Consider the following 56,892-nt stretch of genomic DNA (forward strand, 5'->3'; position numbering starts at 1 on the left):
ACGAGCCGACCGCCGGCCTCGACCCGCAGGCCCGGCACGCCTGCTGGGACCTGGTAGGCGAGCTGCGCGGCGCCGGGGTGTCGGTGGTGCTGACCACCCACCACATGGAGGAGGCCGAGCGGCTGGCCGACCACGTCGTGATCATCGACAGGGGGCGCGTGGTGGCCGAGGGCAGCCCGGCCTCGCTGACCGGGGCCGAGCGGCAGCTCAGGTTCAGGGCCCGGCCGGGCCTCACGCTGGAGGAACTGCTCAACGCGCTCCCGGTGGGCAGCGCGGCCAAGGAGTCGCCGGCCGGCCACTACATCATCGAGGGCCAGGTGGGCCCCGAGCTGCTGGCCACCGTCACGGCCTGGTGCGCGGCGGAGGGCGTCACGGCCGACGACCTGCGCATCGAGCGCCGTACCCTCGAAGACGTCTTCCTCGAACTGACCGGCAGGGAGCTGCGATGACCCCCGTGCTCGACCTCTCGCCCGCGCCGGGCGCCGCGCCGTTCCCGCGCATGGTGCTCGCGCAGGCCGGCTCGGAGGTCCGCACGATGCTCCGCAACGGCGAGCAGCTCCTGCTCACCCTGATCATCCCGGTGCTGCTGCTGGTCGGCTTCTCGCTGGCGCCGCTGGTCGACGTCGGGGGCGGCCGGCGGGTCGACTTCCTGGTGCCGGGCGTGCTGGCCCTGGCCGTCATGTCCACGGCCTTCACCGGGCAGGCCATCGGCACGGGCTTCGAGCGCCGCTACGGCGTGCTCAAGCGGCTGGGCGCGACCCCGCTGTCCAGGGCCGGGCTCATGCTGGCCAAGACGGCCGCGGTGGTGGCCGTGGAGGTCATCCAGGCGGCGGTGATCGTGGCCGTGGGGCTGGCGCTGGGCTGGCGGCCCCACGGGTCGTTCCTGGCCGCCGCGGTGCTGGTCGTGCTGGGCACGGCGGCCTTCAGCGGCCTCGGCCTGCTCATGGCGGGCACGCTGCGGGCCGAGGCGACGCTGGCCGCGGCCAACCTGGTCTACCTGGTGCTGCTGGGGGCGGGCGGGGTGGTGTTCCCGCTGTCGAAGTTCCCCGAGGGCGCGCGGCCGGTCCTGGAGCTGCTGCCGATCTCGGCGCTGACCGGTGGGCTGCGCGCGGTGCTCGCCCAGGGGGCGGCGCTGCCGCTGGGGCCGGTGCTCGTCCTGGCCGGCTGGGCCGTGCTGACCCTGGCGCTGGTCTCGCGGCTGTTCCGCTGGGAGTGAGGGGGCGCGCCACCCCGCGTGCGGAGATGTCGTCCGAGGTCAGTACGCTCTGACGACTGCCCCAACCTGCCGCGCGAGGAGTTCCGTGACCGACTTCGCCCTCGACGATCCCTTCGATCGCCGCCCGGCGCTGCCCCGGCCTGGCCGCCTGCTGCGCCAGGCCGCGGACTCGATCCCGCCCTCCTCGCTCGTCCTGCTGGCCATCGTCTCGGTGCAGCTCGGCGCCGCGTTCGCCAAGAACCTGTTCGCCGTGCTGCCGCCGAGCGCCGTGGTGTTCCTGCGCATCGCGGCGGGCGGCCTGATCATGGCCGCGGTGGCCAGGCCGAAGCTGCGGGGGCTGGGGTGGCGTGACTGGGCGGTCGGGGCCGGTTTCGGCCTGACGCTCGCGCTGATGAACCTGTCCTACTACGAGGCCCTGTCGCGGCTGCCGATGGGCGTCGCGGTGGCGATCGAGTTCCTCGGCCCGCTGGGCGTGGCCGTGGCCGCCTCCCGGCGCCGGCTCGACCTGGCCTGGATCGGCCTGGCGGGCCTCGGCGTGGCGCTGCTGGCGCCCTGGGGGCAGCAGGCGTCGGCGAGCTGGTGGCTCGGCATCGGGTTCGCCCTGGTGGCGGGCGCGTGCTGGGCGGCCTACATCCTGCTGTCGGCGGCGGCCGGGCGGCGTTTCCCCGGCACGACCGGGCTGTCGTTCGCGATGATCGTCTCGGCCCTGGTGATCGCGCCGGTGGGCGTCACGACCGGTGGCGCCGACCTGCTGCAGCCGTCGCTGCTGCTGATCGGGCTGGGCGTGGGGCTGCTGTCGTCGGTGATCCCGTACTCGCTGGAGCTCCACGCGCTGCGGCGCATGCCCAAGCACGTGTTCGGCATCCTGATGAGCCTGGAGCCGGCCGTGGCGGCGCTGGCCGGCGTGCTGGTGCTGGGTGAGGTCCTGCACGTGCAGCAGTGGGCGGCGATCGTGTGCGTCGTGGCCGCCAGCCTGGGCTCGACGAGGATGACCGGGCGCTGACGTCCGGGCGGTAGGTGCCGCCGCGCGCCCGCGGGGATGGGGATCTCTCGGGCGCGCGGCGGAGGGCTCGGCTTGAGGTGGGCGGGTGCCGAGCCCGGTGAAGGTCAGCGGATGCGGGCGTCCGCGTGACCGGGCTTGCGAGGCTTCACGGAGATCCGTTCGTGAAAGCTTTCACAAACACATTACCGCAAAACGGACAAACCTTCTTAATTCGGACGGTAAAGAAACGCGGCGGGCGTCAGTGCTCGGCCCAGATGCCCCGGACGTGACCGATGTGCTCGCCCATCAGGTGGCCGACCGCCTTGCCGTCGCCGCTCTTGAGCGCGTCGAGCATGGCCAGGTGCTCCCTGGCGGAGTCGGTCAGCGAGCCGCGCTCGGCCAGCTGCGACAGGCCGTAGAGCCGGGCCCGGTTGCGCAGGTCGCGCACCACCTCCACCAGGTGGGCGTTGCCGGACAGGGCCAGCAGCTCCAGGTGGAAGCGCAGGTCGGCGTCGATGTAGGCGAGCAGGTCGGCCCGGTCGGCGGCCGAGACGATCTCCTCGGCGATCGGGCGCAGCCGTTCGAACTCCTCGGCGCGGGCGCTGTCGGCCAGCCGCGAGACGGTGGGCACCTCGATCAGCTCACGGATCTGGGTCAGCTCGTCGAGGTCGCGGTCGGACAGCTCGGTCACCCGGAAGCCCTTGTTGCGCACGGCCTCGACCAGGCCCTCCTTGGCCAGGTCGAGCATGGCCTCGCGGACCGGCGTGGCCGAGACGCCGAACTGCGCGGCGAGCACGGGCGCGGAGTAGACCACCCCGGGCCGCATCTCACCGGTGATCAGCGCGGCCCGCAGCGCGTGCGCGACCTGCTCACGCAGGCTCTGCCGCTCCCCCACTATGGGCAGGTCGAGCCGGTCCTCGGCAGCCATCCGCCTTCCCTCCTACTTCCACGCCTCGTACGCGGCCGCGGCGACCACCAGGTCCTCCCACGCCATGCCGGTGCTCTTGAACACCCGCGGGCCGGGACCGGCCACCACCCTTCCGGCGATCAGCTCGGCGAGGTTTCCGGCGAGATGACCAGAGGTGATCGTACCGTGGCGGATCGGGATGATCACGTCGCCGGCTTCCTCCAGGGCGGCCGATCTGGCCTCGACGACCACGGTGGCGCGGGCGACGAGGTCGCCGTCGAGCTCGCGGACGCCGGGCTCGTGCGACCCGACCGCGACCACGGTGACGCCGTCCCGGGCGAGCTTACCGGGGAACAGCGGCTGCGCGGCCGTGGTGCAGCAGGCGACGAGGTCGGCGGCCCGGAGCGCGTCGGCCACCTCGTCGGGCACCTTGTCGGGCACCTTGTCGGGCACCTTGTCGGGCACCTTGTCGGGCACCTTGTCGGGCACCTTGTCGGGCACCGCCGCGGCTTCGGCGGTGGTGGTTTCGGCGGTGGGGGGCCCGGTGGTCAGGGGCTCGGCGGTCAGGCCCAGGTCGCGGCAGCGGGCGGCCAGGGCGGCGGCGCGGGCGGGGTCGCGGCCCACGACCGTGACGTGCTCGACGGGCCGCACCTCGCGCAGGGCCACGACATGGCCGTACGCCTGCGGCCCGCTGCCGAACACCACCAGGCGGCGCGCGTCCGGCTCGGCCAGGTGCGCGACGGCCAGGGCGGAGACGGCGGGCGTGCGCAGGGACGTGAGGGCGATGCCGTCCAGGGCGGCGAGCGGGGCCAGGGTCGGGCCGTCCAGCAACAGGTACGTCCCCTGGATGCGGGGCAGCCCGCGCCCGGGGTTGGCGGGCGTGACGGTGACGGCCTTGACCCCGGCGTAGGGGCCGGCGGCGGCGGGCATGAGCAGGAGCTGCCCGGCCGGCAGGTCCACGGTCGGCCGCCGGGGCGTCTGCTCGGGGTCGAGCCCGGCGCGCAGGGCCTGTTCGAGTACGGCCACCGCGCGGCCCACCGGCACCAGCCGCTCCAGCTCGGGTCCGTCGATGTAGGGAAGCGCGCTCATCGCAGCGTGAACCCCGTTCCGATCGGGTCGTCGGGATCGAGCTCGAAGACGTGCCGGCCGGTGCGGTAGGCCATGCCCTCGATCTCCGGCACGATGCCCTCGGCCGTCACCTCGGCCACCCGCGCCCGGAAGACGGACCCGACGACGCTCTCGTGCACCAGGGTGCCGCGCAGGCCCGCGTCGTGCAGCAGCGCCATCCTGGCGGCGGTGCCCGACCCGCACGGCGACCGGTCCACCTCGCCGTCGGCGAAGACGGTGACGTTACGCTGCCGGACGCCCCGACCGGCCCCCGGCAACCCGCCGCCCACCGATCCGCCGCCCGACAGCCCCTCGCCCGGCAACCCCGCGCCCGACAGCTCGCCGTCCGCCGACCCGCCGTCCGGCAGGTCGTCGTCCGGCAGGTCGTCGTAGAAGATCACGCCGTAGACGCCGGACAGGCGGTCGTCGCGCGGGTGGCGGGTGGCGGGGTGGCCGGCCAGGGCGGCCTTGATGCGGCGGGCGTGCCCGACGAGGGCGGTCAGATGGCGGGGCTCGACGGACAGGCCCAGCACCCCAGCCGAAATCGACGCATAAATCGCCCCGCCGTACGAAATATCGACCTTCGTCCCGGCGACGGCCACGTCCCGGGCGATCACGTACGACGGGACGCTCACGAACGTCACCCCCGCCACCCGCCCGCCCGAGCACCGCACCCGCGCCCTGACCCGCCCCGACGGCACGTCCACCACCACGTCGGTCTCCCCGTCGGGGTCGGCCTCGACCAGCCCCTCCTGCACCGCGTACGCCCCGAGGGCGATCGTGCCGTGCCCGCAGGCGGTGGAGAAGCCGTCCTTGTGCCAGAACAGCGCGCCGAGATGCGCCCCGGCGTCGTCGGGCGGGACGAGGAAGCAGCCGTACATGTCGGCGTGCCCGCGCGGCTCGTGGCACAGCAGCCGCCTGACGTGGTCGGCGTGGGCGGGCGCGTTCTCCCGCCGGGTGAGCACGTCCGCCCCGGGGATGCCGGGGACGCCTCCGGTGACGATCCGGAAGGGCTCACCGCCCGTGTGGTAGTCGACAGTAGTGATCACAGTTCGAAACCCCTCCGGGCCCGGGTCGAGGAAGCCGCCAGGAGTAACATGTCACATTGTCACGTTCTGGAGAAGCCCCTGACGGGACCGTCCCACCTGGCCCGTACCATCGTTGACGTGAAGGAATCCACCGGCCGCCCCAACGTCCTCGTTCGTGCCCTGCGCTCGTTCTGGGCGCCGAGCGCGCGCTCGATGCGCGGCTGGGCGCTGGCCTCCGTGGTGGCCAACGCGGGCATCACGGTCACCGGTGCGGGGGTGCGGGTGACCGGTTCCGGGCTCGGCTGCCCGACCTGGCCGAGGTGCACGCCCGACAGTTTCGTGCCGATCGCCCATCCCGAGATGTCGATGCTCACGATGCTCATCGAGTTCGGCAACCGGCTGCTGACGTTCCTGGTGCTGGCGGTGGGCGCGGCCTGCGTGATCGCGGCGCTGCGCCTGGTCCCGCGCAGGCGGCCGCTGGTGCGCCTGGCGCTGCTGCAGCCGGCGGGCGTGCTGGCCCAGGCCCTGTGGGGCGGGCTGGTGGTCAGGAGCGCGCTGAGCCCGTTCACGGTCGGCATGCACTTCCTGATCTCGATGGCCCTGATCGTCGCCTGCTGGATGCTCTACGCCCGCGCCGGCGAGGGCGACGGTCCGGCCGCCGGAGTCACCCACCGCGACGTCCGGCGGCTCGGCCACGCGCTGCTCGCGGCCACGGCGGTGCTGCTGGTGGCGGGCGTGGTGGTCAGCGGCACGGGCCCGCACTCCGGCGACGTCATCGCCTCGCGGTTCGGCTTCGACATCGAGACGGTGGCCCGGCTGCACGCCGACATCGTCTACGTCGTCGTCGGCCTGACGTTCGCGCTGCTGTTCGGGCTGCGCGTGACCGGCGCGCCCCGGGCCGCCAGGCGGGCCGTGCTCGGGCTGTTCGTGGTGGAGCTGGGCCAGGGCGTGATCGGCTACACCCAGTACTTCCTGGCCGTGCCGGCCGCGCTGGTGCTGCTGCACGTGCTCGGCGCCTCGCTGGTGTGGATCGCCGCGCTGCGGGTGGTCACCTCGCTGCGCACGAGAGGCCCGCTGGAGGTCCCGGCCGCCGCCGCGCACACGGAAGCGCCCGCTCCGGTCTGACCGTTGTGCGATGGTATGGGGTGTGCTGCGACTCCCTAGGTTCTCGCGCAGGCTGCTGCGCCGTACGTATCAGGGGCTGGTGCTGGTCAGCGTGCTCGTGCTGGCGCCGATGACCTGGGCCTGGCTCGACAGCTCGCCGCACCGCGTGGTGGCCGACACCGGCGGCTGGCTGGGCCGGGTGCCGCCCGCGCAGGCCGCGCTGGTGCTCGGCGCGGGGTTGTGGCGCACGCAGCCCACGCCCATGCTGGCCCGCCGGCTCGACGTGGCGGCCGAGCTCTACCGGGCGGGCAAGGTGCGCGCGCTGCTGCTGTCGGGCGACAACAGCCGCAAGGAGTACGACGAGCCCACCGCCATGCGCGACTACCTGCTGCGCAGGGGCGTGCCGGCGGACGTGATCGTGCTCGACTACGCCGGGTTCGACACCTGGGACTCGTGCGTACGGGCCCGCCGGGTGTTCGGCGCCGAGCGGATCACTGTCGTCACCCAGGTCTTCCACCTGCCGAGGGCCGTCGCGCTGTGCCGGACGGCCGGGCTGGAGACGTTCGGCGTGGGCGACGACTCCACCCGCCAGTGGGCGGCCACCACGTACGCCTACGCCACCCGGGAGCTGCTGGCCACCGGCAAGGCCGTAGTGGACGCGCTGCTGCTGCACTCCGACCCGGTCTTCCCCGGGCCGCGCGAGGTCTCGCTGACCCGGATCCTGGCTCAGCGGGGCGCGCCGGGCGCGTAGCCGGGCGGCGGGGTGCCCCTGGCCATCCGGCGGGCGTGCACGGGCGGCACCGGGAAGTCGGCGCGGGCGGTGCTCATGCACTCCAGCAGGGCGCGCTGCTCCTCGTGGAAGGCATGCTCGTCGACGATGTGGCGGGCCGCCCGCTCGTGCAGCAGGCCCAGCTCGGTGGCGGCGAGCTGGTAGTCGCGCATGGCGCGCACGCCTTGCTTGCCGCCGTAGGCCCTGGCCCACTGCCTGGCCTGGCGGCGCCTGGCGAACGTGGACAACATGTAGATGTCGGCCGGCCCGACCAGCTTGGTCGGCTCGTACGGCGGCAGGTAGGTCTGGATGAGCGCGACGATGCGCCGCCGGTCCCTGAACACCACGCCGATCAGCACGACGAGCACCACCAGCAGCGCCAGGTAGGCCACCACGAGCCCGGGGAAGCCGCCGTAGGAGGCCAGGCCGTTCCACAGGCCGTGCAGGATCATCGCCCCCGACCAGCCGGCCAGCACCAGGAAGACCCGCTCGGGGCCCTGGCGCTGGGCCGCGTAGGCGACGGCCACCCCGATCATCGAGCTGAACAGCGGATGGGCGAACGGCGACAGGATGCCGCGCAGCACCACGGTGACCGCCAGGCTGCTGACGCCGTTGCCGTTGAGCGCCGACAGGTAGTAGCTGACGTTCTCGCTCATGGCGAAGCCGAGGCCGACCATGCTGGCGTAGATGATGCCGTCGGTGGGGCCGTCGAGCTCGGCCCGGCGGAACTTCAGCAGGCCGAGCAGCACCAGGCCCTTCATCGTCTCCTCGACCACCGGCGCGCCGAAGGTGGCCGCCAGGTTGCGGGCGCTGGTCGGCGAGAGCTTGGCGGTGTCGATGAAGTAGTGGAGGTTGAGCGAGTTGATCGCGCCGGCGACCAGCACGGCGATGCCCGCGCCCCAGGCGAAGGCGAAGATCAGGTTGCTGCGCGGCTCCGGCTCCATGCGGTCGAGCGCCAGCACGGCGGCCAGCAGCAGCGGCACCGGCGCCAGGGCGAGCCCGAGCGCGATGAAGAACTGCACCGGCTCGCCGTTGATCACGTCGAAGGAGAACGAGACCAGGGCGCAGATGCCGGTGAGGACCAGCCCGGTGATCAACGCGAACGACGGGCGGTCCTTCAACACCCAGCGTGGATCACGGGTCGCCATACCGTGACTTTAACGGATCGAAGGGCCGGGGTCCGTGCCGACCGCCCGCGCGGGACAGGCACTCCTCACCGTCCGGACACGCGCTTCTGGGGCGTCGCGCACGGCGGTCAGGACGGTCACGGCGGTCAGGCCAGCAGCGGGTCGATCGCGACGGCGAGGAAGAGCAGCGCGAGGTAGGCGTTGGACCAGTGGAAGAAGCGCATCGGGCGCAGGTCGACGCCGCTCTTGCCGGCGTTGAGCCGGGCCAGCAGGCGGTGGACCTCCCACAGGCAGACCACGCCGAGCACGGCCGCGACGACCGGGTAGAACAGCGTGGTGCCGGCCACCGGCCACAGGGCCAGCGAGCACAGCACGGTCGCCCAGGTGTAGGCCACGGACTCCAGGATCACCCGCCGCTCGGTGGCCACCACCGGCAGCATCGGCACCTTGGCCGCCGCGTAGTCCTCCTTGTAGCGCATGGCGAGGGTCCAGGTGTGGGGCGGGGTCCAGAAGAACACCACGCCGAACAGCACCAGGGGCGCCCAGTCGAGCCGCTCGGTGATGCCCGCCCAGCCGATCATGACCGGCATGCAGCCCGCGATGCCGCCCCAGACGATGTTCTGGGCCGTGCGGCGCTTGAGCAGCATCGAGTAGACGATGACGTAGAACAGGATCGCGCCGGTGGACAGCACCGCGGCCAGCCAATTGGTGGTGAGCCACAGGCCAACAGTGGACAAAATCCCCAGAACGATGCCGAAAACCAGCGCGCCGCGCGGCGACACCTGGTGCCTGGCCAGCGGCCGGCGGCGGGTGCGCCGCATCTTCTGGTCGATGTCGCGGTCGACGTAGCAGTTGAGCGCGTTGGCGCTGCCCGCCGACAGGGTGCCGAAGACCATGACGGCGATCGACTTCCACAGCGGCGGCAGGCCGCCGGCCGCCAGGAACATCACCGGGAGGGTCGTGATCAGCAGCAGCTCGATGATCCGCGGCTTGGTGAGCGCGACGTAGGCCTTCACGACCATGCCGAACGTGCGCGGCGCCCCGGGCTCGGTCGAGGGGGCCGTGGCCTGCCTGTTGGTCAGCACCGTCAAGGCGCTTCCAGCCTGTGCGGAGTCAACGCGTAACCTCTGATTAGAGCGGATCGATGAGTGGCGCCGTGGCGCCTCTGCGAACAACCAAACTGTAGTCGCAGGGGCGGACGGTCCGGCCAATGGGGGGCTTGCGCCATTCATGGACACGCGAGGGTGGAATGGGAATCGATCGCCAGCTCCACTCGGTTAGGGTCCCGTGTGGGCGGGATAGCCAACAGGTACTGCCAAATGACAACTAGATTCCGGAGATCGAGCACTTGAGCACCGAACTCGTGCCAGCCCTTGAATGGACCGACCTCGACAAGAAGGCCGTCGACGTCGTCCGGGCCCTGGCGATGGACGCAGTCGAGAAGGCGGGCTCGGGTCATCCCGGCACCGCCATGAGCCTGGCCCCCGCCGCATACCTGCTGTTCCAGCGCGTGATGCGCCACGACCCCAGCGACCCCAACTGGGCGGGCCGCGACCGGTTCGTGCTGTCGTGCGGCCACACCAGCCTGACGCTCTACATCCAGCTCTACCTGTCGGGCTACGGCCTCACGCTCGACGACCTGCGGCGGCTGCGCCAGTGGGACAGCCTGACCCCGGGTCACCCCGAGCACGGCCACACCGCCGGCGTGGAGACCACCACCGGCCCGCTCGGCCAGGGCCTGGGCAACGCGGTCGGCATGGCGATGGCGGCCCGCCGTGAGCGCGGCCTGTTCGACCCCGAGGCCGAGCGCGGCTCCTCGCCGTTCGACCACCACATCTGGTGCTTCGTCAGCGACGGCGACATCGAGGAGGGCATCAGCCACGAGGCCAGCGCCCTGGCCGGCCACCAGAAGCTCGGCAACCTCGTCGTCCTGTACGACGACAACCACATCTCCATCGAGGACGACACCCTCATCGCCAAGTCCGAGGACGTCGTCAAGCGTTACGAGGCCTACGGCTGGCACACCGAGAGCGTCGACTGGACCGCCGGCGGCGAGTACGAGGAGGACGTCCAGGCGCTGTACGAGGCGCTGGAGGCGGCCAAGGCCGAGACCGACCGGCCCTCCTTCATCCGGCTGCGCACGATCATCGGCTGGCCGGCGCCGAACAAGAAGAACACCGGCAAGATCCATGGCGCGGCCCTGGGCGAGGCGGAGATCGCCGCGACCAAGGAGATCCTGGGCATGGACCCGGCCAAGAGCTTCGACGTGCCGGCCGAGGTGCTGCAGCACGCCCGTGAGGTGGTCGCCCGGGGCCGTACCGAGCGTGCCGAGTGGGACAAGGGTTATGCCGAATGGCGCCTGGCCAACCCCGAGCGGGCCAAGGAGTTCGACCGCATCTCCCACCGCGAGCTGCCCGCCGGCTGGGCCACGGCCCTGCCCGAGTTCGAGACCGGCTCCTCGATGGCCACCCGCAAGGCCAGCGGCGAGGTGCTGGGCGCGCTGGCGCCGGTGCTGCCCGAGCTGTGGGGCGGCTCGGCCGACCTGGCCGAGTCGAACCTGACCACGATGAAGGGCGAGCCGTCCTTCATCCCCGAGGAGTACCAGACCAAGGACTTCCCCGGTAACCGCTACGGCCGCACGCTGCACTTCGGCATCCGCGAGCACGCCATGGGCGCGATTCTCAACGGCATCGCCCTGCACGGCGGCACCCGCCCCTACGGCGGCACGTTCCTGGTCTTCTCCGACTACATGCGCCCCTCGGTGCGCCTGGCCGCGCTGATGAAGCTGCCGGTCACCTACGTCTGGACGCACGACTCCATCGGTCTCGGCGAGGACGGCCCCACCCACCAGCCGATCGAGCACCTGTGGGCGCTGCGCGCCATTCCCGGCCTCGACGTCGTCCGCCCGGCCGACGCCAACGAGACCGCGCACGCGTGGAAGACGATCCTGGAGCACACCGACCGTCCCGCCGCCCTGGCTCTGACCAGGCAGAACGTCCCGGTCTACGAGGGCACGAGCGCCGACGGCGTGGCCCGTGGCGGCTACGTGCTGCGCGAGGCGTCCGACGGCCAGCCGCACGTGATCATCATCGCCACCGGCAGCGAGGTCGAGGTGGCCGTCCAGGGCCGCGAGCTGCTGGAGGCGCAGGGCATCCCGGCACGAGTGGTGTCGATGCCGTGTGTCGAGTGGTTCAACGGGCAGGACTCCGCTTACCGGCAGACCGTCCTGCCGAGCTCGATCAGGGCTCGGGTCGCGGTCGAGGCCGGCGTCGCGCTCGGCTGGCACCAGTTCGTCGGCGAGTGCGGCGAAGTGGTCAGCCTGGAGCACTTCGGCGCCTCGGCGCCGTACAAGACGCTGTACGAGCAGTTCGGGCTCACGGCCGAGCGCGTGGCGGCCGCGGCCAAGGCGAGCCTCGCCAAGCTGGGTCAGGACAAGGGCGAGACGACGGGAAACTGAGAAGAAGATGAGCGACAACCTCAACAAGCTGTCCGGCCAGGGCGTTTCCATCTGGCTCGACGACATCAGCCGCGAACGGCTGCGCACGGCCAACCTCGACCAGCTGATCCGCGAGAAGAACGTCGTCGGGGTCACCTCCAACCCGACGATCTTCGCCAGCGCGCTCAGCAAGGGCGACGCCTACAACGCCCAGCTCCACGACCTGGCCGTACGCGGCGTCACCGTGGAGGAGGCCGTCCGCGCCATCACCACGTACGACATCCGCTGGGCCGCCGACGTGCTGCGCCCGGTCTACGACGCCACCGGCGGCGTGGACGGCCGCGTCTCGCTGGAGGTCGACCCGCGCCTGGCCCGCGAGAGCGAGAAGACCGTGGCCGAGGCCAGGGCGCTGTGGTGGATGGTCGACCGGCCCAACCTGTTCATCAAGATCCCGGCCACCCTCGAGGGCCTGCCCGCGATCACGCAGGCGCTGTCGGAGGGCATCAGCGTCAACGTCACGCTGATCTTCTCCCTGGAGCGCTACCGCGCGGTCATGGACGCCTGGCTGGCCGGCCTGGAGGCCGCCCAGGCCAAGGGCCTGGACCTGGCCACGATCGAGTCGGTGGCCTCGTTCTTCGTCAGCCGCGTCGACACCGAGATCGACAAGCGGCTCGACAAGCTCGGCAAGCCGGAGCTGAAGGGCAAGGCCGGCATCGCCAACGCGCGCCTGGCCTACGCCGCGTACGAGGAGGTCGTCAGCTCCGAGCGCTGGCAGCGCCTGCGCGCCGCGGGCGCCCGTCCGCAGCGCCCGCTGTGGGCCTCGACCGGGGTGAAGAACCCCGACTACTCCGACACCATGTACGTCGACCAGCTCGTCGCCCCCGGCACCGTCAACACGATGCCGGAGAAGACCCTCGACGCCACCGCCGACCACGCCCAGGTCACCGGCGACACCGTGCGCCCCTTCTACGAGCAGGCCTGGAACACCATGGCCGCGCTCAAGGACGCCGGCATCGACTACGACGACGTCGTGCGCGTCCTGGAGGAGGAGGGCGTCGAGAAGTTCGAGGCGTCCTGGAACGAGCTGCTGGAGAGCGTCACCAAGAATCTGGTGCCATGATCGAGGTGTCCTACCGCGAGGAGGGGGTGGCCGCGGCCGCCTCCTCCGTCGCGGGGCGCCTCGTCGCCGACGGCGTGCCCGCGCGGCTGGCCGGCGGCGACCCCACGCTGTGGGGTGAGGACGCCGAGGCGGTGGCGGCGGTCCGGCTCGGCTGGCTGACGCTGCCGCGCACCTCCCGCGAGCTCCTTCCCGAGCTGGGCAAGCTCGTGGAGCGGGCGCGCGCCGAGGGCCTGACGAACGTGGTGCTGGCCGGGATGGGCGGCTCGTCGCTGGCCCCCGAGGTGATCTGCCAGACCGCCGACGTGCCGCTGACCGTGCTCGACACGACCGACCCCGCGCAGGTCCGGCGGGCACTGACCGACCTGCTGGAGTCCACGGTCGTGGTGGTGGCCAGCAAGAGCGGCTCGACCGTCGAGACCGACTGCCACCTGCGCATCTACGAACAGATCTTCACCGAGGCGGGCATCTCGCCCGCCGACCGGATCGTGGTCGTCACCGACCAGGGCTCGCCGCTGGAGCAGCGGGCGATCGACGGCGGCTACCACCTGGTCCTGGCCGTCCCCGACGTGGGCGGCCGCTATTCGGCGTTGTCGGCGTTCGGGCTGGTGCCGAGCGCGCTGGCCGGGGCCGACGTCGAGCGGCTGCTCGACGACGCCGAGGAGGTGCTGCCGCTGCTGTCCCTCGACACCGGCAACCCCGGCCTCGACCTGGGCGCGGCCCTCGGCGGCGCGGCGCTGGCCGGGCGCGACAAGCTCGTGCTGGAGGACCAGCTCTCCGGCATCAACGGGCTGCCCGACTGGATCGAGCAGCTCGTCGCCGAATCCACCGGCAAGCAGGGCAGGGGCATCCTGCCGATCGTCAACGCCGACCCCAACCACACCGGCGACGAGCTGGTCGTCGCGATCGAGTCCGACAACGGCGCCGTACGCGTCGACGGGCCGCTCGGCGGCCAGTTCCTGGTCTGGGAGTACGCGACCGCCGTGGCCGGGCTGCTGCTGGAGATCGACCCGTTCGACCAGCCGAACGTGGCCGAGTCCAAGGAGAACACCGCGGCCCTGCTGGCCCTGCCCGACCTGCCGCTCGGCGCGCCCACGCTGGTCGACGGGCCCGTCGAGGTCTACGGCGCGGTCCGCTCCCACGACCTGCCCGGTGTGCTGGCCGAGCTGCTGAAGGCCATCCCGCACGACGGCTACCTGGCCGTGATGGCCTACCTCGACCGGCTGGCCGCCTTCGACGCGCCCGTGCCCGAGGGGGCCGACTTCGAGCAGATGACCGACGCGTGGATGATGGCCGACGCGGCCACGCTGCGCGCCCTGCTCGCCATCCGCACCAACCGGCCGGTGACGTTCGGGTGGGGGCCGCGTTTCCTGCACTCGACCGGCCAATACCACAAGGGCGGGCCGCAGAACGGCGTGTTCCTGCAGATCACGGGGGCGGTGACCGACGACGTCGCCGTCCCGGGACAGCCGTACACGCTGGGGCGGCTCCAGCTCGCGCAGGCGCTGGGCGACCTGGCCGCGCTGGAGACCCGCGGCCGGCCCGCCGTACGCCTGCACTTGACGGACCGCGCGACGGGTGTCGCGCATTTGCTCGCAGCCGCACAGGAGGTTTGAGATGACTGACGAAGCATCTCCTGAAGAGGAGGTCGTCGCGGTGGCGGCGGCCGTGGCGAACACCGCCACGACATTGGGAGTCGCCGAGGCCAACCCCTTGCGCGACCCGCGTGACAAGCGGCTGCCGCGGGTGGCGGGGCCGTGCGTGCTGGTGCTGTTCGGCGTGACGGGCGACCTGGCCAAGCGCAAGCTGCTGCCGGCCATTTACGACCTGGGCAACCGCGGCCTGCTGCCGCCCGGTTTCTCGCTGGTCGGTTTCGCCAGGCGCGACTGGAAGGACCAGGACTTCGCGCAGTTGACGCACGACGCGGTCAAGGCGCACGCGCGTACGCCGTTCCGCGAGGAGGTCTGGAAGCAGATCCTCGAAGGCATCCATTTCGTCCCGGGCGAGTTCTCCGACGACGGGGCCTTCGACGCGCTGGCGATGGCGTTGGCGGAGATCGACCAGACCCGCGGCACGGGCGGCAACTACGCTTTCTACCTGTCCGTCCCGCCCAAGTTCTTCCCCGTGGTGGTCGAGCAGCTCAAGCGCACCGGGCTGTCCGACGCGCCCGAGGGGTCGTGGCGGCGGGTGGTCATCGAGAAGCCGTTCGGCCATGACCTGAAGTCGGCCCACGAGCTGAACGAGATCACCACGTCGGCGTTCCCGGAGAGCTCGATCTTCCGGATCGACCACTACCTGGGCAAGGAGACGGTCCAGAACATCCTGGCGCTGCGCTTCGCCAACAACCTGTACGAGCCCATCTGGAACCGCAGCTTCGTCGACCACGTGCAGATCACCATGGCCGAGGACATCGGCATCGGCGGGCGCGCCGGCTACTACGACGGCATCGGCGCGGCCCGCGACGTGATCCAGAACCACCTGCTCCAGCTGCTCGCGCTGGTCGCCATGGAGGACCCGACCTCCTTCGACGCCTCCGCGCTGCGCCGGGAGAAGGAGAAGGTGCTCAAGGCGGTGCGGCTGCCGTCCAACCTGGGGCTCAACACCGCCCGCGGCCAGTACGCGGCCGGGTGGCAGGGCGGCGAGAAGGTCGTCGGCTACCTCCAGGAGGAGGGCATCTCCGCCGAGTCGACCACCGAGACGTACGCGGCCGTCAAGCTGGAGATCGCCAACCGGCGGTGGGCCGGAGTGCCGTTCTACCTGCGTACCGGCAAGCGGCTGGGCCGCCGGGTCACCGAGGTGGCCGTGGTGTTCCAGCGGGCGCCGCACCTGCCCTTCAGCAAGACCGACACCGAGATCCTGGGCCAGAACGCCCTGGTTATCCGCGTGCAGCCGGACGAGGGCATCACCGTGCGGTTCGGGTCGAAGGTCCCGGGCACCGCCATGGAGGTGCGCGACGTGTCCATGGACTTCGCCTACGGCGAGTCGTTCCTGGAGTCCTCGCCCGAGGCGTACGAGCGGCTGCTGCTCGACGTCATGATCGGCGACCCGCCGCTCTTCCCGCACCAGCGCGAGGTCGAGCTGTCCTGGACGATCCTCGACCCGATCGAGGACTTCTGGGCCACGCAGGGACAGCCCGAGGGCTACGAGTCGGGCTCGTGGGGCCCGGAGTCGGCCGATGCGATGATGGCGCGCGACGGCCGCGTGTGGAGGAGACTCTAGTGACGACTTTCATGCTGTCGGACACGACGGCCGGCAAGATCTCGGCGCAGCTCATGCTGCTGCGCCACCAGATGGGCGCCCCCGCCATCGGCATGGTGCTGACCCTCGTGGTGGTCTCCGAGGAGCGCCACCAGTACGACGCGCTGCGCGCCGCCACCGAGGCGGCCCGCGAGCACCCCTCGCGCATCATCGTGGTGATCAAGCGGGAGGAGGCCGAGCCCAACCGGCTCGACGCCGAGCTGCGCATCGGCGAGAACACGCCCGGCGAGGTCGTGGTGCTGCGCCTGTACGGCGAGCTGACCCAGCACGCCGACTCCGTGGTCAGCCCCCTGCTGCTGCCCGACACCCCCGTGGTGGCCTGGTGGCCGGGCGCGGCCCCCGACGTGCCGTCCAAGGACGCGATCGGCGCCCTGGCCCAGCGGCGCATCACCGACGCCAAGGGCTTCGAGAACGGCGGCGCCGCGTCGCTGGTCACCCGCGCCAAGGGGTACGCCCCCGGCGACACCGACCTGGCCTGGGCCCGGCTGACGCCGTGGCGCAGCCTGCTGGCCGCCGCGTTCGACCAGCCGGTGGGCAAGGTGCGCAAGGGCATGGTGGAGGCCAGTCCCGGGCACCCGAGCGCGCCGCTGCTGGCGGCCTGGCTGTCGGAGCGGCTGGGCGCGCCGGTCAAGGTGGGCGAGTCGGCCGGTCCCGGCCTGACCGCCGTACGGCTGCAGACCGGCGACGGCGAGCTGTCGGTCATGCGTTCCGACGCGCGGCTGGCCACGCTGTCGCGTCCCGGTCAGCCGGACCGGAACGTGGCGCTGGCCAGGCGGCACACCTCCGAGCTGATGGCCGAGGAGCTGCGCCGGCTGGACAGCGACGAGGTCTACGAGGCCGCCGTCAAGCGCTTCGCCCGTACGTACAAGGGCTGACCCCCTCCACTTGAGAAAGAAGTGTCGTGAGCGTTCCCAACGTTGTCGTGCACCGCGACGCCGACGTCCTGGCCAAGGCCGTGGCGGCGCGCATCATCACGCGCCTGGTCGACGTGCAGTCGGCCAAGGGGTCGGCCTCGATCGTGCTGACCGGTGGCACGGTCGGCATCGCCACGCTGGCCGCCATCGCCGCCACGCCCGCCCGTGACGCCGTCGACTGGCGGCGCCTGGACGTCTGGTGGGGCGACGAACGGTTCGTGCCCACCGGCGACAAGGAACGCAACGAGACCGGCGCCCGCCAGGCGCTGCTCGACCACGTGGACCTGGACCCCGGCCGGATCCACGTCATGCGCGGCCCCGACTCCGGCATGACGGCCGAGGAGTCGGCCGAGGCGTACGCCGCCGAGCTGCGCGCCGCGGCCCGCCCCGAGGACCACGGCCCGGTGCCAGCCTTCGACGTCATGCTCCTCGGCATGGGCCCCGACGCGCACGTGGCCTCGCTGTTCCCCGGCATGCCCGCCCTGTACGACACGCGCCCCGTCGTCTCCGTGCACGGCTCCCCCAAGCCGCCCCCCACCCGCATCTCCCTGACCCTGCCCGCCATCCAGGCGGCGCGCGAGGTGTGGGTGGTGGCGGCCGGCGAGGAGAAGTCGGGCGCGGTACGCCTGGCCCTGTCGGACTCGGGACACGTCCAGGTGCCGGCCGCCGGCGCCCGCGGCCGAGCCGGCACCCTGTTCCTGCTCGACCGCGCCGCCGCCGCCAAGATCCCCCCAGAACTGGGCCGCCTGGCCTCCCCCTGACCTCAACGCGGGTCGGGGCGCACGACGCTTCCTGGCCGTCAGATGTCGGCGGTCAGGGTGTCGATCTCCTTGAGGAGGGTCTGCTTGCGGTCGGCGGTCAGGTAGGAGGCGTTCACCGCGTTGCGGGCGAGTTGGGCCAGCTCGGGGGCGCCCAGGCCGAGCACGTGGGCGGCGGCGCGGTACTCCCCCGCCAGCGTGGTGGCGAACATGGGCGGGTCGTCGCTGTTGAGGGTGACGTACAGGCCCTCCTCCAGCATCCGGGGCAGCGGGTGGGCGGCGAGGTCGGGCACCTGGCCGGTGCAGACGTTCGAGGTGGGGCAGACGTCCAGGGGGAGCTGGGTCTCGCGCAGGTGGGCGACCAGGCGGGGGTCGGACAGGCAGTTGATGCCGTGGCCGATGCGCTCGGCGCCGTAGCCCTCGATCACCTCCCACATCGTCTCGGGGCCGCTCATCTCGCCGCCGTGCGGGACGCTGTGCAGGCCGGCGGCGCGGGCGGCGGAGAAGGCGTCGCGGTAGGCGTCGCGGTACTTGGGGCGGTCCTGTTCGATGCCTCCGATGCCGAAACCTACCAATGCGGCGGGAGGTTCGCGCAGAGCGTGGTCGACGGTGATCCGGGCGGCCTCCTCGCCGTACTCGCCGGGGATGTCGAAGATGTAGGCCATCTCCACCCCGTGGTCGGTCAGGGAGCGCCGGGCGGCTAGGTCGAGGGCCTCGGTCACCTCGCGCATGGGCATGCCGACCATGTGGTGGGCGTACGGGGTGACCTGCAGCTCGGCGTACCGGCCGCCCTGCCCGGCAAGGTCCCTGGCCAGGCCGAGGACGAGGGTGGCGACGTCCTCGGGCTCGCGGACGAGGCTGTTGACGGCCTGGTAGACGCGGGCGAAGTGGGGGAAGTCGAGGAAGGTGTAGAAGCGGCGCAGTTCCTCCTCGGAGGTCGGGACCTCACTGCCGGGATGCCGCCGGGACAGCTTCAGCACGGTGTCGACCGAGGCCGATCCGACCAGATGTACGTGCAGCTCCACCTTGGGCAGCGCGTCGATGAAGGCGTCGATGGTCATGGCGAAGACCATAAGCCCGAGATTTCCCCTCAAAACAGGGAAAGGGGCGAAATTTCACCTTAAGATGTCAGGATTCGTGCCGTGGGGGTAGGCTCCTGGTCCGTGAGGGATCCTGAGGCCTACGACCGCGGGTTCGCGCGGCTCAGCTCGCACACCGTCCAACCGCTGCTCGCCGCAGTGACCCGCGGCGCCGACGTGACCGCAGGAGACGCCGTGACCCCGGGCGCTGGCGCGCCCCCCGGTGCGGAAGCCCGGGTGGAGCGACGTCCGGAGCGGGTTCTCGATGTCGGATGTGGCACCGGCGTGGTGACGGCGGCCGCGCTCGCGGCCGGCGCCCAGGTCACCGCCGTGGACGCCGACCCCGCCATGCTGGAGCTGGTCGCCCGCCGCCACCCCGCCGCCACGGTCCGCCGGGCCACCCTGCCCGTCCTGCCGTTCGAGGACGCCTCCTTCGACGCCGTGGCGGGCAACTTCGTCGTCAACCACGTCGCCGACGTCCCGGCGACGCTCGCGGAGCTGCGCCGGGTGCTGCGTCCCGGCGGCGCCGTCGGGCTGACCTGGTGGAAGTCCGACGAGATGACGGCCACGAACGTCTTCGCCGAGGCCCTGGCGGCGGCAGGGGTGCCGTACGAGCCTCCGGTCCGCCCCTTCGCCGCCGTGGAGCGGCCGGAACACTTCGCCGGGCTGCTGGCGGAGGCGGGTTTCACCGCCGTGGACGTGCGGACGCTGCGCTGGCGGCACCGGGTGGACGTCACCGCCTGGTGGAGCGGCGTGGTCGAGGCCGGCGGCCCGCGCTTCGAGACGATCGCCCGCCAGCCGCCGGAGACCTACGCCCGCGTTCGGGCCTGCTACGACCGCCTGGCCGCCCCGTACGCCACCACGGGCTTCCCCGTCTGCGCCCACCTGGCCCGCGGTCTGCGCTGACCCGGCCGGGGCCAGCACGCCGCCGAGGCCCCTGACCGGTTTGCGGCGAGGACAGCCCTCAGCTTGTGCTTCAGGGCCGCGGCACGTTCCTCAGCGGTGGGCGAGCTCCTCGAACCGTACGCCCGTGAGCTGCGCGGACACCTCCCACAGCCGCCGGGCGACCTCCTCGGACCTGGCCGTCTCCGAGGGCGTGAGCAGCTTCAGCCGGGGTCCGACGAACTCGCCGCCGGTGATGTCCGGCGAGGTGGCGGCGTACAGGGAGGGGGCGGCGCCGGCGTCGGCCGACTGCAGGAACAGGCGCAGGAGGGGCTGCAGGGGCCCCAGCTTGACGAAGCGGGTCGCGGTGGCACCCGGGTGGGTGGCCACGCTGATCAGGCCCGCACCGGCGCTGCCGGCCCGCCGCTGGAGCTCCAGGGCGAAGAGCAGGTTGGCGAGCTTGGACCGTCCGTACGCGCTCATCCGGCGGTAGCCGCTGTCCAGGGCGAGGTCGTCGAAGTCGAGCCGGCCCATGGAGTGCGCGTCGCTGGAGACGGTGACCACGCGGGCGTGCGGGGCGGCCAGGAGCCGTGGCAGAAGCAGCCCGGTGAGCGCGAAGTGGCCGAGGTGGTTGGTGGCGAACTGCAGCTCCCAGCCGTCCTTGGTCACCTGACGGGGGACCAGGCCGATCCCGGCGTTGTTGACCAGCAGGTCCACTCTGTCGACCGTGTCGGCGAAGCGCCGGATCGAGGATTGGTCGGCCAGGTCGAGGGCGCCGTACGCGACGTCGGCCCCCGGCACGGCCCGCCGGATCTCCGCCACGGCGGCCTCGCCCTTGTCCGCCGAGCGGGCGGCCACGACGACGCGGGCTCCGTGCCGGGCCAGCTCGCGGGCGGTGGACAGGCCGATGCCGCTGTTGGCGCCGGTCACGATGGCCGTTGTGCCGGTGAGGTCCGGGATGTCGGCGGGCGTCCAGGGGGCCATCGCCCCTCCTTGCAGGTGTACGAACGCGTTTCGTGCACCCTAGTCCAGTCGGCGGCGGGCGTGGCGCTCCTCGCGGCGGGTGACCTCCAGACGTTGCCGGACCTCTTCCAGCCGCTTGCGTGCCTTGGCGAGCTTGCGTTCCAGCCGGGCGACCTTCTCGGCGCGCTCGTCGTAGTCGCGGGTGACCGAGTCCAGTGCCTCGGCCCACTCCCGGTGGGCGGCCTCCGCCTCCGCGCGCTCCTTCGCCTTCGCGGCTTCTTTGGCCTCCTTGGCCTCTCGGGCCTGCCTGGCCTCGGCCTCCGCCCGTGCTCGTGCCTCGGCCGCCGCGTCCTTCCCGGCCTGCCCTCGCCCGCGCGACGCGGGCCGGGGCTCACTGGAGGGCGCGGCGGCGGGCCCGGTGGCGGGTGCGGCGGAAGGGGCGGGGGCGAAGCCGCTGTAGCTGAGCGGTTTGGCCAGGCGGCCGGCCCGCACCTGGTCGGCGGCGCCGGCGTCCACGACGGCGGCGTCCAGTGTCTGGTCCACCTCCGAGGAGGCCGCCGCCGACAGACCGCCGGCCTGTCTGGCCAGCCTCGCCACCTTGGCGGTCACCTCGCCACGCGACCGGGTCAGCTCGGCCAGCGCTTCGGCGTCCTGCGCCTGCCAGGCCGCACGCAGCCGCTCCCCCACGCCGAGCAGTTCGTTCAGCTCGGCGGGGTGCTCCCGGGCCAGCCTGTTGACCGCCCAGGCCGAGACGGTGGGCTTGCGCAGCTTCGCGATGTCGCGCGAGAGCCGTACGTCGCCCGCCTCCTTGGCCGCGCGGACCTCGGCCGCGCGGGCGGCGGTGAACTCCGCCGGCGGGACTGCGTAGAGGCGGCCGGCCACCTCGTCAAGATCCACACAGGACAAATACCCCACACGGCGCGGTTTGTAGCGCATAGTGGAGGCAGCCCCAGTCGAACGGAGGCCCCCGGTGTTCGAACGCTTCACCGACCGTGCGCGCAGGGTCGTCGTGCTCGCCCAGGAGGAGGCGCGGCAGATGAGCCACAACTACATCGGCACGGAACACATCCTGCTGGGCCTCATCCACGAGGGCGAGGGGCTGGCCGCGCTGGTGCTCGACGGCTGCGGCGTGGAGCTGGAGCACGTACGGACCTTCGTGGAGCGCGAGGTGGGCCGCGGGGCCAACTCCCCGAGCGGGCACATCCCCTTCACACCGCGCGCCAAGAAGGTGTTGGAGCTGTCCCTGCGCGAGGCGCTGCAGCTGCGCCACAACTACATCGGCACCGAGCACATCCTGCTCGGGCTGATCAGGGAGGGCGAGGGGCTGGCCGCCCAGGCTCTGGCGGACACCGGCGCCGACCTGGCCGACGTCCGGCAGCGCCTGCTCGACCGGGTGGGCCGCGGCACCAGGGAACGGCCGACGGAGGTGTACTTCGGCGGCGGCTCGGTGCTCGCCGAACGGCTCACCCGCATCGAGGAGAGCCTGGAACGCATCGAGCGCCACCTGGGCATCGGCCCCGCCGCCGCCCCGGACGAGCCCGGGGAGGAGGGGCCGCGCGAGGAGGGCCTGGGCTGAGGCCCGCCCGCCGACCGGCAGCCCCATGTCCGGGGTCCACACATCGCGCACGTCAGGCGGGCTTGGCGTACCGGCCGACCCGCTCGGCCTGGGAGCGGTCGTGTCAGGGCTCCCCGCCTCCCCCACATGTGCCTGACCAGTACGCGGCCGCCACCCCGCGCCAGCCGCCGGGCCGCGCTGGTCAGATCGCACCACGGAGGCCGGTCACGCCCGTCGGCCAGGCGCGCGTTCACAGCGGTCAGGAATGGGCGGCGCGGATCTCCGTCACGGTGAACTCGTCGACGATGTGCCTGTTCTGCACCAGGAACCCCACCACTCCCGCCACCGCCTCCGCGCCCAGGGCAGCCCTCACGCGTGCGCTCAAGAGGTAGACGAGGGGCGTCGCCGGCTGGGTGAGGGTGAGGTCGCGGTCGTGGCGGTGCACGTCCTGCAACGCCCTGATCGGGATCGGCCGCTCTGTGGTGAACCACACCGCGACCTCCCAGAGCGGCTGCGTCGGACCGACGTCGGCACCGGCGTGATAGCAGGCGACGCAGCCATGTCCGGCATGCCGACCATGCGGGCAGGTCCACTGGACGACGTCGGCCGCGCTCTGGGGCTGGGCGCCCAGGACGGCTGCTTCGGTGACGCGGCGACGTACCCGCCTTGCCCGGTCCTCCCACGGAGAGACGGAGTCGCTGCTGATGATCGGATCCCTTCGCGGCTACACCCCAAGACACCCAAGCCTAGTCTGGTTACCGGTTCTGTGTCCGAGCCGCGGGAGTCGCCCGGCGAGATCCTTGCCAGAAGGCAATGGCTTGATCGCGGGGCGAGGCCGCAGTCGTGTACTGGTCGCGCACCTCGCGGGCAATGGTCATATCGCCGCTCCCCCACTGAGGGTGGATCTCCGACGTGGCTGGCGACGGACGGTCGCCTCACCAACGTTTGCGAAGGTCATCCAACCAGCAAGGCAGACTCCTGAACGCTTCGAGCGGGGTGCACGCGGCAATCCGTGCCGGGCCTTCCCACGGCCGCGCCGGACTGCGAGCCCGGCGACGGCGCCTCGTACACGCCGGGAGGCACCCTGGTGCGCCCGCAGCCGGCCGGTGCGGCAGCGGTCGTCGACCATGACGAGCTCCAGGTTCTCGCGCATCATGGCTACGGTCAGTTGTCCTGGTGCGCCTTCTCGGGCAGGTCTCGCTCGGTGAACATGTCCACCAGCAGGCGTATGGGCAGTTCCGCCTCGGTGGGATAACGGAAATGCTGGTCCAGGTTGAGGTTGTAGTGGTTGCGGCGGCCCACCCGCTCGCGGACGACATAACCGCCCTGATGCAGGTCGGAGACGATGCTCTGCACGGTGCGCTCGGTGATGCCCAGGGTCGCGGCGATGTCGCGGAGCCGGGCCTCCGGATGGCGGGCGATCTCCAGCAGCACCCGGGCGTGATGGGTGAGGAAGGTCCATGAGCGCTCCTCCGCACGGCCGGCCACCGCCTCATCGGCTTGTGCTTCCACTGACGTGTCGGAGATGCGCATTCCGACAGCATTTCACGAAGTGGCTGTGCAGAAAACTCTTTCCGGTATTGTGTTTCGGGATTACCGTTGGGTGTGCCCCGGCAAGCACACGGTCCCCGACATCGGGGAGAAGCGATGCCCAACCGGAAGCCGCTGTCGTGAACCACCAAACTGAGGGGGCATCGTCATGACCCCGCTACTGATCGACTCCTGGGACGCACCCGGCGCGGTGGTGGTCACCGTGGCGGGCGAAATCGACACCACCAACGCCCTCCGCCTACAGGAGTACCTGACCCGGGCGGCGCGGGCCGGCCTGCCGCTGGTGCTCGACTTCGCCGCGATGACCTTCATGGACAGCAAGGGACTGCAGGTCCTGGTCCACTCGGACGACGAACTGCGCACGCGCGGAAGTGATCTGCATCTGGCGGCCGTCCAGGGCATCCCCGCCCGGCTCTTGGAGATCACCGGCGTAGCGGACTTCCTGACCATCCACCCCAGCGTCGACCATGCCCTGACCGCACTGGACGAGCCGAACGCGGACGACTCCTTCCCCGAGCGGAACCCCGCCTGACCACTCGCCTGCGCAGGGTACCCAGATGCACGCCCGCGCCTTGACAGCCGGGCCGTAGCGAGCCGGCGCCGCCACTTCATCTCGGGCACCGAATCGACCGTCACGGCGTCCTCACCGAGCTCAGCGACCTCGCTCACCCGCTGCGGCCGCGCCGGCGCACCCGGCGTCCCCGGGGGCATCTGTCACTGGCGGAATCCCCCATGGCACCCGTTCTCCCTGTGCCCGGGATCACTGGCGCAGTGCGTATTTGTGCGCCGACCGACCAGCCCTACGGCGTGTGTACTACCCGAGGCCCGCAATCCGGCGGGCCGCTTCATCAAGGGGATGTATGTTCACGTCAAGAACACTGAGACGTACCGCTGCGTGCGCCGCCGCTCTGTGCGTCACCGGAATCGGCGCCTCGCTCGCCTCGCCGGCGCAGGCGGCCACTGTGTACAAGGAGCTCGAATATCGCGGCAACGCCTCCAAGCTGGTCCTGACCGCGGAAGCGAACTTCAACGGCTCCTTCGTCCTGCTGAAGGCCGACACCAACAGTGCGCTCGGCCAGTGGGCGCAGACCGCGACCACCTCCTCCGGCGGCGGGCAGCCCGCCTTCGTCTACACGCTGCGGGCCAGCCTGGAGACGGGCTCTCCGCTGTGCCTCACCGCCAAGAACACCGTGGACGTGGTCGTGGCCGCATGCGACAACACCGACAGCCAGAAGTGGTTCCACCCCACCGCCGTGTCAGGCCCTGGCGGCACCCTGCCGACCAAGAACGTCGCCAACCTCCGGCACCTGGGGCAGAGCCAGTCTCCTCAGGCAACATCGCTGTCGCTGTTCGGGCCGATCGGCGTGCACTTCTGGGCCAAGCGCACCGCCTGAGCCATCGAGGTGGCCAGCGGTGGCCTTCCCCGACAGCAGGTCGAGCATCACGTTCGCGCCGAACCTGGTGGCCCCGACGCCCAGCGGTGCGTGAAGCGCACCTGGGACAGCTGCGGGAGCGTGGTGGCGGTGCTCGGCGAGCTTGACGAACGTCTCGTCGCGCTCTGGCTGATGGAACCCGAGGGAGCGGACGCCGCCACCGCCCCCGTCGACGTTCAGCGTATGTGTGGCCGGATCTGCGACTTCGCGCCGGGGCGCAGGAACGGTCCCTGGCCCTGTCGGTCGTGACGCGATGGGGAGCCGACCGCCACCCGGTGAGGAGCGGTCCGCACCTGCGAAGGCGCGGCCCTGATGGGCCGCGCCTTCGCGTTTCACACCATGGCGGCGACGGACAGGCGGGCCTCGATCACACCGGGATCATCGGTGGGGCCGACGGCGGCCCCCAGGCCGGTCATGAGCCGGTGCATGCGGATGTTGTCCGACAGCATGGTGGCGCGGATCTCGGCGAAGCCGTGGTTGCGGGCGGTGTCGATGAGGATGCGGGCGAGCGCGGCGCCCAGGCCGCGGCCCTGCCAGTTGTCCTCGACGAGGAAGGCGAGTTCGGCGGCGCCGGGGTCGGCGCAGTACATGAGGCTGGCCAGGGCGATGGCCTGGCCGTCGTGGCAGGCGACGATCGATTCGCCGCGGTCGCGGTCGCACAGCCGGTCGAACATGCGCGGGGGCAGGGACGGCATGGCGGTGAAGTAGCGGAAGCGGCGCGAGGCGGGGGTGCAGCGGTCGTGCAGGTCGCGCACGGCCTCGCGGAAGCCGGCCGTCAGGGGGCGGACGTCGACCTCGGTGTTGTCGGCCAGGCGCAGGGACCGGTCACTGCCGGCGGGCTCGGTGGGCGGCTGGGCGAGCCGAACGAAGGCGGCGGCGCGAGCGGCCTCGGTGAGGGTGAAGGGCAGCTCGTGGCGGCGCAGCTGGATGACGCGCTTGGGAGCCACGGGAATGACGAGCTGGTGGGGGTCGGGCAGTTCGCTCACGTGCTCACCGTAGGCCCAGCGGGCGGAGTCGGCGCGCAGCAGGTCGGCCAGGATCGCGGGCAGGCGCCATGGCTGGGCGTGCAGGCGGGCGGCGAGGAGGAGGGCGCGAGTGGTCTCGTCGGCGAGCTCGTGGGCGGCGGCAGGAACGACGTGGACGCGGCGTCCACCGGCGGCTGTCAGGGCGGCGGCGACGTCCTCGGCGGGGGCCGGGACCTCGGCGACGAACTCGTCGACGGTGCCGGTGATGTCGGGCTGGACGGACAGGCCGAGGATGTTGCCGCCGCGCTCGGCCAGCGCGGTGGCGAGGGAGGCGAGGCGTCCGGGTCGCTCGTCGACGGTGGCGCGGATGCGCATGTAGGCCATGGGGTCCCCTTCCGTTGTGGTTCCAGCGTGGAAGAGGTGTGTTACGGGGTTGCTACACGGTAGTGGCTCCGCCGTTTCGTTTGCCGATATGTCTCTTGGTAGTGCCTCGCCCCATGCCAGGTGCTGCCGCGGCGCGCAGGCCAGGGGCGAGGGCAGCCGTCCGGGGTCGCCCGTCCACCGTGGTCCGGATCCGCAAGGACCTCACAGGAGCATTCCTGGGAGCCGTGCCCGCCAGCCGACGGGTTTCATCACGAATTTCGTCGTGAGATGCGCCACCTAATCCCGATATAGCAGGATATGGGGCCATGAATGCGCGAGTTCCCTTGTCGTCCGGATTCGTCAACGGTGACGTGTCCTTCTGGTACCGCTCGTCCGGGGTGCCGGAGCCTGGTCCGCGGCTCGACGGCGACCTGCAGGCCGACGTGGCGATCGTTGGGGCCGGCTATACGGGGCTGTGGACCGCGTACTACCTCAAGAAGGCCCGCCCCTCGCTCCGGGTGGTGCTGCTGGAGCAGGAGTTCGCCGGGTTCGGCGCCTCGGGGCGCAACGGCGGCTGGCTGACCGGCGACCTGGCCGGCTCCCACGAACGGTACGGCTCCGACGCCCGCCGCCTGCAGCGCGAGATGTACGCCTCCATCGACGAGGTCATCGCGGTCTGCGAGAACGAGTCGATCGACTGCGACATCGTCAAGGGCGGCGTGGTGAACGTGGCCCGCACCCCCGCCCAGGCCGACCGGCTGCGCGCCTCGGTGGCCACCGCCCGCGCCTGGGGCATCGAGGAGGCGGACCTGCGCCTGGCCGACCCCTCGGAGCACGTACGTGTGGCGGGCGCCCTGGCGGCCTCCTGGAGCCCCCACTGCGCCCGTATCCAGCCCGCCAAGCTGGCCCAGGGGCTGGCCAGGGCCGTACGCGACCTCGGCGTCCCGGTCTATGAGCGCACCCCGGTCACCGAGATCTCCCCCGGCCGGGCGGTGACCCCGTACGGAACGGTCGGGGCGGCGTACGTCATCCGCGCCACCGAGGGCTTCACCGCCCGCCTGAACGGCCTGCGCCGCCAGTGGCTGCCCATGAACAGCTCCATGATCGTCACCGAGCCCCTCCCCGCCTCCTTCTGGGACGAGGTCGGCTGGCGGGGCGCCGAACTGCTCGGCGACCTCGCGCACTACTACATGTACGCCCAGCGCACCGCCGACGACCGCATCGCCTTCGGCGGCAGAGGCCGTCCCTACCTGTACGGCTCCCGCATCGACGCCCGCGGCCGCACCCACGAGTGGACGGTCGAGGCCCTGTGGCGGCTGCTGGTCGACTTCTTTCCCGCGGCCCGCTCCTCCTCGGTCGCGCACGCCTGGTCGGGCGTGCTGGGCGTGCCGCGCGACTGGTGCTCGACCGTGCACGTGGACCGCGCGACCGGCCTCGGCTGGGCCGGCGGGTACACCGGACACGGCGTGACCACGACGAACCTCGCCGGACGCACGCTCCGTGATCTCATACTCGGTGAGGAGACGGAGCTGACGTCCCTGCCGTGGGTGGGGCGCAAGGTGCGCTCCTGGGAGCCCGAGCCGCTGCGCTGGATGGGGGTGCACGCGATGTACCGCCTGTACCGGGTGGCCGACCACCGGGAGCGTTCCATGCCCCGCACCTCGGCCCTGGCCCGCTTCGCCGACCTGATCACCGGCCACTGACCCCGCACTGAGAAAAAGGGAGAACCTCCATGAACATCCTCTTCCGCGGTGGCGGCGCCTTCATCGGCGGCGCCGTGCGGCGCGACGCCGTGCTGGTGCGGGACGGGGTGATCGCCGCCGTCGGCCCGGAGGGCGAGCTGTCCCGCCTCGCCCCCGGCCACGACACCGTCGACCTGGACGGCGGCCTGCTCACCCCGGGCTTCGTCGACGCGCACATGCACCCAGTACAAGCCGGACTCGAACGAGCAAAGTGCGACTTGTCAGAAATTTTCGGCCTGGACACCTACATAGCCAAGATCTCCGACTACGCCACGAAAAATCCAGAAAAAGAGTGGATCGACGGCGGAGGCTGGGACATGTCAGCCTTCCCCAACGGCCTCCCCCACCGCTCCCAGCTCGACTTCCTCGACCGGCCGGCCTACCTGATCCAGCGTGACCACCACGCCGCCTGGGTCAACTCCCGCGCCCTCGACCTGGCCGGCATCAGGCGGGACACCCCCGACCCCGCCGACGGCAGGATCGAGCGTGACGCCGACGGCACCCCGTCCGGCGTCCTGCACGAGGGCGCGATGGACCTCGTCGGCCTGCTGGCCCCCCGGCCCACCGCCGAGGACCAGGCGCGGGCGCTGGCCGAGGCCGAGCGGCACCTGTTCTCGCTGGGCGTCACCGGCTGGCAGGACGCCATCGTGGGCTCGTACGCCGGCTCGGACGACCAGCTTCCCACCTACCTCGACGCCGCCCGCGCGGGCCGGCTGCGCGCCCGCGTGGTGGGCGCGCTGTGGTGGGACAGGACGCGCGGCGAGGACCAGATCGAGGACCTGGTCCGCAGGCGGGCCGCCGCCGAGGGGCTGGACCGGTTCGCCGCCACCTCGGTCAAGATCATGCAGGACGGCATCACGGAGAACTTCACCGCCGCGACGCTGGAGCCGTACTGCCGGTGCGGCGGCACGGGCCTGTCCTACGTCGACCCCGGCAAGCTCAAGCGGTACGTCGCCGAACTGGACCGGCTGGGCTTCCAGGTGCACTTCCACGCCATCGGCGAACGCGCCGTGCGCGAGGCCCTGGACAGCTTCGAGGGCACCGACCCGGCCAACCGCCACCACATCGCCCACCTGCAGATCATCGAGCCCTCCGACGTGCCGCGCTTCGCCGCGCTGGGCGTCACGGCCAACCTGCAGCCCCTGTGGGCCACCCACCACGCCCAGATGGACGAGCTGACGCTGCCGTTCCTGGGTGAGCCGCGCTCGTCGTGGCAGTACCCCTTCAAGGACCTCCAGGCGCACGGCACCCGGTTCTGCGCGGGCAGCGACTGGCCGGTCTCCGACGCCGACCCGATCCAGGGCATGCACGTGGCGGTGAACCGTACCGAACCGGGCGGATCGGTGCACGCGGGCTACCCGACGGCGCAGACGCCGTTCCTGCCCGGCCAGCGCCTCGACCTGGCCACGGCGTTGAGCGCGTACACCGAGGGGTCGGCCTGGATCAACCGCTCGCCGGCGGGCGTGATCGCGCCCGGCCGCCCGGCCGACCTGGTGGTGCTCGACCGCGACCCCTTCGAGCTGCCCCCGGCCGCCATCTGGACGACGCGGGTGCGCATGACGTTCGTCGACGGCGTGGCGGTGCACGGCCGGTGACGCGCGAAGGGCCCCGGTGACCAGCACCAGGGCCCTTCCGCCGGCTCGCCTACCAGGGGGACTTGTTGTTGCGCAGGCGCTCCAGTGCCTCCTCGAGGATCGCCTTGCCGTCCTTGTCGCTCCGGCGCTCCTTCACGTAGGCCAGGTGCGTCTTGTACGGCTCGTTCTTGGGCGGGGCAGGCGGGGCCTCCTCGTCCTGTCCGGCGGGGAGGCCGCAACGTGGGCAATCCCACGTCTCGGGGACCGCCGCGTCGCTGGCGAAACTGGGGCGCGTCTCGTGCATGTTGGCGCACCAGAACGAGACCCGCACTCTCGGAGCTGCCTCGCCGCGCTCGGCCTCCCCCATAGGGCCGGCGCCGACTCGGCTGCCACGGATCGCGTTGCCACTACCCACGGATGAACTCCTCGCTCGATCGCCCCGCGTCGTGACACGGGGGGAGAATCACTGTCACGCGTTAATCAGTTGTCTCAGGGCCGCATGAGCAGGCCGAGAGCGATGATGCAGACGAACCAGACGGTGCCCGTGATGACGGTCAGCCGGTCGAGGTTGCGCTCCACCACCGAGGAACCACCGAAGTTCGACGAGAAACCGCCGCCGAACATGTCAGACAGGCCGCCACCCTTGCCCTTGTGGAGCAGGACGAGCAGGATCATGAGACCGCTCGCCAGGATGAGGGCGATGGAGATTCCGATTTCCACGGTATGCCTGTTCCTTCAGTGCTCTGTTACGCGTGACGATTCAAACTTGCCTCTTGAGGGTACGGCCTGGTGTCAAGTCGCACCCTCAGAACGACTCAGTTAGCCAGGCAATTCGGAGAATCGGCAGATCTTGGCGAACTCCCCGGCATCGATGCTGGCACCGCCCACGAGCGCGCCGTCGACATCGGGTTGAGCCATGATCCCCACGATATTGCCGGACTTGACCGAGCCACCGTAAAGGATACGGACCGCGGAGGCCACTTCGGGGTCGTAGAGCTCCGCGAGTCTCACCCGCAACGCTCCGCAGACCTCCTGCGCGTCCTCCGGGGTGGCCACCTCGCCCGTGCCGATCGCCCACACGGGCTCGTAGGCCACCACTATCGATTTTGCCTGCTCGGCGCTGATTTTGCGCAGGGCGCCGTCGAGTTGACCGAGACTGTGCGCGATGTGGCCGCCCTCTTGGCGCACGGCCAGCCCCTCGCCCACGCACAGGATGGGCGTGATCGAGTGCCGGTAGGCCGCCTGCACCTTGGCGTTGACGAGGTCGTCGTCCTCGGCGTGGTACTGGCGGCGCTCGGAGTGGCCGATGACCACGTACGTGCAGCCGAGCTTGGCCAGCATGACGCCCGACACCTCGCCGGTGTAGGCGCCGCTGTCGTGCTGGGACAGGTCCTGGGCCCCGTAGACGATGCGCAGCTTGTCGCCGTCGACCAGCGTCTGGACGCTGCGCAGGTCGGTGAAGGGCGGCAGGACGGCCACGTCGGCCTTGTCGAAGTCCTTGTCGCTGAGCGCGAACGCCAGCTTCTGGACCAGGGCGATGGCCTCAAGGTGATTGAGGTTCATCTTCCAGTTGCCGGCGATGAGCGGCTTGCGCTGCTGGGCCACCTCAGTCCTCCAGAGCCGCGAGTCCGGGAAGGGTCTTGCCCTCAAGGTATTCCAGGCTGGCCCCGCCGCCGGTGGAGATGTGCGAGAAACCGTCCTCGGGCAGGCCCAGCCTGCGCACGGCCGCCGCGGAGTCGCCGCCGCCGACCACCGTGAAGGCGTCGGAGCCGATGAGCGCCTCGGCCACCGCCCTGGTGCCGCCGGAGAACGCGTCGAACTCGAACACGCCCATCGGCCCGTTCCAGAAGACGGTCTTGGCGTCGGCCAGCTTGCTCGCGAACAGCTCGCGCGTCTTGGGCCCGATGTCGAGCCCCTCGCGGTCGGCCGGGATCGCGGTGGCCTCGACCACCTCGTGCTCGGCGTCGGCCGCGAAGCTGACGGCCGCCACCACGTCGACCGGCAGCACGAGGTCGACGCCCCGCTTGCCGGCCTCGGCGAGGAAGCCGCGCACCTGGTCGAGCTGGTCCTCCTGGAGCAGCGACCGGCCCACCTCGTGGCCCTGGGCCTTGAGGAAGGTGTAGGCCATGCCGCCGCCGATCAGCAGCCGGTCGACCTTGGTCAGCAGGTTGGCGATGACGCCCAGCTTGTCGGAGACCTTGGCCCCGCCCAGGACGACCACGTAGGGACGCTCGGTGTCCTCGGTCAGCCTGCGCAGCACCTCGACCTCGGCCACGACCAGCCCGCCGGCCGCGTGCGGCAGCAGCTTGGGCACGTCGTAGACGCTGGCGTGCTTGCGGTGCACCGCGCCGAACCCGTCGCCGACGTAGAGCTCGGCCAGGCCGGCCAGCTTCTCGGCGAACGCGCCGCGGGCGGCGTCGTCCTTGGACTCCTCGCCGGGCTCGTAGCGCAGGTTCTCCAGCAGGGCGACCTGGCCCTCCCGGAGGGCCTCGACCGTCTGCCGCGCGCTGTCGCCGACCACGTCGGTGGCGAAGGCGACGTCCTGGCCGAGCAGCTCACCCAGGCGGGCGGCCACCGGCCCGAGCGAGTACTCGGGGTTGACCTTGCCCTTGGGCCTGCCCAGATGGGCGCAGACGACGACCTTGGCGCCGCGCCCGGCCAGCGCCTGGATCGTCGGCACCGACGCGCGGATGCGGCCGTCGTCGGTGATCTTCTCTCCGTCGAGCGGGACGTTGAGGTCGGCGCGCACGAGCACGCGCCGCCCCTTGACGTCGAGATCGTCGAGCGTGCGCATGCTCATGCTCCTGTTCCCGCAGCGGCCTCGACCACGCTCACAGGCCGCGGCCGACCAGCTCGATCAGGTCGGCGAGGCGGTTGGAGTAGCCCCACTCGTTGTCGTACCAGCCGACGACCTTGACCTGGTTGCCGATGACCTTGGTGAGGCCGGCGTCGAAGATGCAGGAGTGGGGGTCGGTGACGATGTCGGAGGAGACGATCTCGTCCTCGGTGTAGCTGAGGATGCCCTTGAGCGGGCCCTCGGCGGCGGCCTTGATCGCGGCGTTGACCTCTTCGGCGGTGACCTCGCGGCTGACGTCGACGGTGAGGTCGGTGGCCGAGCCGGTGGGGATCGGCACGCGCATGGCGAAGCCGTCGAGCTTGCCCTTGAGGTCGGGCAGCACCAGGCCGATGGCCTTGGCGGCGCCGGTGGAGGTGGGCACCACGTTGAGGGCGGCGGCGCGGGCGCGGCGCAGGTCCTTGTGCGGGCCGTCCTGCAGGTTCTGGTCCTGCGTGTAGGCGTGGATGGTGGTCATCAGACCCTTCTCGATGGTGAAGGTGTCGTGGATGACCTTGGCCATCGGGGCCAGGCAGTTGGTGGTGCAGGACGCGTTGGAGATGATCGTGTGGCTGGCCGGGTCGTAGACGTCCTCGTTGACGCCCATCACGATGGTGACGTCCTCGTTCTTGGCCGGCGCGGAGATGATGACCTTCTTGGCGCCGTTGTCGGCGTGCACCTTGGCCTTGGAGGCGTCGGTGAACAGGCCGGTCGACTCCACCACGACGTCGACGCCGAGGTCGCCCCAGGGCAGCTTGGCCGGGTCGCGCTCCGCGAACGCCTTGATCGCCTTGCCGTCGACGGTGATCTCGTCGCTGGAGGCCTTCACCTCGTACGGCAGACGGCCCAGGATGCTGTCGTACTTCAGCAGGTGGGCGAGCGTCGCGTTGTCGGTCAGGTCGTTGACCGCGACGATCTCGATGTCCTTGCCGCTGGCGGCGACCGCGCGCCAGAAGTTGCGACCGATGCGGCCGAAGCCGTTGACGCCTACGCGGATGCTCACGGAAACCGATCTCCTCGAACAGATGGCGGTTGAATCTCAACCACGAACACTATCGGACCCAAATTGGTTTAGACCACTTCAGGTACCGCCCTGCGTATCCCCGTTCAGGGGGCACAATTTGCGAGCTTCGAGTAAAGTGCCCGACTCGTCGGAGTAAATTCGTGCATTCTCTGGGGGCTGAGATGTCACATAAGCGGTCCGGCCTGCTTCCTGGACTGATCGCGGGGCTGGTCACCGCGCTGGTCTGTGCGGCGGCCCTGGGGTTCGCGGTGCTCTTCCAGGACCGGCTGCCGAAGGCCGTCGCCACGCTGGGCAACGGCCACGCCCTGTCGGTGACGCTGTCGCTCCTGATCGCGCTGCTGGTCGCCCTGGCCGTGGGCGCGGCCCGCCCGCGCAACCGGGCGCTGCCGGTGGTGGCCGCCCTGTACGCGGCGGCGGCCGTCGCCGGTGGCCAGATCTCGGGCGTGTCCATCATGATCGGCGCCGCGCGGCGCACGCCCGCGACCGGCGCGCCCTCCTCCCCGCGGCTCGGCGACATCACGGTGGCCAACGCCGGCGAGGGACTTCCCCGCGCCCTGGCGGTCTACCGCGAGCCGCTCGCACAGACGTGGCAGATGTGGCTGTACATCGCGGTCGCCGCCGTGGCCGCGCTCCTGCTGGTCACGCTGCGCGTCTTCCGCGTACGCCGCGCCGACCGGGCAGCCCTGGCCCAGGAGGCGACGGAGGAGGCGGGGCAGGAGTACCGGGCGCCCTTCGAGCCCGCACAACCGCCCGCACAGTCGTCCGCACAGGCGTCCGCACAGGCGCTCGCGCAGTCGCCGGTGCAGCAGGACGCGCCCGCGGACCTGTTCACGCCGCGCAAGCCCGCCAGGGACTGACGTACGCCCACCCGGTAGCGGTCGGGCGGCCCACAGCGCGCCTCGTCACGGCGAGCGGCCCGTGAGCCCTCACGACCGGCCATGACAGGCGTTCAGGGACGTCGGCGCTTGCGGGCCACCGCGCGGAGCCGTACGGGATGGGGGTCTCCCGGACGGCGCCGCGGGCGCCCGCACGGCGGCGAGCCCGCTACGGCGCCAGCATGTCGACGGTGAGGTTGGCCTCGGTGTTAGGGATGCCCAGGTCGGAGGCGCGCTTGTCGGCCATCGCCAGCAGCCGCCTGATGCGCCCGGCGATGGCGTCCTTGGTCAGCGGCGGGTCGGCGATCTGGCCCAGCTCCTCCAGCGACGCCTGCTTGTGCTCCACCCGCAGCCGCCCGGCCACCACCAGGTGGTCCGGCGCCTCCTCGCCGAGGATCTCCAGCGCGCGCTGCACCCGCGCGCCCGCCGCGACGGCCGCCCGCGCCGAACGCCGCAGGTTGGCGTCGTCGAAGTTGGCCAGCCGGTTGGCGGTGGCCCGCACCTCGCGGCGCATCCGGCGCTCCTCCCAGGCCAGCACGCTGTCGTGCGCGCCGAGGCGGGTGAGCAGCGCGCTGATCGCGTCGCCGTCGCGGACCACGACGCGGTCGACGCCGCGCACCTCCCGGGCCTTAGCATGGATCTTCAGCCGCCGGGCCGAGCCGACCAGCGCGAGCGCGGCCTCCGGCCCCGGGCAGGTGACCTCCAGGGACATCGAACGCCCCGGCTCGGTCAGCGAGCCGTGCGCCAGGAAGGCGCCCCGCCAGGCCGCCTCGGCGTCGCAGGCCGCGCCCGCCACGACCTGCCGGGGCAGGCCGCGCACCGGGCGCCCGTGGTTGTCGATCAGGCCCGTCTGCCGGGCCAGCGCCTCACCGTCGCGGTAGACGCGCACCACGTAGCGCGAGCCCTTGCGCAGCCCGGCCGGCGCGAGCACGAGCACCTCGGCCTTGTGACCGAACACCTCGCCGATGTCCTTGATCAGCCGCCGCGCGGTGGCGTTGGTGTCGAGCTCGGCCTCGATCACGATGCGGCCGCCCACCAGGTGCAGGCCGCTGGCGAACCGCAGCAGCGTGGAAACCTCCGCCTTGCGGCAGCACGGTTTCAGCACCGGCAGGCGGCTCAGTTCGTCCTTCACCACACCTGTCATCGCCATAAGCGTTAGTCCTTCCCCCATTCAGACCGGCTCCCGCCAGTCTCTCGCACCTTCGCGCCACGCCGACCAGGATCAACGCTTCTGGAGGAAAATCTCGTCCAGGACGGAGGCAAGACGTCGTGGGTCATGCCGGGGCGAGCCGTCGGCCGCGGCCACGTCGGCCAGGACGAGCCGGGCGCCGAGCGCCGCCGCGGCCTTGTCCAGGGCGTCGAGGTCGTCGACCACGCCGGTGTCGGCCAGCACGACGTCGAAGGCCAGGTCGGGGGCGTGCTGGCGGAGCACCTCCAGGTGCTGCTGGGGGGAGAAGTCGTCGGTCTCGCCCGGCTGGGGGGCCAGGTTGAGGGTGACGAGCCGCTTGGCCTTGCTGTCGTGCAGCGCGCGGGCCAGCTCGGGGACCTTCAGGTGCGGCAGCACGCTGGTGAACCACGAGCCCGGCCCGAACACCAGCCAGTCGGCCTCGTGCACCGCGGCGACCGCCTCCGGGCGCGCGGGCGGGTCTTCGGGCACCAGGGAGATGGCCTGCACCCGGCCCGGCGTGAGCGCGCAGGCGACCTGGCCGCGCACGGTCGAGGTGACGCCGTCGAGCTCGACCTCGGCCACGATGTCGAGCGGCACCGAGGCCATCGGCAGCACCCTGCCGTGCGCGCCGAGCAGCCGGCCCACCCAGTCGAGGCCGGCCACCGAGTCGCCGAGCAGCTCCCACAGCGCCACGATCAGCAGGTTGCCGACGGCGTGCCCGTGGAGCTCGCCCTCACTGCGGAAGCGGTGCTGGACGACCTCGCTCCAGGTGATGCCCCACTCGTCGTCGCCGCACAGCGCGGCCAGCGCCATGCGCAGGTCGCCGGGCGGCAGCACGCCGAGCTCGCGGCGCAGCCGGCCGCTGGAGCCGCCGTCGTCGGCCACGGTCACCACCGCGGTCAGCCGGTCGGTGACGACCCGTAAGGCCGACAGCGAGGCGTAGAGCCCGTGGCCGCCGCCGAGGGCCACCACGTGGGGACCGTTCAGCGGATGCGGCAGCCCCAGCTCCATACGTTCATGGGTCACTCCCGCCCCACATCCCGGTGACTGACCTGGACCTCCATGCCGCGGTCACGCAGGCGGGCGGCGACCTGCTCGGCCATGGCCACGCTGCGGTGCTTGCCGCCCGTGCAGCCCACGGCCAGGGTCGCGTAGCTCTTGCCCTCGCGGGCGTAGCCGGTGGCGACGACCTGCAGGACCTCCTCGTAGGCGTCGAGGAACTCCTTGGCGCCCGGCTGGCCGAGCACGTAGTCGCTGACCGGCGCGTCGAGGCCGTTCATCGGCCGCAGCTCGGGCACCCAGTGGGGGTTGGGCAGGAATCGGCAGTCGACGACGAGGTCGGCGTCGACCGGCAGGCCGTACTTGAACCCGAACGAGACGACGTTGAGCCGCAGCCCCGGGCGGTCCTCGCCGCCGAAGTAGGCGACGATCTTGTTGCGCAGGTCGTGCACGTTGTGGGACGAGGTGTCGATCACCAGGTCGGCGTTGGCCCGCACCTCGCGCAGGATGCCGCGCTCGCGGGTGATGCCGTCGACCAGGCGGCCCTCGCCCTGCAGCGGGTGGGGCCGGCGGACGTTCTCGAACCTGCGCACCAGCTCCTCGTCGCTGGCCTCGAGGAAGACGACCCGTACGCGAACGCCACGGCCCTCCAGCTCCTCGATGGCCGCGTTGAGGTCGGTGGTGAAGGCCAGGCTGCGCACGTCGACGACCGCGGCCACCTTGTCGGCGGCCAGCTTGACCTTGCCCGCCTCCTCCGCCATCGCGAACAGCAGCCCCGGCGGCAGGTTGTCGATGACGAACCAGCCCAGGTCTTCCAGCGCCTTGGCGGCCGTGCTGCGCCCCGCCCCGGACATGCCGGTGACGATGACGAACGCCGGCTCGGTGCTCATGGCCTCACTCCGTTCGCCGACACCCTGCGCTCCCTCGCGGGTGTTCACGATGTATCTCCCTTCAGCGTCGACACGATGACCTCGGCGAGGGCCGGCCCGATGCCGGGAACCTCGCAGATCTCGGTCGCGCTGGCCTCGCGTAGCTTCTTGACGGAGCCGAAGTGCTTGAGCAACGCCTGCCTGCGCGCCGGCCCGAGGCCGGGCACGCCGTCGAGCGCGCTCTCCTTCACTGACTTGGACCTCTTGGAACGATGGTAGGTGATGGCGAACCTGTGTGCTTCGTCGCGGACGCGTTGCAGCAGGTAGAGACCCTCACTTGAACGAGGCATGATCACTGGCTGGTCGTCGCCGGGCAACCACACCTCCTCCAGCCGCTTGGCCAGGCCGCACACCGCGACGTCGTCGATGCCGAGCTCGTCGAGCGCCCGCTGCGCGGCGGCCGCCTGGGGGCCCGCGCCGTCGACGACGACCAGGTTGGGCGGGTAGGCGAACTTGCGCGGCTTGCCGGTCTCGGGGTCGATGGGCCCATGGCCGTCGTCGTCCTCGGCGGCCAGCTCGCCGGTGGCCGAACGTTCCTCCAGATAACGCCGGAACCGCCGCATGATCACCTCGTGGATCGAGGCGACGTCGCCCTCCTTGGTCTTGATCGCGAAGCGCCGGTACTCGCTCTTGCGCGCCAGACCGTCCTCGAAGACCACCATGGACGCCACGACGTTCTCGCCCTGCAGATGGGAGACGTCGTAGCACTCGACGCGCAGCGGCGCCTGGTCGAGGTCGAGCGCGTCGGCGATCTCCTGCAGCGCCTTGCTGCGCGTGGTCAGGTCGCCGGCGCGGCGGATCTTGTGCTGGGCCAGGGACTCCTTGGCGTTGCGCTCGACGGTCTCCATCAGCGCCTTCTTGTCGCCGCGCTGCGGGACGCGTACCTCGACCCGGGCCCTACGCTGCTCGGTCAGCAGCTCGGCGACCGCCTCGGCGTCGGGCGGCAGCGCGGGCACGAGCACCTCGCGCGGCATCGACTCGGGGCCGGCCTCGCCGTACATCTGCAGCAGGAACTGCTCGACCAGCTCGCCGGGCGAGGTCTCCTCGACCTTGTCGACCACCCAGCCCCGCTGACCGCGGATGCGGCCCCCGCGCACGTAGAACACCTGGACGGCGGCCTCCAGCGGATCCTCGGCCAGCGCGATCACGTCGGCGTCGGTGGCCTCGCCGAGCACCACGGCCTGCTTCTCCAGCGCGCGCTGCAGCGCCTGGATGTCGTCGCGCAGCCGGGCCGCCCGCTCGTACTCCTGCTCGCCGGCGGCCTCGCGCATGTCCTTCTCGAGGCGTTTGATGAAGCGGGTGGTGTTGCCCGCCATGAAGTCGCAGAAGTCTTCGGCCAGCTCGCGGTGCTCCTGCGGGGTCACCCGGCCCACGCACGGCGCCGAGCACTTGTCGATGTAGCCCAGCAGGCACGGACGGCCGATCTGCCCGGCCCGCTTGAACACCCCGGCGCTGCACGTGCGCACCGGGAAGACGCGCAGCAGCAGGTCGACGGTCTCGCGGATGGCCCAGGCGTGCGAGTAGGGGCCGAAGTAGCGGGTGCCCTTGCGCTTGGCGCCCCGCATGACCTGGACGCGCGGGAAATCCTCCCCCATCGTCACCGCGAGGTAGGGGTAGGACTTGTCGTCGCGGTACTTGACGTTGAAGCGCGGGTCGAACTCCTTGATCCAGGAGTATTCGAGCTGCAGCGCCTCGACCTCGGTGCCGACGACGGTCCAGTCGACGTCGGCGGCCGTGGTGAGCATCGACTGGGTGCGCGGATGCAGCGCGGAGAAGTCGGCGAAGTAGGAGTTGAGCCGCTGCCGCAGGCTCTTGGCCTTGCCGACGTAGATCACCCGGCCGTGCGCGTCCCTGAACCGGTAGACCCCCGGCGACTCGGGGATCGAACCTGGTCTGGGCCGGAAACTCAAGGGGCTGCCCGCTGCTCTCGCCACGGTCAAAGACTAGTAGGCGCCACCGACAAGGTGACCCGCCGAGCCTTCGGACGGCACGACGGGGCTCACCATGGTCCGGGTCACGCCAGGGTGATCTGGTCGCCCTCCACCTTGATCTGCTGGGCGGCCAGCGGCTTGTCGGCCGGTCCGTCGGTGACCGAGCCGTCGGCGATGTTGAACTTGCTGCCATGGCACGGGCACACGATCGCGCCGTCCGCGACGCTGCCCACGGGGCAGCCCTTGTGCGTGCAGATCGCGCTGAAGGCCTTGAACTCGCCGGCCGTCGGCTGCGTCACCACGATCTTCTGGTCCTTGAAGATCGTGCCGCCGCCGACGGGGATGTCGGCGGTCTTGGCCAGCGCGCCACCCGCCTGGGGAGCGCTGGACTGCGGGGCGCTCGACTGCGACGCGCCCGGCTGTGCCGCGCTCGACTGGCCACCCGCGTCGGGGGCGGTGGCCGCCGTGGTCTCGGTGCTGCCGCCGCAGGCGCTGATCGCCAGCGCCAGCCCGCCCGCGCCCACACCCGCTATCACTGCCCGACGGCTTCGAAGGTCATCTCCCATGCGTCCCACCCAACCGGAGGCAGGTGAGAAATTCATGAGACGGGGATTAGGCGAGTCTGATCTTGTCGCCGTCCACGGTGATCTTCTTCTCGGCGAGCGGCGCGCCGGCGGGGCCGTCGGCCACCGAACCGTCCTCGATCTTGAACTTGCTGCCGTGGCAGGGGCAGCTGATGGTGCCGTTCGAGACGCTGGCGACCGTGCAGCCCGCATGGGTGCAGATCGCCGTGAACGCCTTGAACTCCCCTTCGGTCGGCTGTGTCACCACGACCTTCTGGTCCTTGAAGACCGCGCCGCCGCCCACCTGGATGTCGCCGGTGTCGGCCAGGGCCTTAACCTTCTTCTTCACCTTCTTCTTGGGCTCCGACGACGGCTCCTCGGTGCCCGGCCCCTCGGCGGCCGGCGCCTCGTTCGCCGCCGTCGTCGGCGAACCGTAGCTCGCGCACGCCGTCAGAACCGCCGCGAGCCCGGCGCCTCCGGCGCCGAGCATGACCGTCCGGCGCGTCGTTTCTGTCATGGTGCGTCCTCCCAGGTCTCGGTCTCACATGCAGGTACGGCCGGCGCCCCCGCGCCGGTTCAGCCTGCACGACCCCAATCCCGGAAACCACGCACAATTACCCAGAACAAGCCTTCCCCGGACCGCACCCGCGGACCGGCCCTCAGGGCGCGCCCTCAGACCACGACGATGCCGTCGCCCTCCACCTTGACCTGGTAGACGGTCAGCGGCGCGGTCGCGGGCCCCTTGGTGGCCTGGCCGCTGTCGGCGGCGAACTCGCTGCCGTGGCACGCACACGTGATGACGTTGTCCTTCGGCGTGCCCACCATGCATCCCTTGTGCGTGCAGACCGCGCTGAACGCCTTGTAGACGCCCTTCGTGGGCTGCGTGACCACGATCCGCCACTCCTGCACGATCGTGCCGCCGCCGACGGGCACGTCCGCCGTCTTGGCGAGCACCTTGCCCTTGATCCCCGACACCGGCTGCGCCTTGGCGTCCCCCGCCCCGCAACCGGCCAGCGCCAGCCCGCACGCGGCCACCCCCGCCACGCCGAGCATCTCGCGGCGCCCTATGCCGCCGTTTTCGGGCATGGCTTCGCCCTGATTCGTCACCGTCATGAATTAGCCGACCCTTCGCGTCTCCGCCGACCCCCAGCAGGTCAAGCCGTTACCCGTGCTTCAACTTTATTGGCCCCACCCCTCGGTCCGCCCATCGGGTGACCGATACGGCCACCGTCGAGGCAACGAGCGGCCCATGCACGGTCAGCGGACGGTAGGCCCGCGGTCAGCGCCGGGCGTGAGCGTGTCGCTCATGACACTCACCGAAACTCCCATGCCCACGACGTCCGGGCCGCGCTGGTGGCGGCGTCCGTGGGTGGCTCCGCTCGCGGTGCTGGCGATCGCGTTCGTCGCCTTCTCGCTGCCGCCCTACCTGTCGCTGGACCCGAGCCGGTCGCGGGTGCCCGCGCCCGACTTCTTCCCCCCGCACTTCGCGGTGCTCTCCCTGCACGTGATCTTCGGCTCGATCGCGATGATCTCGTGCTGCCTGCAGGTCTGGCCGTGGTTCCGCGCCCGCCACCCGCGGGCCCACCGCATGATCGGCCGGGTGTACGTCTTCGGCGGCTGCCTGCCCGGCGGCCTGCTGGGCCTGGTGGTCAGCCTGGCCACGCCCTTCGGCCCGGTGACCAGGGCCAGCGGGGTGGTGCTGGCGCTGCTGTGGCTGGGCTGCACGCTGGCCGGCTGGCGGATGGCCCGGCAGCGCAGGTTCGTCGATCACCGCAGGTGGATGATCCGCAGCTTCGCCCTGACGATGTCGATCATCACCAACCGCCTGTGGGGCGCGGTGTTCGTCATCACGCTGTCACCGCAGCTCGACACCACCTTCCACGGCGACCAGGCGCTGCTGGCCGCCACGGTCGGCGCACTGAGCGCCTGGCTGGGCTGGGTGCTGCCGCTGCTGTTCGCCGAGTGGTGGCTGGAGCGCGGCGACGCCGCCAAGCGCCGCCGCCGCACCAGAGCCACCGCTTGACTCCCGGCGAAATCGAGCCAGGTGAGACCCGGCCGCACCCGAGCCATCACCCGCCCGCCCCACAGTGAGACACAGCCGTACCCGAGCCGCCGCCTGGCTCAGAGCGACAGGATCTTCCGCAGGAAGCGGCCGGTGTGGCTCTCGTTGACCAGCGCCACCTCTTCGGGCGTGCCCGCGGCCACGAGCGTGCCGCCGCGGGACCCGCCTTCGGGGCCCATGTCGATGATCCAGTCGGCGGTCTTGATGACATCGAGGTTGTGCTCGATGACGATCACCGTGTTCCCGCCGTCGACCAACCGCCCGAGCACGCCGAGCAACCTGCGGATGTCCTCGAAGTGCAGGCCGGTGGTGGGCTCGTCGAGCACGTAGATCGTCCGCCCGGTCTGGCGGCGCTGCAGCTCGGAGGCGAGCTTGACGCGCTGCGCCTCGCCGCCGGACAGCGTGGTCGCCGGCTGCCCGAGCCGCACGTAGCCCAGGCCGACGTCGTTGAGCGTCTGCAGGTGCCGCTTGATCGCCGGGATCGCGTCGAAGAAGGCCAGCGCCTCCTCGATCGGCATGTCGAGCACCTCGGCGATCGTCTTGCCCTTGTAGTGAACCTCCAGCGTCTCCCGGTTGTACCGGGCGCCGTGGCAGACCTCACAGGGGACGTAGACGTCCGGCAGGAAGTTCATCTCGATCTTGATCGTGCCGTCGCCCGCGCACGCCTCGCAGCGCCCGCCCTTGACGTTGAAGCTGAACCGCCCCGGCTGGTAGCCGCGCACCTTGGCCTCGGCCGTCTGGGCGAACAGCTTGCGCACGTGGTCGAAGACCCCGGTGTACGTGGCCGGGTTGGAGCGCGGCGTACGGCCGATCGGCGACTGGTCGACGTGCACGACCTTGTCCACCTGGTCCATGCCGTTGATGCGGGAGTGCCGCCCCGGCACCGTGCGGGCGCCGTTGAGCTCCTTGGCCAGCGCGTTGTAGAGGATGTCGTTGACCAGCGTCGACTTGCCCGACCCGGACACGCCGGTCACCGCCGTGAACACGCCCAGCGGGAACTCGATGTCGACGCCCTTGAGGTTGTGCTCGCGCGCGCCCTTGACCGTGATCTGCCGCTTCTTGTCGCGCTTGCGGCGCTTGGCCGGGATCGGGATGCTCCGGCGGCCCGACAGGTACTGGCCGGTCATGGACTCCTCGCTGGCGAGGAGCTCCTGGACGGTACCGGAGACCACGACCTGGCCGCCGTGCTCGCCGGCGCCGGGACCGATGTCGACCACCCAGTCGGCGGCGGCGATGGTGTCCTCGTCGTGCTCGACGACGATCAGCGTGTTGCCCATGTCGCGCAGCCTGATCAGCGTGTCGAGCAGGCGCATGTTGTCACGCTGGTGCAGACCGATGGACGGCTCGTCCAGCACGTAGAGAACGCCGACCAGCCCGGAGCCGATCTGCGTGGCCAGCCGGATGCGCTGGGCCTCGCCACCGGCGAGGGTGGCGGCGGCGCGGTCCATGGTGAGGTAGTCGAGGCCGACGTCGAGCAGGAAGCCCATGCGGGCGTTGATCTCCTTGACCACCCGCTCGGCGATGTGCATGTCACGGTCGGACAGCTTCAGCTCGGCCAGGAACTTCGCGCACTCGCCGATCGACATGGCCGCGACCTCGGCGATCGACCGGTCGTCGACGGTGACGGCGAGGGTGACCGGCTTGAGCCTGGCGCCCTTGCAGGCCGGGCACGGGATCTCGCGCATGTAGCCCTCGAAGCGCTCGCGCGTGGCGTCGCTCTCGGCCTCGGCGTGCCGGCGCTGCACCCACGGGATGACGCCGTCGAAGGTGGTGTAGTAGGAGCGCTGGCGGCCGTAGCGGTTGCTGTAGCGGACGTGCACCTGCTCGTCGTGGCCGTACAGCAGCGACTTCTGGGCCTTCTTGGGCAGCCGTTCCCACGGCGTGTCGAGGGTGAACCCGACCGTGAGGCCGAGCGCCTCGATCAGCCTGACGAAGTATTCGCTGGTGTGGCCGCCCGACCACGGGTGCAGCGCGCCGTCGCCGAGCGTGCGCTCGGGGTCGGGCACCACCAGGTCGGGGTCGACCTCCATCTTGGTGCCGAGGCCGGTGCACTCGGGGCAGGCGCCGAAGGGCGAGTTGAAGGAGAACGAGCGCGGCTCCAGCTCCTCGAACGACAGGTCGTCGTAAGGGCAGTAGAGGTGCTCGGAGTAGAAGCGCTCACGGCCCGGGTCGTCTTCCGGCAGGTCGACGAACTCCAGCGTGATCGTGCCGCCGGACAGCTGCAGCGCGGTCTCGACGGAGTCGGTGAGCCGGCGGCGCGAGGACTCCTTGACCGACAGGCGGTCGACGATGACCTCGATGTCGTGCTTCTCATACTTCTTCAGCGTCGGCGGCTCCTCCAGCCGCACGACCGTGCCGTCGACCCTGGCCCGCGCGAAGCCCTTGGTCTGCAGCTCGCGGAACAGCTCGGCGTATTCGCCCTTGCGGCCGCGGATGACGGGGGCGAGCACCTGGAAACGGGTGCCCTCCTCCAGGTCCATCACGCGGTCGACGATCTGCTGCGGCATCTGCCGGGCGATCGGACGGCCGCAGGCCGGGCAGTGGGGCTTGCCGATGCGCGCCCACAGCAGACGCAGATAGTCGTAGACCTCGGTGATGGTGCCGACGGTCGAGCGGGGGTTCTTGCTGGTGGCCTTCTGGTCGATGGACACCGCGGGCGACAGACCCTCGATGAAGTCGACGTCGGGTTTGTCCATCTGGCCGAGGAACTGGCGGGCGTAGGCCGACAAGGACTCGACGTAGCGCCGCTGGCCCTCAGCGAAGATCGTGTCGAAGGCCAGGCTCGACTTGCCGGAGCCGGAGAGGCCGGTGAAGACGATCAGCGAGTCTCGCGGCAGGTCAAGCGAGACGTCCTTGAGGTTGTGTTCTCGTGCACCACGCACGATCAGGCGGTCTGCCACGGCGATCCCGGAGGTCGAAAGGCGGATAGGTCCACGGGGGATGGTAGACGGGGGCACCGACATTTTCGGCGAGCCGATCCCCGGCCCCCGAAAATCCGTCCTTCACAGGTTACGGCCATCTCCCGCGTCGGCAGGAGCCCTTTGAGGGTCAACCACTTGACCTGCCGCTTTATGCCCGCGCCCGACCTTGGACACCTAAGTGATGAAATATCTGGACATGACCGTTCTACCTGCGGTGCAGGCCGAACTCGCCGCCGCGACCGACCGGCTGCTGGCCACGGCCGCGTCCCTGTCCGATGCCGACATCGCGGCCCCGTCCCTGCTGCCCGGCTGGACCAGAGGGCACGTGCTCGCCCACCTGTCCGGCAACGCCCGCTCCCACCTCAACCTCCTCACCTGGGCGAGGACGGGCGTCGAGACCCCGCAGTACCGCTCCCTGGAGGCCAGGGCCGACGAGATCGAGGCCGCCGCCGCCCGTCCGGCCGCGCGCCACCTGGCCGACCTGACCGACAGTGCCGCCCGCCTGGCCGCCGCGATCCGCGAACTGCCCGCGCGGGCGTGGTCGGCGTCCGTCCGGGGCATGCGGCCGCCGCCGCATCCCGCCTGGTATGTCCTGGTACGCCGGCTGCGCGAGGTGGGCATGCACCACGTGGACCTCGGCGCCGGGTACGGCCCCCACGACTGGCCGGAGACGTTCGTCCGCCGCGAACTGCACGACCTCCGCCGATCCTGGCCGTACGGCCGCAGCACGGTGAGCGAGGTCGTCCTGACCGGCGAGCCGGGGCAAAAGTGGCAGAACCTCGGCCACGGCCCGGCCGTCCATGGCAGCCCGGCCGACATGCTGGCCTGGTTGACGGGAAGGTCGGACGGCGAGGGCGTTACCCTGGTGCCCGCGGGACAGCCGTCGCCGCCTGGTGACGGTGGTGCGCTCCTTCCCGAGCCGCCGCCGTGACTGACGATGCCGGCCCCCGCTGATCTGCCCGCGACGCCCCCGAAGGACTACCCATGACCTACACCGGCGACGTCCGGGTCGGCGGCCCCGCCGACGTGCGCGAGCTGCCCGCCCTGACCATCTCCAAGCTGGCGGTCGGCCCCCACGACAACAACGCCTACCTGCTGCGTTCCACCGAGACCGGCGACGAGCTGCTGATCGACGCCGCGGCCGACGCCGATCGGCTGCTGGCGCTCGTCGGCGACCAGCCGCTCGGCGCGATCGTCACCACCCACCAGCACGGCGACCACTGGCAGGCCCTCGAACAGGTGGCCAGGGTCACCGGCGCCGAGGTGATCGCCCATCCGCTCGACGCGCCCGGCCTGCCCGTCCCGGCCGGCCGCACGGTCGACCACGGCGACACGATCTCCCTCGGCCCGGTCAGCCTGGAGGTCATCCACCTGCGCGGCCACACCCCGGGCTCGATCGCGCTGCTCTACGACGGCGGCCCCGACGGCCGTCACCTGTTCACCGGCGACTCCCTGTTCCCCGGCGGGGTGGGCAACACCGGCAGGGACCCGGAGCGTTTCGAGCGGCTCTACACCGACGTGACCGAGCGCATCTTCGACCGCCTGCCCGACGACACCTGGGTCTACCCCGGCCACGGCAAGGACACGACGCTCGGCGCCGAACGTCCCGCGCTGCCCGAATGGAAGGCCAGAGGCTGGTAACTCAGCTGCCCGCCGCCAGCACGCGCACGATGCGCACAGCCGCCAGGGCGGGATCGTCGGCCAGGCCCACGAGCTCGCCCCACGACCAGCGGTAGAACCACCCCTCGGGCAGCGGCACGCAGTCGATCGTCTCGGCCAGCAGCGCGGTGTCGGGATCGCTGATCCTCAGCGCGGGCGGGTTGGCCCGCAGGGTGGCGGTCAGCCCGCGCTGCTCCAGCTCCGTGGCCAGCTTGCCGAGATAGTACGTACGCGTGTGCTCGCGCGGCATGGCCGACATGGATCCATCAAAGCCGAAGATGGATGAAAAATCCCCTAGTTGCCGATGCGCTCGGCTTCCTTGCGCAGCTCCCGCTTGTAGAACAACATGCGCAGCGGGATCGCCGCGACGAGCGCGATCTGCATGGTCGCGCCGATCTTGATCGGCAGGTCGCCGCCTTCCGGCCAGGCCACCCAGAACGTGAGGAAGGCCACGTTCACCATGATCCACCCGAGGACGACCGCCGCGAGCTGACCCTTCGGCTTGGGGTACTCGATCCGGCTGACCATCAGCCAGGCCACGCCGAGCACCGCGAACAGCGCCCAGATGCTGGGCTGGAACAGCAGCACGATCGAGATCACGGTCATGGCGCCCATGGGAATGGGCAGGCCCATGAAGTCGCCGCTCTTGGTCTTGACGCACGCGAAGCGCGCCAGGCGTACGACACCGGCGACCAGCACGGCCGCCGCGGCGGTGACCACCGCGATGAACGGCACCGAGGGCGGCGCGCCGACCCCCCAGATCACGACCATGAACGCGGGCGCGAACCCGAAGCTGATCACGTCGGCCAGGTTGTCCAGCTCGGCGCCCATCGCCGAGGCGCGGAAGCGCCGCGCGACGAGCCCGTCGAACAGGTCGCACGTCGCGCCGATGAGCAGCAGGACGATGGCCGTGGCGAAGTAGCTCGGCGTCGGCGTGAACTTGCCGTCGGCGACCGTGAGCTGCTGAATCGCCGAGTAGGCCAGGACGCAGACGGCGAGGAACCCGCAGACCGCGTTGCCCAGCGAGAGCGAGTCCGCGGCGGACAGGCGGAACGCCTTGCCCACGGGACCGCGGGGCTCTTCCTCGCCAGCCTGCCAGCTGCCGGCGTCAGCCGTGGTCAATTCTGGTCACCCCCGCAACCGTCTTCTCCCCCACGGTGACCGCGGGCGAGATGCCTTCGGGAAGGTAGATGTCGACCCGCGAACCGAACCGGATGAGGCCGATGCGCTCGGTCTGCGCCACCTTGGCCCCGGCGCTCAGGTACGGCACGATCCGGCGCGCCACGGCGCCTGCGATCTGCACCATCTCGATGTCGCCCAGCGCGGTCTCGAAATGCCACACCACGCGTTCGTTCTGGTCGCTGTCCTTGTTGAACGCCGGCAGGAACCCACCTGCGACATGCTGCACGGACGTGACATTCCCCGCAAGAGGGGCACGGTTGACGTGCACGTTCAGGGGACTCATGAAGATCGCGACGCGGGTGCGGCCGTCCGGCCAGGGGTCGATGCTCTGCACCACGCCGTCGGCGGGCGACAGGATGCGCCCCTCGCCGGGAGCGCGCTCGGGGTCGCGGAAGAACCAGAGCATGCCGCCGGTGAGCGCACCCAGCGGGGCCGCAGCCAGGGCCCAGCGCCGGTCTCGGCGCGTCAGCAGCGCGGTGGCGGCCGCCGCGGCCGCCGTCGGGAGGAGCCACGGGGAGACCCCGCGCGCGAGCCGGACGCGGCTCGACTTAGCAGAATCGTCTGACACGTACAACCTTTGGTGGTGACTGGACTAGGCGCTTTGCCATGCTGTTACGGAACTCGCAACTATTACACGGCGCAACTACACAAGCAAAGCGCCTCGATAGCCGTTCCGCTAGACCTGCTCCGGGTGCGTGTGCTCGCCTTCGCCGCTCGTCATGCGGGCTTTGATCAGGCTCGCAACCGTGGTGATCGCCATGGTGGAGCCGATGACCGTGAGCGACACCCAGATGGGAATTTCGGGTGCCCAGGAGACGCCGCTGGCATGCAACGCCTCCATTATCAGCTTAACCCCGATGAACCCGAGGATGAACGCCAAACCATAGCTGATGTAGACGAGTCGCTGCAGCAACCCGCCCAGCAGGAAGTAAAGCTGACGCAGCCCCATCAGGGCAAACGCGTTGGCCGTGAAGACGACGAAGGGGTCTTTGGTGAGCCCGAAGATCGCCGGAATCGAGTCGAGGGCGAACAGCAGGTCGGTGGTGCCGATGGCGACCATCACGATGAGCATGGGGGTCACCATGCGGCGGCCGTCGATCTTGACGCTGACCTTCGAACCGACGTACCCCTCGGTGGTCGGGAACGCCCGGCGCACCCACCTGAGCAGGATGTTCTCGTTGAACTCGTCTTCCTCGCCCTTGAGGTGCTGCCGGATCAGGTTGACGGCGGTGTAGACGAGGAAGGCGCCGAAGACGTAGAAGAGCCAGCTGAACCGCTCCAGCGCGGCGGCGCCGAGTGCGATGAAGATGCCGCGCATGACCAGGGCGAGCACGATGCCGACGAGCAGCACCTTGTGCTGGTAGGGCCGCGGCACCGCGAACCTGCTCATGATGATGAAGAAGATGAACAGGTTGTCGACGCTCAAGCTGTATTCAGTGATGTAACCGGCGAAGAACTCCCCCGCCTTGGCGGCCCCGAAGGTGGCCCACAACCCCACACCGAACAACGCGGCCAGGGCGACATAGAAGGTGACCCAATATCCGGCCTGCCGCATGGAGAACTCGCGGGCCTCACCGCGGTCGACGATCCAAAGGTCAAAGGCGAGGACGACCAGCAGACCGCCGATGACGGCGATCCAGGCCCACACAGGTACGGTCACGGTTCAAACCCTCCGGCATGCATGACTCATTGCCGGAGGTCTCTCCCGCCCGCGAGGAACGCGGACCGGCAGCCCCGGGGGCCCCGTGGAGTGGGGCTGCACCGTGATGACGAGGCTGTCGCGAAGGGATACTCCCCTCCCTAACCCACGCAGTATACGCCGACACTCTGATCCCATCATCCATTCGATCTTGTCGCCTCGTACACCCCGAGGACGCTCTCCACGGCATCGTCACCGTCCGGCAACTCCCGTCCCCGCCGGGCCGCCGCCTCGGCCAGCGTCCGCGCGATCCCCGGCTCGCCCAGGACCTTGCGCAACGCGCTGCGCAGCCCTTCGGCGTCCCCGTACGGAACCAGCATCCCCGCGTCGCCGACCAGCCACGGGATCCCGCCCACGTCGGACGCCACCACCGGCTTGCCCGCCATCAGTGCCTCGCTGAGGCTGAGCGGCAGCCCTTCCCAGCGACTGCAGTTGACCACGACGGACGCGGCCGCCAGCAGGTCGGGGACGTCGTCCCGGTCTCCCAGGAGCAGGACGGGAAGGTTCCGCCCCCGGATCCAGTCCTCGAGCTCCGCCCGCAACGGCCCCTCTCCCGCGACGGCGAACAGGGGCGCCGGCGACTCCCACGGCCCCGCCGCCACGTCCAGCAGGGTGTCGTGCCCCTTCTGCTGGGCCAGCCGGCCGATCGTCAGCACCAGAGGACGATCACCCGCTCCCAGTTCCTCCCGTACCTCCTCCGGCCTGCGCCGGGCGGGCCGGAGCGGCGGCGCGGGCACCATCGCCTCCGCCACCTCCCTGGCTCCCAGGACGGTCATCCGCTCCGCCAGGTCCGGCGAGACCACCAGCACCCGGTCGGCGCGCCGCGCCACGATCCGCTCCAGCACCCCGTAGACGAACCCCACGAAACCGCCGGCGGTCAGCGCGTTGTGCAAGGTGACCACCACTCCGGGCCCCTTCCCCTCCCGGCCGTCGCCCCTTCGCCCCCCTGCGTCTTGAACCGAGCCCCCCCGGCCCCTGACCTCGCGTCCCCCTGCGTCCTGAACCGGCGCCCCTTGACCCGCCGCCTCCAGCCCCACTGCGTCTTGAACCGGAGTCCCGTGGCCCGCCGCCTCCAGCCCCACTGCGTCTTGAACCGGAGTCCCGTGGCCCGCCGCCTCCAGGTCGACCGCGTCATGAACCGGGGTCCCCTGGCCCGCCACCTCCCGACGCCCGACGTCCTGAAGCAAGGCCCCTCGGTCTCTCGCCTCCCGGTGCCCAGCTTCTTCAATCGGGGCCACCCGGCCCCTTGTCCCTTGAGCCCTGAATGCCCTCAGCGCCAGGCTGGCCAACGCCCCTGCTCGCAGACCATGAGCGTGCACAACGTCGGCGTCGCGCGTCAGCCGCCGGATCGCGAGCACCGCGCGCAGGTCGTTCAGCGGATGCGGCCGGTCGGACACGGGCACCTCGGCGAACGCGGCTCCCGCCGCCCGGAAGGAGAACGCCTCCTCAACGCTCCCCGGCCCCACCACCGCCACCTGGTGCCCGCGCTGTACCAGCCCTTCGACGAGCATCCGTACATGCCGCCCGGTCCCACCCGACGTGGTCCCCATCACAAAAGCCACCCGCACGACCCCTCCTAAGCCTGCACCGAAACCGCAGCCACACCTCAAAGCTGAAACCGTAACCCGTTTCACGCCGCAGCTTCCCGATCTCACCCGCACAACCCGCCGACGCCCAGTACCAGCCCTCCACAAGCACCTGAGGCTCACGGCCTGCCAACCCTGACCATCACGCCCTGGTCCGCACGCCATACCCGCCACCAAGCAACCGACCGCGCAGGCCCCTACGCCCGTGCGACTGGCCTCGGGTCGCGCGCCGGACTACGCCTACCTCACCTACACCGTCGGCAGCACCGGCGCGGGCCCCTCGGCGCCAGCCGCGGCCGAATAGGCCTGGCCCATCGCGGAACTGGAGCCCGCAGAGCGGCTGAGCGCCAGGCTGGCGGAACTGAAGCCAAGGGGCCAAGGATCCCCGGCCCCTGGCACCTCCCAGATGCCGGACAACTCGACGGCCCCAAACCTCACGGCCAGCCCAACCCCCACGAGTGTGATCACCTTCACAGACCCGCCAGCCCCGTGGCGCCTGCCCACAAGAAGTCCAGCACCACTGGAACCATGCACCCGACGCCCTGCGCCCCCTCCAAGGCCAGACACCCTCCCCAGGCCAGGCCCCAGACGGCTCCTGCCCCTGCATGGCCCGTCACCTACCGCATGCCAGCCTCACAAAGGCAAGCCTTGAGGAAGACATGCCTCACAGAGCCCCCGCCTCCGGAGCCGACCACCAACGGCAAGCCACGCACCGCGGAGGACCAGGAACTACGAAACACCAACGGCCGCGCCACCAAGGCCCCGCGCCACCAGGCGTGCCAGCCCCAAAAGCCTCGCGAGACCAGCCGTCCAAGCGTCAGAAGCCGTGCGGGACCAACCGTGCGCGACCAGCCGATCCAGCCGCAGAAGCCGTACGCGACCAGCCGCCCGAGCCCGTAAGCCGCACGCGACCCCAGCCGTTCTAACTCCCGAAGCCGTACGCGACCAGCCGTCCGAACGCCCGTAAGCCGTGCGCGACCCCAGCCGTTCTAACTCCCGAAGCCGTACGTGACCAGCCGTCCGAACGCCCGTAAGCCGTACGCGACCAGGAACCGTCGGAGCGCACCTTCCGCACTCTGGGCAGAGGGTCAGTGGCAGTGGATCAGTGGCTGTGGATCAGGCGCCCCGTCGGAGCAGCCCAGCCACCCCGCTGGCATCCGGCCGGTCCACCACCGCCACGACGACAGTCCCCACCACCACGGCCACCGCCGCCGCCAGCACCACCGCACCTACGTTCGGCCAGATGCCCGAGACGCCGAGCCACCTCACCACCCCAGCCCCCGCCAGATACCCCAACACACCACCGGCGACCGCCGCCCCCGCGGCCCTGGGCAGCCCCGCCGCGGCACCGCTGCCGCGCGCCCGCACCACGGCCGCGAGCAGCAACACCCCACCGGCGGTCATGCCGACGCTCATCCCCAGCGCCATCCCGCCGATCTTCCACCCGGCGGGCAGCAGCAGCACCAGCGCCGTCTGCGCGACGATGACGACCAGCCACCCCGCCACCGTCCCGGTGGCGGCCGCCCGCCCGAGCCCGGCCGCGTAGAGCACCCGGCTCAGGTGGGCGATGAGCCCGTAGCCGACGATGCCCGGCGCGAACAGCGCGATCGCCAGGGCGAGCTGAGGCGGCGGCACCTCGCTCCTGCCTCCCAGGAACACCACCGCCCCAGGCCCCGACGCGGCGGCCAGCACCCCGGCGGCCAGCCCCGTGACCAGTACCACGGCCCGCGTGGTCCGGGCCGCCAGCGCCGAGAAGGCGACCGCGTCGCCCGCCTGCGCCGACAGCCGGGGGAACGCGCTGGTCGCGATCGGCACGGCCAGCACCGCGTACGGCACCAGATAGATCGCCCACGCGTAGTTGTAGACGGTGAGCGCCCCGTTGCCGATCGCCTTGTTCGACAGCAGCACCACGACGATCATGGCGGCCTGCTGGGCGAGGAGCGCCGCGATCCCGGCCAGGGCGAGCCTGCGCACCTGCCCGGCCACGCCGTCGGGGAAACGTAAGGTGGGCCGCCACCGCAGCCCCAGCCGCGACACGGGCCCGACCACGGTCAGCACGAGCGAGAGCACGCCCAGGCTGGTGCCCACCGACAGGGCCAGCTCGGCGGGCCCGGGCAGGTGCGCCGGGTCGACCATCCCCGAGCTGAGCGGCACGAACAGCAGGTACGCCACGATGACCACGATGCTGGACACCAGCGGCGCGACCGCGGGCCCGGCGAAGCGGTTGTGCGACTGCAGCACGCCGTAGAGCACGACGGCCACGCCGTACAGAGGGATCTGGGGGGCGAAGACGACCAGCATCCGGGTGGCGAGGGCGACGAGCTGGGTCGTGTCGCACCCGTTGACGGCCTCACCGAGGAACAGGGCGATGACCGGCCGGGCGAACAGCGCGGTGAGCGCCCCCAGCGGCACCAGGACCACGACGACCCACGTCAGCAGCGCCGAGCTGATGTGCCCGGTGCGCTCGCGCGAGGCGGCGGACCCGGCCAGCACCGGCACCACCATGCCCGCCAGCGCACCTCCGACGACGACCTCGAAGACGATGTTGGGGATCTGGTTGGCCGTCATGTAGGCGGTGGACAGGCAGTTGGTGCCGACGGTCTGGGCGAAGGCGTACTGCTTGGCGAAGCCGGCGATCCGCGCCAGCACGGTGATCGCCCCGATGAGCAGGGCGCCACCCGCCACGCCCCGCGCCGTCACGCTCCGCACCCGGCCTCCCCCGCCCAGTATCCGGTCACGCCGACATCCTGGCAGGTGCCACCGACAATCGCGCGCGGAGGGTCACACGTGGTCGACGGGACGCCGCCCGAGCATGTCGATCCGGTTGAGCACCGGGTTGGCGGCGATGACCTTGGTGAAGCTGACCTTCTCCGAAGCAGCGGTGAGCGCCGCGACCGTGCCCAGGAGGACGAGCCTGCCGGGCCTGCCGAGCTTGGTGACCGCGGCCAGCCCGAGCAGGGCGCCGAGCGAGTTGGCGCCCGCGTCGCCGAGCATGGCGCGCTCGCCGAGGTCGTCGGGCAGCAGCGCCGCGGCGGCGCCGAGCGGCACGGCGGCCAGGGCCGCGGCGGCGGGCGACGACCGCAGCAGAGAGACGGCCAGCAGCGGGCCCCCGGCCAGCAGCCCGACCTTGATCGCCCGACCGGGACGCAGGTCGAACAGGTTGGCCAGGTTGGCGGCGCCCGCGATGGCCGCGCCGTTGACCAGGGTGTCGACGGGCCCGTCGGAGACGAGGGCGGCGGCGCCCAGCCCGGTCGCGCCGATCCCGAGGATCTTGACGGCGCCGCTGGTGACCTCGCCGCGGGCCAGAGCCGTCAGGTGGCCCTTGAAACCCTTGGAGGACGTGGTGCCGTAGAGGTCGTCGTAGGCCCCGAGGGCGCCGGTGCCGACGCCGGCCAGCACCGCGGCCAGCCGGGTGCGTGGCGCCAGACCGGGCGTGAGCGCAGCGGCGACGCCGGAGCCCGCCACGAACGCGGGCCCCTCCAGCAGGGTGATGGGCTCGCCGCGATGGTTCTTGCGCGTCCAGCGCCCGCCCAGGTCGGCCGGACGGTTCCGGGTGAAGGCGGAGTAGGCGGCACGGGCGGCGGCGGCACCGATCGCGGCGCCGGCCAGCGCGTAGAGCAGGCCACGGGCCATGTCAGCTCCCTGACTGGGTCGGTGAGGGTGTGGTGGACGGCAGCGCGGGCTGGGTGGCCGAGGCCCCCTTGCCGATGCCGTACTGGCCGGCCCGCCCGCTCAGTTGCTCCCGGAGAGCGTAGACGACCACGACCCGGCCCGTGGGCATATCGACGGTATCGACGGTGGACACACGCTTCGCGACGTCGCCGTCGTCGCGCAGGGCACTGACGGCGCCCCCGGTGACGGCCGCGTTGGCGGCGCTGCCGACCAGCACCGCGCCCTTGCCCCCCGCGTCGAGCCGGTCGGCGACCGAGACGAGCGCGCCCAGCTGGGTCTCGGCCTGCTCCCCCTCGTACGTCTTCTCCGGCGCGAACATCACCGCCAGCATGGCCCGCTTGGCGGGGTCGCCGTCGGTGCTGACCAGCCCGCCCGCCTCGAACCCGCTGATGACGGCGGCGGTCGCGGCGTTGGGGGTGCCCGCCTGCGCCTGGTCGGTGGTGAGCAGCGTGGAGGCGAGAAGTGCGCCGGCCTTGTCCCAGACGGTCGCCGTGGACGGGAAGACCATGTCGACCGGTTTGAGCTGGTTGACCAGGCCGTCGAGCACGCCGCTGCGGTCGGGGTCGAAGAACTTCTCGGTCAGCATGACGCGCCCGCTCACCTCGGCGCCCGCCTCCTCCAGCACCTGCTGCTCGGCCTCGCGGAACGTGGTGGTCGAACCCGGCGCCTCGACCAGCAGCACGCGCTGGCCGGTCAGCTCGCCGGCCACCAGCTTCGGAGTGACGCTGGCGACGAAGGCGTCGTTGCCCGCCTCGCGGCCCTGCAGCTGGTCGATCTGCACGCGCAGCTCGTCCTTCGTCTTGGTGAGCTGTGCGGTGAGCTCCTGCGCGGACTTCAGCGCGGGGTCCTGCAGCAGCGTTGTGCCCAGCACTATCCCGACGGCGAGCGCCAGGAAGATCGCGACGATGGAGACGACGTGGTAGCGAAAATCGATCACGAGAAGAGTCCGACCAGCCAGAAGATGAATGCGTTCCAGACGTCTTGCAGGCCGTTCAGCCAGGTCTGGCCGAGCGGTGACAGGAAGAGCGCGACCCCCATGGTGATCAACGCGGTGATCACGAGCAGCAGGAGCTGGGAGGTGGTGATGCGGCTGCGGTAGAGCCTGCTCACGCCCTTGGCGTCGATGAGCTTGCTGCCGATGATCAGCCGGGTCAGGAAGGTGCTGGCCATGCCGGAGCGGCCCTTGTCGAGGAACTCCTCCAGGGTGCCGTGGGTGCCGACCGCGACGATCAGCTCGGCGCCCTTGTCGTCGGCCAGGAGCATCGCGATGTCCTCGCTGGTGCCGGTGGCCGGGAAGATGACCGCCTCGCGGCCGAGCTGGTGCACCCGCTCCAGGCCGGGGGCCCGGCCGTCGCGGTAGGCGTGCACGACGAGCTCGGCGCCGCAGGTCAGGGCCTTGGTCGAGACGGAGTCGAAGTCGCCCACGATCACGTCGGGGAGGTAGCCGGCCTCCAGCAGCGCGTCGGCGCCGCCGTCGACGCCGACGAGGACGGGCCGGTATTCCCTGATGTAGGGGCGGAGGGTGGCGATGTCTTCCTTGTAGTGATATCCGCGCACCACGATGAGGACATGTCTGCCCTCCATCGGGGTGCGGATCTCAGGCACGCCGACTCCGTCGATGAGAAGCTTGCCCTCACCACGAACGTACTCCATCGTGTTGACGGCGAAAGCCTCGATCTGCACGGCCAGCCCGGCGCGCGCCTCGGCCATGGCAGCCTCGACCGCCTCGGTCGTCTGCTCGTCGCCCTTGCCCACGACGTCGTCGTCGAGGTAGATCACGCCCTCGTGGACGCGGACGACGTCGCCGTCCTTGACGCGTTCGAACAGCTCGGGGTTGGCGTTGTCGACGAACGGCACGCTCGCGTCGAGCAGAATCTGGGGCCCCAGGTTAGGATAGCGGCCGCTGATGCCCGCGGCGACGTTGACCACAGCCGCCGCGCCGCATGCGACGAGCGCCTC

53 protein-coding genes and 2 pseudogenes (2 of these 55 running past the window's edge) are annotated in these 56,892 nt (G+C 71.3%); 21 read left to right on the forward strand and 34 right to left on the reverse strand.

Annotated features, from left to right (window positions below; all coding sequences use genetic code 11):
- The 3 genes from ABZ459_RS42100 to ABZ459_RS42110 all read left to right on the forward strand — a co-directional run.
- Positions 1–449 carry the end of an ABC transporter ATP-binding protein gene (locus ABZ459_RS42100; protein ID WP_357983324.1) on the forward strand. Its footprint begins 460 nt before the window's first position, so only the last 449 of its 909 coding nucleotides appear in the window; its start codon lies beyond the left edge, outside the window; its stop codon occupies positions 447–449.
- Positions 446–1,216: an ABC transporter permease gene (locus ABZ459_RS42105; protein WP_357983327.1), complete on the forward strand. Its 771-nt coding sequence runs from the start codon at positions 446–448 to the stop codon at positions 1,214–1,216. The genes ABZ459_RS42100 and ABZ459_RS42105 overlap by 4 nt, the downstream gene beginning before the upstream one ends.
- Positions 1,217–1,301: 85 nt before the next feature.
- The gene (locus ABZ459_RS42110) at positions 1,302–2,219 is read left to right on the forward strand and encodes an EamA family transporter (protein WP_357983330.1); all 918 of its coding nucleotides are present in this window, start codon (positions 1,302–1,304) and stop codon (positions 2,217–2,219) included.
- A 238-nt stretch (positions 2,220–2,457) separates the two neighbouring features.
- Here the strand turns inward: ABZ459_RS42110 and ABZ459_RS42115 are convergent, their stop codons facing one another.
- The 3 genes from ABZ459_RS42115 to ABZ459_RS42125 are packed head-to-tail and all read right to left on the reverse strand — an operon-like array spanning position 2,458 to position 5,261.
- A complete protein-coding gene (locus tag ABZ459_RS42115; protein WP_357983333.1) occupies positions 2,458–3,126 on the reverse strand; it encodes a GntR family transcriptional regulator in 669 nt (222 codons plus the stop codon).
- Between the two features lie 12 nt (positions 3,127–3,138).
- Positions 3,139–4,194: an ornithine cyclodeaminase family protein gene (locus ABZ459_RS42120; RefSeq protein ID WP_357983336.1), complete on the reverse strand. Its 1,056-nt coding sequence runs from the start codon at positions 4,192–4,194 to the stop codon at positions 3,139–3,141.
- Entirely contained in the window at positions 4,191–5,261 is a 1,071-nt protein-coding gene (locus tag ABZ459_RS42125; protein ID WP_357983339.1) for a proline racemase family protein, read from the reverse strand. The genes ABZ459_RS42120 and ABZ459_RS42125 overlap by 4 nt, the downstream gene beginning before the upstream one ends.
- A 117-nt stretch (positions 5,262–5,378) precedes the next feature.
- Between ABZ459_RS42125 and ABZ459_RS42130 the strand changes: the two genes are divergently transcribed.
- Positions 5,379–6,365 (forward strand): COX15/CtaA family protein, encoded by a 987-nt coding sequence (locus tag ABZ459_RS42130; protein WP_357983342.1) that lies wholly within the window; start codon positions 5,379–5,381, stop codon positions 6,363–6,365.
- Positions 6,366–6,387: 22 nt separating this feature from the next.
- Positions 6,388–7,095 carry an ElyC/SanA/YdcF family protein gene (locus tag ABZ459_RS42135; protein ID WP_357983345.1) on the forward strand — a complete coding sequence of 236 codons (708 nt, stop codon included), beginning with the start codon at positions 6,388–6,390 and terminating at the stop codon, positions 7,093–7,095.
- Here ABZ459_RS42135 and ABZ459_RS42140 read toward each other — a convergent pair.
- Together ABZ459_RS42140 and ABZ459_RS42145 are read right to left on the reverse strand one after the other, a co-directional pair.
- Entirely contained in the window at positions 7,071–8,261 is a 1,191-nt protein-coding gene (locus tag ABZ459_RS42140) for a PrsW family intramembrane metalloprotease (protein WP_357983348.1), read from the reverse strand. The genes ABZ459_RS42135 and ABZ459_RS42140 overlap by 25 nt on opposite strands.
- Positions 8,262–8,386: 125 nt before the next feature.
- Positions 8,387–9,331: a heme o synthase gene (locus tag ABZ459_RS42145; RefSeq protein ID WP_357983351.1), complete on the reverse strand. Its 945-nt coding sequence runs from the start codon at positions 9,329–9,331 to the stop codon at positions 8,387–8,389.
- A 272-nt stretch (positions 9,332–9,603) separates the two neighbouring features.
- On the opposite strand from ABZ459_RS42145, the gene tkt reads away from it, so the two are divergent.
- From tkt to pgl, 6 genes are read left to right on the forward strand one after another with little or no spacing between them, the layout of a single operon-like run.
- Complete coding sequence (gene tkt, locus ABZ459_RS42150) at positions 9,604–11,697, forward strand: transketolase (RefSeq protein WP_357983354.1); 2,094 nt, start codon at positions 9,604–9,606, stop codon at positions 11,695–11,697.
- A gap of 7 nt (positions 11,698–11,704) precedes the next feature.
- A complete protein-coding gene (gene tal / locus ABZ459_RS42155; RefSeq protein WP_357983357.1) occupies positions 11,705–12,796 on the forward strand; it encodes a transaldolase in 1,092 nt (363 codons plus the stop codon).
- Positions 12,793–14,409 (forward strand): glucose-6-phosphate isomerase, encoded by a 1,617-nt coding sequence (locus tag ABZ459_RS42160; protein WP_357983360.1) that lies wholly within the window; start codon positions 12,793–12,795, stop codon positions 14,407–14,409. The genes tal and ABZ459_RS42160 overlap by 4 nt, the downstream gene beginning before the upstream one ends.
- A gap of 1 nt (position 14,410) precedes the next feature.
- On the forward strand, positions 14,411–16,012 hold the full coding sequence (gene zwf, locus ABZ459_RS42165) for a glucose-6-phosphate dehydrogenase (RefSeq protein WP_357983363.1): 1,602 nt from the start codon (positions 14,411–14,413) through the stop codon (positions 16,010–16,012).
- The gene (locus ABZ459_RS42170; RefSeq protein WP_357983366.1) at positions 16,012–16,926 is read left to right on the forward strand and encodes a glucose-6-phosphate dehydrogenase assembly protein OpcA; all 915 of its coding nucleotides are present in this window, start codon (positions 16,012–16,014) and stop codon (positions 16,924–16,926) included. Before zwf ends, ABZ459_RS42170 begins: the two co-directional genes overlap by 1 nt.
- Before the next feature lie 26 nt (positions 16,927–16,952).
- Entirely contained in the window at positions 16,953–17,726 is a 774-nt protein-coding gene (gene pgl, locus ABZ459_RS42175) for a 6-phosphogluconolactonase (protein ID WP_357983369.1), read from the forward strand.
- A gap of 38 nt (positions 17,727–17,764) precedes the next feature.
- Here the strand turns inward: pgl and add are convergent, their stop codons facing one another.
- Positions 17,765–18,784 carry an adenosine deaminase gene (add, locus tag ABZ459_RS42180; RefSeq protein ID WP_357983372.1) on the reverse strand — a complete coding sequence of 340 codons (1,020 nt, stop codon included), beginning with the start codon at positions 18,782–18,784 and terminating at the stop codon, positions 17,765–17,767.
- A gap of 102 nt (positions 18,785–18,886) precedes the next feature.
- On the opposite strand from add, the gene ABZ459_RS42185 reads away from it, so the two are divergent.
- The gene (locus ABZ459_RS42185; protein WP_357983375.1) at positions 18,887–19,708 is read left to right on the forward strand and encodes a class I SAM-dependent methyltransferase; all 822 of its coding nucleotides are present in this window, start codon (positions 18,887–18,889) and stop codon (positions 19,706–19,708) included.
- A 90-nt stretch (positions 19,709–19,798) separates the two neighbouring features.
- Here ABZ459_RS42185 and ABZ459_RS42190 read toward each other — a convergent pair whose 3' ends face one another.
- On the reverse strand, positions 19,799–20,668 hold the full coding sequence (locus ABZ459_RS42190; RefSeq protein WP_357983378.1) for an oxidoreductase: 870 nt from the start codon (positions 20,666–20,668) through the stop codon (positions 19,799–19,801).
- A 39-nt stretch (positions 20,669–20,707) separates the two neighbouring features.
- Entirely contained in the window at positions 20,708–21,544 is an 837-nt protein-coding gene (locus ABZ459_RS42195; RefSeq protein WP_357983381.1) for a hypothetical protein, read from the reverse strand.
- 73 nt (positions 21,545–21,617) lie between these two features.
- On the opposite strand from ABZ459_RS42195, the pseudogene ABZ459_RS42200 reads away from it, so the two are divergent.
- Positions 21,618–22,034: pseudogene (locus ABZ459_RS42200) on the forward strand (Clp protease N-terminal domain-containing protein); the annotation flags it as partial.
- Positions 22,035–22,461: 427 nt separating this feature from the next.
- On the opposite strand, the gene ABZ459_RS42205 reads toward ABZ459_RS42200, so the two are convergent.
- Positions 22,462–22,695, reverse strand: coding sequence for a hypothetical protein (locus ABZ459_RS42205; protein WP_357983384.1), 234 nt, complete (start codon positions 22,693–22,695; stop codon positions 22,462–22,464).
- 671 nt (positions 22,696–23,366) lie between these two features.
- Entirely contained in the window at positions 23,367–23,735 is a 369-nt protein-coding gene (locus tag ABZ459_RS42210) for a MarR family transcriptional regulator (protein WP_357983387.1), read from the reverse strand.
- A 166-nt stretch (positions 23,736–23,901) separates the two neighbouring features.
- On the opposite strand from ABZ459_RS42210, the gene ABZ459_RS42215 reads away from it, so the two are divergent.
- Together ABZ459_RS42215 and ABZ459_RS42220 are read left to right on the forward strand one after the other, a co-directional pair.
- Positions 23,902–24,285: an STAS domain-containing protein gene (locus tag ABZ459_RS42215; protein WP_357983390.1), complete on the forward strand. Its 384-nt coding sequence runs from the start codon at positions 23,902–23,904 to the stop codon at positions 24,283–24,285.
- Between the two features lie 328 nt (positions 24,286–24,613).
- A complete protein-coding gene (locus ABZ459_RS42220) occupies positions 24,614–25,147 on the forward strand; it encodes an RICIN domain-containing protein (RefSeq protein ID WP_357983393.1) in 534 nt (177 codons plus the stop codon).
- Between the two features lie 371 nt (positions 25,148–25,518).
- Here ABZ459_RS42220 and ABZ459_RS42225 read toward each other — a convergent pair whose 3' ends face one another.
- Positions 25,519–26,535, reverse strand: a complete 1,017-nt coding sequence (locus tag ABZ459_RS42225) for a GNAT family N-acetyltransferase (RefSeq protein ID WP_357983396.1) — start codon at positions 26,533–26,535, stop codon at positions 25,519–25,521.
- 305 nt (positions 26,536–26,840) lie between these two features.
- Between ABZ459_RS42225 and ABZ459_RS42230 the strand changes: the two genes are divergently transcribed.
- Both ABZ459_RS42230 and ABZ459_RS42235 read left to right on the forward strand, forming a co-directional pair.
- Entirely contained in the window at positions 26,841–28,217 is a 1,377-nt protein-coding gene (locus ABZ459_RS42230; RefSeq protein ID WP_357983399.1) for an FAD-dependent oxidoreductase, read from the forward strand.
- A gap of 29 nt (positions 28,218–28,246) precedes the next feature.
- Positions 28,247–29,851: an amidohydrolase gene (locus tag ABZ459_RS42235; RefSeq protein ID WP_357983402.1), complete on the forward strand. Its 1,605-nt coding sequence runs from the start codon at positions 28,247–28,249 to the stop codon at positions 29,849–29,851.
- Positions 29,852–29,900: 49 nt separating this feature from the next.
- Here the strand turns inward: ABZ459_RS42235 and ABZ459_RS42240 are convergent, their stop codons facing one another.
- From ABZ459_RS42240 to gap, 5 genes are all read right to left on the reverse strand, one after another.
- The gene (locus tag ABZ459_RS42240; RefSeq protein WP_103961760.1) at positions 29,901–30,245 is read right to left on the reverse strand and encodes an RNA polymerase-binding protein RbpA; all 345 of its coding nucleotides are present in this window, start codon (positions 30,243–30,245) and stop codon (positions 29,901–29,903) included.
- Between the two features lie 74 nt (positions 30,246–30,319).
- A complete protein-coding gene (gene secG, locus ABZ459_RS42245) occupies positions 30,320–30,550 on the reverse strand; it encodes a preprotein translocase subunit SecG (protein ID WP_090942947.1) in 231 nt (76 codons plus the stop codon).
- Between the two features lie 99 nt (positions 30,551–30,649).
- Positions 30,650–31,435, reverse strand: a complete 786-nt coding sequence (tpiA, locus tag ABZ459_RS42250; protein WP_357983407.1) for a triose-phosphate isomerase — start codon at positions 31,433–31,435, stop codon at positions 30,650–30,652.
- A gap of 1 nt (position 31,436) precedes the next feature.
- Entirely contained in the window at positions 31,437–32,624 is a 1,188-nt protein-coding gene (locus ABZ459_RS42255) for a phosphoglycerate kinase (protein ID WP_357983410.1), read from the reverse strand.
- Between the two features lie 37 nt (positions 32,625–32,661).
- On the reverse strand, positions 32,662–33,666 hold the full coding sequence (gene gap, locus ABZ459_RS42260; protein WP_357983413.1) for a type I glyceraldehyde-3-phosphate dehydrogenase: 1,005 nt from the start codon (positions 33,664–33,666) through the stop codon (positions 32,662–32,664).
- Positions 33,667–33,848: 182 nt separating this feature from the next.
- On the opposite strand from gap, the gene ABZ459_RS42265 reads away from it, so the two are divergent.
- Positions 33,849–34,544, forward strand: coding sequence for a hypothetical protein (locus ABZ459_RS42265; RefSeq protein ID WP_357983416.1), 696 nt, complete (start codon positions 33,849–33,851; stop codon positions 34,542–34,544).
- A gap of 187 nt (positions 34,545–34,731) precedes the next feature.
- On the opposite strand, the gene whiA is transcribed toward ABZ459_RS42265, so the two are convergent.
- The 7 genes from whiA to ABZ459_RS42300 all read right to left on the reverse strand — a co-directional run bounded on the left by whiA (position 34,732) and on the right by ABZ459_RS42300 (position 41,238).
- Positions 34,732–35,712, reverse strand: a complete 981-nt coding sequence (gene whiA / locus ABZ459_RS42270; RefSeq protein WP_138714326.1) for a DNA-binding protein WhiA — start codon at positions 35,710–35,712, stop codon at positions 34,732–34,734.
- Positions 35,713–35,784: 72 nt separating this feature from the next.
- A complete protein-coding gene (gene yvcK / locus ABZ459_RS42275; protein ID WP_357983494.1) occupies positions 35,785–36,741 on the reverse strand; it encodes a uridine diphosphate-N-acetylglucosamine-binding protein YvcK in 957 nt (318 codons plus the stop codon).
- Positions 36,742–36,752: 11 nt separating this feature from the next.
- Positions 36,753–37,619: an RNase adapter RapZ gene (rapZ, locus tag ABZ459_RS42280; protein ID WP_357705735.1), complete on the reverse strand. Its 867-nt coding sequence runs from the start codon at positions 37,617–37,619 to the stop codon at positions 36,753–36,755.
- A 44-nt stretch (positions 37,620–37,663) separates the two neighbouring features.
- Positions 37,664–39,568: an excinuclease ABC subunit UvrC gene (gene uvrC / locus ABZ459_RS42285; protein WP_357983497.1), complete on the reverse strand. Its 1,905-nt coding sequence runs from the start codon at positions 39,566–39,568 to the stop codon at positions 37,664–37,666.
- 104 nt (positions 39,569–39,672) lie between these two features.
- Complete coding sequence (locus ABZ459_RS42290; RefSeq protein ID WP_357983419.1) at positions 39,673–40,125, reverse strand: Rieske (2Fe-2S) protein; 453 nt, start codon at positions 40,123–40,125, stop codon at positions 39,673–39,675.
- 76 nt (positions 40,126–40,201) lie between these two features.
- Positions 40,202–40,669 (reverse strand): Rieske (2Fe-2S) protein, encoded by a 468-nt coding sequence (locus tag ABZ459_RS42295; protein WP_357983422.1) that lies wholly within the window; start codon positions 40,667–40,669, stop codon positions 40,202–40,204.
- A 155-nt stretch (positions 40,670–40,824) separates the two neighbouring features.
- On the reverse strand, positions 40,825–41,238 hold the full coding sequence (locus ABZ459_RS42300) for a Rieske (2Fe-2S) protein (protein ID WP_357983425.1): 414 nt from the start codon (positions 41,236–41,238) through the stop codon (positions 40,825–40,827).
- A 220-nt stretch (positions 41,239–41,458) separates the two neighbouring features.
- Here ABZ459_RS42300 and ABZ459_RS42305 point away from each other — a divergent pair, with 220 nt between their 5' ends.
- Complete coding sequence (locus ABZ459_RS42305; protein ID WP_357983428.1) at positions 41,459–42,175, forward strand: DUF2306 domain-containing protein; 717 nt, start codon at positions 41,459–41,461, stop codon at positions 42,173–42,175.
- Positions 42,176–42,273: 98 nt separating this feature from the next.
- On the opposite strand, the gene uvrA is transcribed toward ABZ459_RS42305, so the two are convergent.
- Positions 42,274–45,114 carry an excinuclease ABC subunit UvrA gene (uvrA, locus tag ABZ459_RS42310; protein WP_357983431.1) on the reverse strand — a complete coding sequence of 947 codons (2,841 nt, stop codon included), beginning with the start codon at positions 45,112–45,114 and terminating at the stop codon, positions 42,274–42,276.
- A 217-nt stretch (positions 45,115–45,331) separates the two neighbouring features.
- Here uvrA and ABZ459_RS42315 point away from each other — a divergent pair, with 217 nt between their 5' ends.
- Both ABZ459_RS42315 and ABZ459_RS42320 read left to right on the forward strand, forming a co-directional pair.
- Positions 45,332–46,066 carry a maleylpyruvate isomerase family mycothiol-dependent enzyme gene (locus tag ABZ459_RS42315; protein ID WP_357983434.1) on the forward strand — a complete coding sequence of 245 codons (735 nt, stop codon included), beginning with the start codon at positions 45,332–45,334 and terminating at the stop codon, positions 46,064–46,066.
- 53 nt (positions 46,067–46,119) lie between these two features.
- The gene (locus ABZ459_RS42320; protein ID WP_357983436.1) at positions 46,120–46,776 is read left to right on the forward strand and encodes an MBL fold metallo-hydrolase; all 657 of its coding nucleotides are present in this window, start codon (positions 46,120–46,122) and stop codon (positions 46,774–46,776) included.
- Between the two features lies 1 nt (position 46,777).
- Here the strand turns inward: ABZ459_RS42320 and ABZ459_RS42325 are convergent, their stop codons facing one another.
- From ABZ459_RS42325 to steA, 10 genes and pseudogenes are all read right to left on the reverse strand, one after another.
- On the reverse strand, positions 46,778–47,053 hold the full coding sequence (locus ABZ459_RS42325) for a hypothetical protein (RefSeq protein WP_357983439.1): 276 nt from the start codon (positions 47,051–47,053) through the stop codon (positions 46,778–46,780).
- A gap of 35 nt (positions 47,054–47,088) precedes the next feature.
- Positions 47,089–47,916: a CDP-diacylglycerol--serine O-phosphatidyltransferase gene (gene pssA / locus ABZ459_RS42330; RefSeq protein WP_357983442.1), complete on the reverse strand. Its 828-nt coding sequence runs from the start codon at positions 47,914–47,916 to the stop codon at positions 47,089–47,091.
- Complete coding sequence (locus ABZ459_RS42335) at positions 47,903–48,544, reverse strand: phosphatidylserine decarboxylase (protein WP_357983500.1); 642 nt, start codon at positions 48,542–48,544, stop codon at positions 47,903–47,905. Before ABZ459_RS42335 ends, pssA begins: the two co-directional genes overlap by 14 nt.
- A 108-nt stretch (positions 48,545–48,652) precedes the next feature.
- Positions 48,653–49,636, reverse strand: coding sequence for a TerC family protein (locus ABZ459_RS42340; protein ID WP_357983446.1), 984 nt, complete (start codon positions 49,634–49,636; stop codon positions 48,653–48,655).
- A gap of 176 nt (positions 49,637–49,812) precedes the next feature.
- A complete protein-coding gene (locus ABZ459_RS42345; RefSeq protein ID WP_357983502.1) occupies positions 49,813–50,580 on the reverse strand; it encodes a glycosyltransferase family 4 protein in 768 nt (255 codons plus the stop codon).
- Between the two features lie 363 nt (positions 50,581–50,943).
- Positions 50,944–51,426 (reverse strand): annotated as a pseudogene (locus ABZ459_RS42350) (glycosyltransferase family 4 protein); the annotation flags it as partial.
- 951 nt (positions 51,427–52,377) lie between these two features.
- On the reverse strand, positions 52,378–53,970 hold the full coding sequence (locus ABZ459_RS42355) for a lipid II flippase MurJ (protein WP_357983449.1): 1,593 nt from the start codon (positions 53,968–53,970) through the stop codon (positions 52,378–52,380).
- A gap of 72 nt (positions 53,971–54,042) precedes the next feature.
- On the reverse strand, positions 54,043–54,894 hold the full coding sequence (locus ABZ459_RS42360; protein WP_357983452.1) for a hypothetical protein: 852 nt from the start codon (positions 54,892–54,894) through the stop codon (positions 54,043–54,045).
- Between the two features lies 1 nt (position 54,895).
- Positions 54,896–55,870 (reverse strand): copper transporter, encoded by a 975-nt coding sequence (locus tag ABZ459_RS42365; RefSeq protein WP_357983455.1) that lies wholly within the window; start codon positions 55,868–55,870, stop codon positions 54,896–54,898.
- Positions 55,867–56,892 carry the 3' portion of a putative cytokinetic ring protein SteA gene (gene steA / locus ABZ459_RS42370; protein ID WP_357983505.1) on the reverse strand. It continues 171 nt past the right edge of the window, so 1,026 of the gene's 1,197 nt are visible here — the last part of the coding sequence; its start codon lies beyond the right edge, outside the window; it ends in the stop codon at positions 55,867–55,869. Before steA ends, ABZ459_RS42365 begins: the two co-directional genes overlap by 4 nt.

The organism is Nonomuraea sp. NPDC005692, assembly GCF_040631115.1.
GTDB lineage: Bacteria > Actinomycetota > Actinomycetes > Streptosporangiales > Streptosporangiaceae > Nonomuraea.

Coding starts and splice junctions, on each gene's coding strand:
- ABZ459_RS42105 (WP_357983327.1), top strand. CDS start 446: ATGACCCCCGTGCTCGACCTCTCGCCCGCGCCGGGCGCCGCGCCGTTC.
- ABZ459_RS42115 (WP_357983333.1), bottom strand. CDS start 3,126: ATGGCTGCCGAGGACCGGCTCGACCTGCCCATAGTGGGGGAGCGGCAG.
- ABZ459_RS42120 (WP_357983336.1), bottom strand. CDS start 4,194: ATGAGCGCGCTTCCCTACATCGACGGACCCGAGCTGGAGCGGCTGGTG.
- ABZ459_RS42140 (WP_357983348.1), bottom strand. CDS start 8,261: ATGGCGACCCGTGATCCACGCTGGGTGTTGAAGGACCGCCCGTCGTTC.
- tal (WP_357983357.1), top strand. CDS start 11,705: ATGAGCGACAACCTCAACAAGCTGTCCGGCCAGGGCGTTTCCATCTGG.
- ABZ459_RS42160 (WP_357983360.1), top strand. CDS start 12,793: ATGATCGAGGTGTCCTACCGCGAGGAGGGGGTGGCCGCGGCCGCCTCC.
- zwf (WP_357983363.1), top strand. CDS start 14,411: ATGACTGACGAAGCATCTCCTGAAGAGGAGGTCGTCGCGGTGGCGGCG.
- add (WP_357983372.1), bottom strand. CDS start 18,784: ATGACCATCGACGCCTTCATCGACGCGCTGCCCAAGGTGGAGCTGCAC.
- ABZ459_RS42190 (WP_357983378.1), bottom strand. CDS start 20,668: ATGGCCCCCTGGACGCCCGCCGACATCCCGGACCTCACCGGCACAACG.
- ABZ459_RS42210 (WP_357983387.1), bottom strand. CDS start 23,735: ATGCGCATCTCCGACACGTCAGTGGAAGCACAAGCCGATGAGGCGGTG.
- ABZ459_RS42215 (WP_357983390.1), top strand. CDS start 23,902: ATGACCCCGCTACTGATCGACTCCTGGGACGCACCCGGCGCGGTGGTG.
- ABZ459_RS42220 (WP_357983393.1), top strand. CDS start 24,614: ATGTTCACGTCAAGAACACTGAGACGTACCGCTGCGTGCGCCGCCGCT.
- ABZ459_RS42225 (WP_357983396.1), bottom strand. CDS start 26,535: ATGGCCTACATGCGCATCCGCGCCACCGTCGACGAGCGACCCGGACGC.
- ABZ459_RS42230 (WP_357983399.1), top strand. CDS start 26,841: ATGAATGCGCGAGTTCCCTTGTCGTCCGGATTCGTCAACGGTGACGTG.
- ABZ459_RS42235 (WP_357983402.1), top strand. CDS start 28,247: ATGAACATCCTCTTCCGCGGTGGCGGCGCCTTCATCGGCGGCGCCGTG.
- ABZ459_RS42255 (WP_357983410.1), bottom strand. CDS start 32,624: ATGCGCACGCTCGACGATCTCGACGTCAAGGGGCGGCGCGTGCTCGTG.
- ABZ459_RS42265 (WP_357983416.1), top strand. CDS start 33,849: ATGTCACATAAGCGGTCCGGCCTGCTTCCTGGACTGATCGCGGGGCTG.
- whiA (WP_138714326.1), bottom strand. CDS start 35,712: ATGGCGATGACAGGTGTGGTGAAGGACGAACTGAGCCGCCTGCCGGTG.
- yvcK (WP_357983494.1), bottom strand. CDS start 36,741: ATGGAGCTGGGGCTGCCGCATCCGCTGAACGGTCCCCACGTGGTGGCC.
- rapZ (WP_357705735.1), bottom strand. CDS start 37,619: ATGAGCACCGAGCCGGCGTTCGTCATCGTCACCGGCATGTCCGGGGCG.
- ABZ459_RS42295 (WP_357983422.1), bottom strand. CDS start 40,669: ATGACAGAAACGACGCGCCGGACGGTCATGCTCGGCGCCGGAGGCGCC.
- ABZ459_RS42300 (WP_357983425.1), bottom strand. CDS start 41,238: ATGCCCGAAAACGGCGGCATAGGGCGCCGCGAGATGCTCGGCGTGGCG.
- ABZ459_RS42305 (WP_357983428.1), top strand. CDS start 41,459: ATGACACTCACCGAAACTCCCATGCCCACGACGTCCGGGCCGCGCTGG.
- ABZ459_RS42315 (WP_357983434.1), top strand. CDS start 45,332: ATGACCGTTCTACCTGCGGTGCAGGCCGAACTCGCCGCCGCGACCGAC.
- ABZ459_RS42320 (WP_357983436.1), top strand. CDS start 46,120: ATGACCTACACCGGCGACGTCCGGGTCGGCGGCCCCGCCGACGTGCGC.
- ABZ459_RS42325 (WP_357983439.1), bottom strand. CDS start 47,053: ATGTCGGCCATGCCGCGCGAGCACACGCGTACGTACTATCTCGGCAAG.
- ABZ459_RS42360 (WP_357983452.1), bottom strand. CDS start 54,894: ATGGCCCGTGGCCTGCTCTACGCGCTGGCCGGCGCCGCGATCGGTGCC.